The following is a 47,030-nucleotide window of genomic DNA, read 5'->3' as shown; positions in this document are numbered from 1 at the left end:
CGTCGAACCCGGCGCCGCCATCACCCAGGGCACCGTCCTCGCCGAACTGAAATAGCTTGTGAGTACTTGTCAACCGCCCGCGGTTGACAAGTACTCACGGGTGGCGGCCGTGCATGGCGGCCGTCACCCGCGCCGCGGCGTCGCGGACCAATTCACCGATCTCCGCCGTGCGCACACCCGACATCGGCCGTGACGCGTCGGCGACGCACAGCACGACCGCGGGTTCACCGTCACGGTCGAATGCCGCCGCATTGATCGACAGCGGCTGATAGCTGCCCTCCGGGTCGATGTCACCGACCACCGCATCCGCCGACAACAATTTGCGCGCCTCCCGCAGCGCGACGGTCGAGCGGTGCCCGCCCACACCGCGACCGCGGAGTTCCGACACGGCATCCGCGAGCGAATGCTGTTGCTGCTCCATGCATTCCATCGCGTATCCGCGCTCCCGGACGCGCGTGAGGGCCGGCTCGTACGTCGCCCGCAGCACGTCCACCTCGACTCCGAGATTCTGCCCGCCGAGGGCATACCATTCCTCGCGCTGCTCCGGCGGATACCAGGCCGCGATCCCCGAACCGATGGGCGGCGCGAGCAGCACCTTGTCACCGAGCCGCAGGCCCAGGGTTCCGCGGCGACCCCCCACCGGCTGGACCACCTCCGCGACCACCACGTCGCTGCCCGATTGCACGAACGCGATGGACGCCATGTCGGACGCGTCGGCCAGTTCGTGCATCACCGACCGCGCGAGGTCGACGACGTCCGTGGCCGTCTCGGCGGCGCGCCCGACCGGGATCAGCGCGGGCCCGAGACGGTAGGTCTTGCGGGTGGGGTGCCGGATGAGCCAGCCCGCCTCGGTCAGGGCCACGACCATCGGATAGCAGGTGGCCTTCGCGACGCCGAGGTGCCGGGCGATGTCGGCGAGGCTCCGGGGCGTCTCCGGCTCGTCTGCCAGGAGTTCCGTGAGCATCACGATGCGTTCGGTCTGCGGTGAATTTCGCGCCATGTGTTTGCATAATGCCACTCTGGCGTCGCACTGTGAACGGCGTTACAGTCGAGTCGTCTGAACGATCGCTAAATCACGTGGACCTCCGTCACAGCCGCTGCAGGAAGTGAAACCCATGAAACGCTTCGATCTACGTCGCCGGACCGACCGACTCGATCCCGAGACGCAGTACGAAGAGATCGCTCGCATTCTCGGCACGCAGGAATTTCCCTGGGACATCAACCAGGCCCTCAGCTTCGCGCTGTTCCGGACGTACGCCGTGCCGACCATCGGGCGGTTGCTGTTCGAGACGGGTGAATTCACCGAGCGCGTGCAGAAACGCTACGACGACACCGGCCTGATCCTCGACGCCGTCCTCGAACACGGCCTCACCAGCGATCCCGGTCGCGCCGGGATCCGCCGGATGAACCAGATGCACGGCTCCTACGACATCTCCAATGACGACATGCGGTACGTGCTGTCGACGTTCGTGGTGACCCCGGTGCGCTGGATCGACGACTTCGGCTGGCGGAAACTCACCCGCAACGAGATCGTCGGGTCCACCAACTACTACCGTGCGCTCGGCAAGTACATGGGCATCAAGCAGATTCCCGAGACGTTCGAGGCGTTCGAGAAATTCCTCGACGACTACGAGCGCGAACACTTCCTCTTCGACGAGGGAGGCCGCGCCGTCGCCGACTCGACGCTCGAACTCCTCTGCACGTTCCCGCCGAACAACCTCGCGCCCGCCGCCCTGATCAAGCGATTCTCCTGGGCGCTCATGGACGATCCGCTGCTCGACGCGTTCGCCTACCGCAGGCCGTCCCGCCTCGCGCGAACTCTGTCGCGGGGTGCGTTGAAGGCCCGCGCCCGCCTCGTCCGGTTCTATCCCGTGCGCACGGTGCCCAAGTTCGCGCGCGACCTGCCGAACATTCGCAGCTACCCGACCGGGTACGAAGTGGAGAAACTGGGCACCTTCCCCAAAACCTGCCCCGTACAGCACACCAACGGTACGGTCGCGCGGGAAAACACCGCATCCTGAACCGCTTTGGAGATGTGATCGACGGAAAGCCATGTGTTCGAACTATTCTCGGACACACGGTGAATGGGGGCGGGTATCACCTGGTTCTGCCGTAACGTGGCTGCGCGTAGAGACCGTCGACAGGAAGGGATTGTGTGAACTTCTCGCGAGGGACCTTGACCGTTGCCGCATTGGCAGGAGCAGCCGCACTTGCTCTGGCGCCCACGGCAACCGCCGCAACCACCTATCAGATCTCCGTCGTTCCGCCGCTCGGGACCGTCTACGCCAACAACCTGGTGACGCTCGGTGCGCTGGTCACCCCCACCCCGACCGGCACGGACGGATCCACTCCGGTCGAACTCGAAATCACCGAGCCCGACGGCGACGTGAACACGCGAACCATCCCACTCACCCTCGGTGCCGGGACGGCAGCGATCCGGACGCACGAGGCCGGCCGCTACACCGTCGTGTTCACCTTCGCCCCACCGAACGGCACACCCGCCGAGACGACGACGCAGTTCGACGCCGTCGCGTCACCGGGGCTGGGCCTGGGTAGCTGACAACCGAAACCATGCCGAGACGCATCGCCGGTCAGACGCCGGCGGTGCGCCTCTTCTTCGGCTTGACGGGAGCCTCGGTGGACCCCACGGTCTTCATCGCGATCTCGACATACTTGCGGGCCACCGCGTCCGGGGTCAGCTTGCCCTCGGCGTGATACCAGCGCGGAATCGACTGGCACATACCGAGAAGCGCCCGCGTCGTCTCCGCGGCATCCGACACGTCGAAGAGCTCCCGCTTCTTGCCTTCCTTGACGATCTCGAGGACCAGTTCCTCCACACCCTTGCGGACCGTGCGGTAACGCTGCCGGTTCTCCGGGCTCAGGTAGCGCACCTCGCTCTCGAGCGCCGCCAGACGGGATCGCATGGTCATCCGCAGCACGATCGCCTCGATGACGTTCGCGAGTCGCTGCACCGGATCGTCGCCGCCGTCGGCGCTCGCGGCGTGGGCGCGCTCGAGGACGTCGCTGGTGGAGAGCTCCAGGAGCGCCAGGAGAACGGCCTCCTTGTTCTCGTGGTGGTAATAGAGAGCGGGTACCGTGACACCGACTCGGCGGGCGATGTCGCGCACCGACGTGCCGTGGAAACCGTGTTCGTAGAACGCGTCGAGGGAGGCGCTGAGGATCGGCGTCAACTTCGTGGGTTCGAGGCGGCGCCAGTCCGCTGCGTTGCCGACCTCGGTGGGCGTCGAACCCTTGGATGAGCTGACCATCAAAGACCTATCTACCGCTCGCTATGCCAGGACGGGTCAAGTGTAGCTGTTCAGGTAGTCGGCGAAGGTCTGCGGCGGCCGCCCGGTGAGCGTCTCGACGTCCCCCGTCACCACCGCCAACTCGCCGGCCGCGATCGCTGCGTACGAGGTCACCCACCCTGCGACCTCGAAATCCGGCGCCCCGAAGTGGGCGCGGGACACGTACGCCTCGTCCAGCGTCTCGTTCTCGAACCGCACCGAACGTCCGGTCACCCTCGTGATCGTCTCGGCGGCCTCCGCGAGGGTGAACGCCTCCGGCCCGGTCAGCCGATAGGTGACGCCGTCGTGGTCGCCGTTGCCGGTGGTGAGGACCGCCGTCACCGCATCGGCGACGTCGTCGGGCGCGACCGCGCTCACCCGGCCGTCCCCGGCGGGACCCCGGATGACGCCCTGATCGTCGGCCATCAGCGGGATCATCGACTGGTACCAGCTGTCCTGCAGGAACGTGTACTTCAGCCCGGTCTCCCGGATGTGCTGCTCCGTGAAGTAGTGGTCGCGACCGAACGTGAACGTGCACTCGGGCGCCGCGCCGAGAAACGACAGGTAGACGATCCGCTCCACCCCGGCGGCACGGGCGGCGGCCACGGCGGTGCGGTGCTCCTCGCGGCGGGTGGCGCTCTCGTGTCCCGAGACCAGGAACAGCAACCGGACGCCGTCCAGCGCGGCGGTCATCGCCGGACCGTCGGCATACGTGGCCACCGCGAACGCGGAGTCGAAATGCTCGGCCAGTGGCTCGAGCCGCTGCGCGTTCCGCCCGATCAGCCGGACCCCGGCGCCGCCGCCGAGCCGCTCGAGCACCTTGCCGCCGATCGACCCCGTGGCTCCTGTCACTGCAATGGTCATGCCCCACATTCTCCCAGCGCCGGCCCTCTATCCTGACGCGTATGACTGAACCCGTGGCAACCGCTGACCTGGCAGACGAGATCGGACCCGACATCCGGAGCTGCGACACGCAGTTCATCCAGTTCGGCGGCCGTGAAGTGTTCTCCGGCCCCATCACCACCATCAAGTGCTTCCAGGACAACCTGCTGGTCAAGCAGACCCTCGGCGAGCCCGGCAACGGCGGCGTCCTGGTGGTCGACGGCGACGCCAGCATCCACACCGCCCTGGTCGGCGACATCATCGCCGGACGCGGCGTCGACAACGGCTGGGCCGGTGTGATCGTCAACGGCGCGGTCCGCGACTCGGCGATCCTGAAGACCCTCGACATCGGCGTCAAGGCACTGGGTACCAACCCCCGCAAGAGCACCCAGACCGGCTCCGGTGAGAAGAACGTCCCGATCGAGATCGGCGGCGTCACGTTCAATCCCGGCGAGACCGTCTACAGCGATCAGGACGGCGTCGTCGTCCGCTGATCCGGCGAGAACCGAGCGAACCCCGAGGAGGCGTCGATGTCCGACGAAATCCGTTCCAAGGTAGCCGGGCTGATGCCCGCGGCCCGTGACGAACTCGCCGAACTGGTGGCGATGCGGTCGGTGGCCGATCCGCGGCAGTTCCCACCGGAGGAATGCGTTCGCGCCGCCGAATGGGTCCGGGACGCCTTCATCGGGGCCGGAATCGCCCAGGTCGAACTGCTCGAGACGTCCGACGGTTCACACGCCGTCGTCGGACATCAGCCCGCGCCCGACGGGGCCCCGACGGTACTGCTGTACTGCCACTACGACGTTCAACCGCCCGGCGACGAGAAGCTATGGCACACCGACCCCTTCACCCTCACCGAGCGGGACGGCCGCTGGTACGGGCGCGGCGCTGCCGACTGCAAGGGCAATATCGTCATGCACCTGCTGGCGCTGCGCGCGCTCGGCACCCCGTTCCCCGTCGGCATCAGAATCGTCGCCGAGGGATCCGAGGAGATGGGCACCGGCGGGCTCGAGAACCTCGTCGAGGCCAGGCCCGAACTCTTCGACGCCGACATGATCCTCGTCGTCGACACCGGAAACGCCGCGGTCGGCCGCCCGACCGTCACCACAACGCTGCGCGGCATCGCGAACGTCGTGGTCCACGTCGAGACCCTGGCCGGGGAGGTGCATTCGGGCATGTTCGGCGGGCCCGCCCCCGACGCGCTGGCCGCCCTCGTCCAGATGCTCGCCACCCTGCGTGACGCGGACGGCAACACCGTCGTCGACGGGCTCGAGTCGGACCAGAAGTGGACGGGCGTCGACTACCCCGAGGCGCAGTTCCGCACCGACGCCGGCGTGCTCGACGGTGTGGGTCTCGCCGGTTCGAGTTCCGTCGCCGACGCCGTGTGGGCACGGCCGGCCCTGACGATCCTCGGCATCGACTGCCCGCCGGTGGTCGGCTCGGCCGCCGCCATCTCGCCGCGCGCATCGGCGCGCCTCAACCTGCGGGTACCACCCGGAATGGACCCGCAGAAGGCGCAGGACGCCCTCGCCGCGCACCTCGAGAACGCCGCCCCGTGGAATGCGCGGGTGACGGTGGAACGCGAAGCGGTGGGCTCCCCGTTCCGCGCCACCACCGACGGTCCCGGTTACGCGGCCCTCGGTGCGGCAATGGAGGAGGCGTTCGGGATGGAACTGGGAACCGTCGGGCAGGGCGGCTCCATCCCGCTGTGCAACGTCTTCTCCGCCGTCGTCCCCACAGCGGAGATCGCCCTGATCGGGGTGGAGGAACCGCGCTGCCTCATCCACGCCCCCAACGAAAGTGTGGATCCCAGCGAAATCGAGAACCTCGCCGTCGCCGAAGCGCTGTTCCTGCAGAGGTTCGCGACCGCCGACCGTCAGGACTGAGAACTCACCCGAGCCGTCATCCCACCGATCTCCACGACGTCCCCGTCCCGCAACTGCCGCCCCCGCCGCACCTCGACCTCACCGTTCACCGACACGAGTCCGTCGGCGATCACTTCCTTCGCCTCGGCACCCGACTCGATGAGGTTGGCGAGCTTGAGGAATTGGCCGAGACGGATGGATTCGTCGCGGATCGGGACGGCGTCGTGGATGTCGGACATGCCTCTATCTTCCCTCTTGACCCAAATCGCGGCCCGACGGCTCACACTGAACACTGGAACACCTGTCTCCCGTGATCGGTACGTATCTCTCGCCGGGAAGGAAACGCTCGATGTCAGCTAGCACCGAGACACACCACGCGTCCGAGGCGGCGGTCCCCACCGCACCACGGCCCCGCCCCGGCCTCGGCTCGAAGAACGGGCGCCTGCACCAGGTTCCCCACATCGCGGGACTGATCCTGGGCGTCTTCTCGGTGCTCGTGTTCCTGTGGAGCATCTCGCCGGTGCTGCGCTACTACGTGCACGTGCCACGGGAATACGTCGACACCTACTACTTCGACGCCCCCGACACCAGCCTGTCGTGGGCTCTGGTGGTCGCGCTGCTCGCGGCGGCGCTCGCGAGCCGCAAGCGGATCGCCTGGTGGCTGCTCACGATCTATCTCGTTCTGATCCTGATCACCAACGTGATCGTGAGCATCACGGACAAGAACGTGAATGCGATGGTCGCCGCCGTGGTCCAGGTGGTGCTGATCGGCATCCTCATCGCTGCCCGCCCGGAGTTCTACACCCGAGTCCGGCGCGGCGCCGGCTGGAAAGCCCTCGGCGTACTCATCGTCGGGCTCGCCATCGGCACCCTCCTCGGCTGGGGACTCGTCGAACTGTTCCCCGGCACCCTGCCGCCGAATGAACGCTTCCTGTGGGCGCTGAATCGCGTGACCGCGCTCGCCGCCGCCGACAACGAACAATTCACCGGGCGGCCACACGGATTCGTCAACACCCTCCTCGGCCTGTTCGGCGCGATCGCACTGCTCGCCGCCGTCATCACCCTGTTCCGTGCCCAGCGCTCCCACAACGCGCTCACCGGCAACGACGAATCGGCGTTGCGCGGGCTCCTGCTGCAGTACGGCGCGGACGACTCCCTCGGCTACTTCGCCACCCGCCGCGACAAGGCCGTCGTGTTCGCACCCAGCGGGAAGGCGGCCATCACCTACCGCGTCGAGCTAGGCGTGTGCCTGGCGAGCGGCGACCCGATCGGCGACCCGGAAGCGTGGCCCCACGCGATCGAGGCGTGGCAGGCGCTCGCGTCCCAATACGGCTGGGCCACCGCCGTGATGGGCGCCAGCGAAACCGGCGCCACCGCCTACAACAAGGCCGGTCTCACCGTGCTCCAGCTCGGCGACGAAGCCATCCTCCGCACCCGCGAATTCAACCTCAGCGGACGCGACATGCGGCAGGTCCGCCAAGCCGTCACCCGCGTCCGGCGTCAGGGCGTCACCGTCCGGATCCGCAGACACCGGGACGTCCCCGCGGAGGAGATGGCCGAGACCATCCGGCTCGCGGACGCGTGGCGCGACACCGAGACCGAGCGCGGATTCTCCATGGCCCTCGGCCGGCTCGGTGACCGCCTCGACGGCGACTGCCTGCTGGTGGAGGCAATCGCCGAGGACGGCGAGATCGACGGCATCCTGTCGCTGGTGCCGTGGGGGCCGACCGGTGTCTCCCTCGACCTGATGCGACGCAAGCCGACCTCCCCGAACGGGGTGGTGGAGCTGATGGTGTCCGAATTGGCCACCACCTCGGATCAATTCGGCATCACCAAGGTGTCGCTGAACTTCGCGGTGTTCCGCTCCGTCTTCGAGGAAGGCTCCCGCATCGGGGCCGGACCCATCCTGCGGATCTGGCGTTCGATCCTCGTCTTCTTCTCCCGTTGGTGGCAGCTCGAGGCGCTGTACCGGTCGAACGTGAAGTACCAGCCGGAATGGGTGCCGCGGTTCCTCTGCTTCGAGGACAACCGGGAACTGCTGCGCGTCGGATTCGCGTCGGCCGTCGCGGAAGGATTCGTGACTTTGCCCCGGTTCGGCCGCTCCGGAACCCGGGACGCCCTCGAGCACACCGGCACCCACGCCGCGGTCCCCGCCGCACTCGTCGCCGCCGAAGGACTGCACTCCGACGGCAGCGCACCGGGCGAAGGCCTCGCACCGACGGCGACCGGCCCGAAACGTCCCGAGCAGGTCCGCGTCCGGCTCGACAAACTGGCCGGCCTCGCCGAACAGGGCATCGACCCCTATCCCGTCGCGTATCCGCCCAGTCACACGGTGACCGAGGCCGTGGAGTCGCCGGAGGGAACGACGGTCCGCATCGCGGGCCGCCTGCTCCGGATCCGCGACTACGGCGGCGTCGTGTTCGCGGTGGTCCGGGACTGGTCCGGCGACATCCAGATCCTCGTCGACGAGGCCCGGGTGGGCACCGACCGCATCCGGGCGTTCGCCGCCGAGTTCGACCTCGGTGACCTCGTCGAGGTCGCCGGCGTCATCGGATACAGCCGCCGTGGCGCGCTGTCGCTGCTCGCGAACGAATGGCGCATGACCGGCAAGTGCCTGCACCCCCTGCCGGACAAGTGGAAGGGCCTGTCCGACCCGGAGACCCGCGTCCGGCAGCGGTACGTCGACCTGGCCATCAACTCCGATGCCCGCCGACTGCTCGAGGCCCGCAGCGCCGTCGTGAAGTCGCTGCGCGATTCGCTCGGCGGGCGCGGCTTCCTCGAGGTGGAGACCCCGATCCTGCAGCAGGTGCACGGCGGCGCCAACGCGGCCCCGTTCCTCACCCACATCAACGCCTACAACCTGGACCTGTACCTGCGGATCGCGCCGGAGCTGTACCTCAAGCGGCTGTGCGTAGCCGGCATGGAGAAGGTGTTCGAGATCGGCCGCGTCTTCCGAAACGAGGGCGTCGATTTCAAACACAATCCCGAGTTCACGATCCTCGAGGCGTACGAGGCGCACAGCGACTACGAGAAGATGATGGTGCTGTGCCGGGAGCTCATCCAGACCGCGGCGATCGCGGCGTACGGACGCGAGATCATCATGCGGCCAGGCCCCGACGGCGTGCTGGTGGAAGTCGACATCTCCGGCGAATGGCCCGTCAAGACGATGCACCAGGCGGTCGCCGAGAAGCTCGGCGTCGACGTTTCACCCGAGACGCCGCTCGCGGAACTGCAAGGGCTCTGCGACGAGCACGAGATCCCGTACCAGTCCACCTGGGACGCCGGCGCCGTCGCGCAGGAAATGTACGAGCACCTGGTGGAGGACTACACCGAATTCCCCACCTTCTACACCAACTTCCCGACGTCGATGTCACCGCTCACCCGGCCGCACCCCACGATTCCGGGGGTCGCCGCGAAGTGGGACCTCGTCGCGTGGGGCGTCGAACTCGGTACCGCGTACAGCGAACTCACCGACCCGGTGGATCAGCGGAACCGGCTCACCGAGCAGTCGATGCTCGCCGCCGGCGGGGACGAGGAGGCAATGGAACTCGACGAGGACTTCCTGCAGGCCCTCGAACACGCCATGCCCCCGACCGGTGGGCTCGGCATGGGCGTCGACCGGGTGGTCATGCTCATCACCGGCGGCAGCATCCGTGAAACCCTCGCATTCCCCCTGGCCAAGCCGAGGCAATGACCTCCCGTGGCCGGGTGGCCGTCGCGGCGCTGCTGATCCTCGGCGCCGTCGGCTACGCGTCGTGGCTGCTCGAATTCGTCCTCGACACCGGCATCGATCCACTGCGGGGGTACGCGAGCGAACTCGCCGCAGCGGACCAGCCGTACGGAATCTGGTTCCGGACCGGCGACCTGGTGACCGGATGCATCGTCGCCGTGGCCGGGGTGCTCGGACTGTCGCGGTACTCGCAGGGCTGGGCGACGGCGGTCGGGTGGATCGCGCTGATCGTGTTCGCACTCGCGACCATTGCGGATTCGCGCCTGCCACTGAGTTGCGCGGCCACCAACGACCCCGCCTGCGCCGCGCGTGAGGCCGCCGGACACCTGCCCGTCACCCATGATCTGCACGCCGTGACCAGCGCGTCCGCCTCGACGGGAGGCGTGGTGTCGTCCCTCGCGTTCCTGTTGGCCGCGTTCCGCTACGGCTGGCCGGCCTGGTTGAAAATTACCGGCGTGGCCGTGGCGACGGTGTTCGTCGGGGGCACGATATGGACGCTGACGGCCGCGGGACTCCGCGGCGACCAGGACGCCTGGCTCGGGCTCGGCCAGCGTGTCCAGCTACTCGCCTTCTGTGGATGGCTGATCTTCGTGGCACTCAGCGTGATTCACGTCACCCCCGAAAGGGATGGTTCCACGTGAAACGTCCTGGGGAAATGGTCGCGGGAGTGCACGTAGTGGTCGACGGTGAGGGTCCACCCGTCGTCCTCTACGGCGGCCTGGGCGGAAACTGGTTCGACTGGGACGAGGTGACCGAGCTGCTGTCCGGGAGCTGCCTCGTGGTGCGGATCGATCGCCCCGGGTACGGCTTCAGTCCCCCGTCCGCCGAGCGGCCGTCCGCCCGCGGCGAGGCCGGGAGAATCGCCGAGGTTCTCGACGCGCTGTCCGTGACCACCCCCGCGGTGCTCGCCGGCCACTCACTCGGCGGCATCTACGTCGAGGCCTTCGCCCGGCTGTACCCCGACCGAACCGGCGGCGTGATCCTGCTGGACGCCACCGTCACGGCCCATCCGCACCGTGTGATCCCGACCCGATGGCGCGTCACGATGGGCAGACGGGTGGCCCGAACGGCCAGCAGGGTGGGGCTGCAACGACTCCTCGGCCCCACGGTCCGCCGGATCCTGAACCACTCGACACCCCCCGACGGGATCGCACCGGGGACCCGTCGATGGGTCGAACGGATCTACCGTGAGCCGGCGTACCTCGAATCCTCGATCGTCGAGAACGCGTCGTACCCGGCGCTGGCGCAGGAGCTGGCCGCGCTGCGCGAGACCACGACGATGACGGCACCCGTCGTCGTGGCCGCCGCCCACACCGGACGTCCGACGCCCTGGGGGTCGGCGTGGATCCGCATGCAGCGACAATTCGCGGAGTTCCTCGGTGCCGCGTTCCGCGTCGTGCGTCCCGCGCACCACCACGCCATGATCGATCAGCCCGGCCAGATCGCGGCACTGGTACGGGAGCTGGCAAGCTGATCGACGTGCAACTGCTACTGATCCGCCACGCGCTGCCCGAGCTCGTCACCGCGTCCGACGGGCGCGCGGACCCCGCACTGACCGAGGAAGGTCACGCCCAGGCCAAGCGGCTGCCTGCCGCGCTGGCCCCGTACCGCATCGCCCGGATCGTGAGCAGCCCGCAGCGCCGCGCACTCGAGACGGCTGCACCGGTCGCCGAGGCCCTCAACCTGCCCGTCACCGAGTACGTCGGCCTCGCGGAGTACGACTACGACCTCGACCACTACATCCCGTTCCACGAGGCGGAGGCGCGGGCGCCCGAGGCCTTCGCCCGGATTCGGGCCGGCGAGTTCCCGAAGTCCGTCGACGCCGACGCATTCCGGACCCGGGTGTTCGAGTCCCTCGGCCGCATCGTCGACGAGTCCGGCCACGAGGACACCGTCGCCGTGTTCGCCCACGGCGGCGTCATCAACGTGTTCCTCCAGCAACTGCTCGGGCTCGACCGACCCCTCGTCTTCCCGATCGAGTACGTGTCCGTGACCCGGGTGCTCGTCTCCCGCAGCGGTGAGCGGCGAGTGGCGTCGGTCAACGAGACCGGTCACGTCAGGGACATGCTGCGTCGGTGAGCGGTCGCTAGAGGCCCGGAATCCGGGGGAGCGGAGGGAGCGGAGGCGGCGGCGGGAGGGTCGGCAGCTGAATCTGCGGCAGACCGGGAATGAGGGGACGCGGGGCGGGGGCAGGTGCGGGAGCAGGCTCCGGCACGCTCGCCTCCTCCTCGACCAGGCCCGGAACCGAGACCGCGGCCGACGGCGGTGGCGTCGACACCGGTGCCGGCGCGGGCGACGGAGAGACGTCCACGTCACTCGGCTGAGTTGCGACCGGACGTGCGTCACCGTCGGAGCTCTGCAGGTGGCTGCCACCGACGCCGAGGCCGAGACCGATCACGGCGACGACGGCCAGCGCACCGCCCACCAGCGCGCCACCGCGGATGACGGGAGTGGCGAACCTCCCGGTGCCTGCGCGGTCCGAAGTATCCGAGCGTTCCTGCGCCAACAGCGCAGCGCCCTCCGCGGCCACCAGCTCCGGCTGCGCCGGCACGATCACCGGGAGCGCGAGCCACGATTCCATCAGAGACGCGACCAGCGGAATATGCGCGCCGCCCCCGATCAGAACCACCGCGTCCGCAACACGCCCGGACGATTCGATCACCTCGCGGGCCAGACGCGCCGACGCCTCGACGTGGCGCACGATCAGCGAGTCGAGAATGTCCTGCGAGAGCAGGAGCAGACCGCCGTCGCCGGGCACACACACCGCGGTGTTGGTGGACAGCTCTTCCTTGGCGCGGCGGCACCGGGCGTCGAGCGCCGACTCCGCGGCCTCATCGGCCGGTGGCGCGATGCGCTTCTCGCCCAGCTGGTGGTCGCGGATCAACCGGTCGACGAGATCACCGCTGATCTCGTCGGTACGGGCCGTCGCGAGCACCACGCCGGTGAGTCGGTCGACGACGGTGACGGTGAGGCCGGAGCTGCCGAGGTCGTAGAACACGAGCGTCGAATGGTCGCCGAGCTGTCCCGACTGCTCGAGCATCCGGACCGCGGCCGTCACTTCCGGGACCAGCCGGCAGTCGATCGCGGCCCGCACGGCGGCGGCCTGCGCCTCGTCCCGGTACGCGACACCGAACACCTGCACGTCGTCGTCGGGACGCTCGGCCATCACCGTTCCGATGGCATCGGCAACCAGGTGTTCCGGGTGCTCGAGGGCGGCGTCCACCGGAAACGACCGGATGACGGCCCCCTCGTCGTCCGGATACGCCACGCGTACCGCGCTGGCACCCACCGATACACCGAGAACTGAAACCATGGGAACGACTATAACGGTTTGATCACGGAACGCGTGTCGGGGCCTCGCGGCCCCCGGCTTCGTTATATGGGCTCAGAGCCCGGGGATCCGGGGAAACTCCGGCATGGGGAGCGGTGCCGGCGGCGGAATGGTCGGCAGCTGAATCTGCGGCAGACCCGGAATGAGCGGAGCGGGTTCGGGTGTGGTCGGCGGCGCCGACGTGTCGGACGGCACGACACTCTGACCCTCGGGGGCGGCCGGTGCCTGAGTCGAACTCTGAGCCTGCGGCTGGTACGTGGTGCGCACCTCGGTCTGCGGCGGGATCACCGGCTGCTCGTCGACCACCGACGGGGCGGCCTCCGAGGGCGGGGCCACATCCGTGGTCGTCGTGGGTTGTGGCGGTATCGCCTGCCGCGCTGCCGGCGCCTGCGTGTTCGACTGCGTGGCGGCCGGCTGTGCGTCCTGCTCCGAACCCTGCAGGAGATCGGTGCCGACGCCGAGTCCGAGACCCACCGCGGCGACCACGGCGACCACGCTGCCGGCGAGGAGGAGGCCACGACGCTTCCGGACCGGCGCGTGCTCCTCGAGCAGCGCCTCGGGCTCGGGCTCCAGCTCGGACTCGAGTTCCAACTCCGGCTCGGGCTCCGGCTCCGGCTCGAACCGGTGCTCCGGCGCCGCCGCCCCGACGAACTCGTCGGACGTCGGGCGCGCCAGCAGGGCCGCACCCTCGGCCGCCACCAGTTCGGGCTGCGCGGGGACGATCACCGGAAGGTCGAGCCAGGACTCCATCACGGATGTGACCAACGGAATATGCGCGCCGCCGCCGATCAGCACCGCGGCGTCGGGAAGGCGTCCCGAGCGGCGAATAACCTCGCGGGTCAGGCGCGCCGACGTCTCGACCGGGCCCACGATGAGCGAATCGAAACCGTCCTGCGACAGGAGGAGAAGCCCGCCCTCGCCCGGCATGCACACGGCGCCGTTCGTGGACAGCTGCTCCTTCGCATCGCGGCACCGCGCGGCCAGCGCAAGGGCGGCTGCCGCGTCGGCAGGGTGCGCGAAGCGGTGCAGTTCGAGTTGGTTGTCACAGATCAACCGGTCGACGAGATCGCCGCTGATCTGGTCCGAGCGCGCACTGCTCAGCACCATGCCGGTGTCCCGGTCGACCACGGTGACGGTGAGACCCGAACTGCCGAGGTCATAGAACACGAGCGTCAAGTGGTCGCCGAGTTCTCCGGACATCTCCAGCATCTGGAGCGCGGCCGTCACTTCGGGGACCAACTGGAAGTTGGCGATCTGCAGCCGCGACATCGCGGCCTGCACGGCACCGGCCTGCGCCTCGTCCTGGTACGCGACACCGATGGCCTGCACCTCGTCGGCTTCGTCGCGCTCGGCGAGGACCGTCCCGATGGACTCGGCAGCCAGTTCCTCCGGCCGTTCGAGTGTTGCGGTCACCGAGCGCGATTGGAAGATCGGCGTTTCGAGAGTCACGGCGTCGTGGCACGCGAAGCGCACCGCGCTGGCGCCTACCGATACACCGAGAACTGAAGTCATGACGCCGACTATAACGGTTCGGTCACGGGTCTCGCGCATGAAGCAGACCGGACGGCACGTCAGGCGCTTTTTTGCCGTACCCCAGTGACGCACATCGGGTTCCCGTTCGTGACATCCACGTCGAAACCTGCGGAAATCAGAGCCCGCGCGGCGGTATCCGCAACACGCCGCGACTTGTCACGGTCGTGTACGGACACCGCTCCGCCGTACACGAGGCGCAGGACTCCCCCCGGTCGGAGCGCCTCCCACAGGACGCGTATCTCAGCGGTCGCGTCACGCACCCAGAACACGTTGACGTTGACCGCGAACGCCTTGTCGAAGGAGGCCTGATCGCAACGAAATTTGGCGAGGTCGGTGTTCCGGAGCACCACCGTCCCCGTCGAGACGTGGGCGTCGTTGCGCCGCGCCGCCCGTTCGATCGCCGTCGTCGATCGGTCGATCGCGGTGATCCGTCCGCCGTCGAGTTTCTCGGCGACGAGAGAAATCGCTACACCCGGCCCGCAGCCCACCTCCAGGATCCGATCGCGAGGATTCACGTCGAGACGATCGACCGCCCACATGCGGGACCTCACCTACTTCGTCGGCATCACCATCGACGGCTTCATCGCCGACCCGCTCGCGAAGGTCCGGAAGCTCGAGGCCGAGGACAGCGCGCTGGGCGTCTGGGTGGCGGGCGGCGGCGAGCTCGCGGGCACCCTCCTGCCCGAGATCGACGAACTGGTCGTCAAGCACTATCCGGTGGTGGCCGGCCGTGGAACTCCGATGTTCGGCGGCACCTTTCAGCCCACCCACTTCGATGTCGTCCACCGGGAGGTCTACCCGAGCGGGGCCGCCGTCAGTCGGTTCCGGCGGCAACGTCGACGTGGGTGCCGAACCACTGCAGCGTTCGAGCCCAACCGTCCCGGGCGGCCGCCTCGTTGAACACGGCAGGACGGTCGTCGCAATGGAAGCCGTGTTCGGCTTCGGCGTAGCGGACGACCTCGGTGTCCACCGGGGCGTGCGCGACCGCGACACGCAGCTCCTCGACGTCGTCGGTCGGAATCCCCTTGTCGCGGTCGCCGAACAGGCCGAGCCACGGCGTTCCGAGCTGCCCGGCGACGTCGAGTTGCGACGGATATCCGAAGCGTCCCTTCGCGACGCCACCGCCGTAGAAACTCACCGCCGCCCCGAGGTCGAGGCGCGCCGCCGTGTGGAACGCGACCGTTCCGCCCATGCAGAATCCGACGATCGCGGTGTTCCGCGGGTCGATCGAGGCCGCCGACAGGGCCGCGACGGCCCCGTCGACGTCCTCGTCGATGTGCGCAGCGGTGAGCTCACCGATCAACGACATCGCCGACTTCATGTCGTCGTACTCCAGCACCGGATCGCCGCTCCGGTGGAACAGATGCGGCGCGACCGCGTGGTATCCGGCGGCGGCGAAACGACGGCAGACGTCGACGATGTGCCCGGTGACGCCGAACGCCTCCTGGATCACGACGACACCGCCGCGGACAGGACCTTCCGGGGTGATGCTGGTGAGTGGTGTGGTCACGAACTACGACTCTAGGAAACCGGCTTCAACGGGTGGATCGCCGGTGCCCCGGCGAGGTGCTCACCGAACGTCCCGAGCGCGGCCTGGAAGTGCGGCGACTTCATGTGCGCGTCGACCGCCTCCTGACCGGTCCACACCTCGACGGTGACGAAGGTTCCCGCGACCGCGGCTGATTCGAACACCTCGTACGAGATGCAGCCCTCTTCCTTGCGGCTCTCCGCCGCCAGCGCGGACAGTCCGTCGCGGACGGTGTCCTCGGAACCGGGCTTGGCAGGAATGGTCGCTACGACATGCAGATCGGACATCGACTCCCTTTCGTGAACGCCACCTCGTGTGGCCCGTCTCACGTAAGCACAGTTGGGTCGGCTAGGAAACCCGAAGTCGCGTCAAATAATCGGCGACCTTCGGTTCGTCCCAGCCGTGCGCTTCACGGAGACCGTCCGCGATGGTCGCGAGATAGGCGGGCGCCGGTGCGTTCCGGGCGACGACGTCACCGCGGGCCCGGGTGGTGAACGTGCACATGGGAACACCGTTGCGGGAGCCGAGAGTGACGAGGCGGTCGTAGCAGGCGGGTTCCTGCGCGTGGATGTCCTCGAACTGTTCCTGTGTCACCAGGAATGCACGGGCCGCGACGGTGCCGGGCGCGTCGGGGTCGTAGAACGCGCGGCCGCCACCCCAGATCCGCGACTCTCCCGCGAAGAACACCGTGCCGGGTATCACCACCGGTATCGACTCGCGCGGCGCGCTCCCGTCGCGGGCGCCCGCGTGCACGAGGTTGCCCCCGGCCGGGCAACCACCACGCAGGTAGCAGGTCAGACGCGTCGTCGCCATGTTCGATCCATAGCTGACGTACCAGATCAGCACACAAACGACCGTACTCGGACAAGATGGTCACATGAATCTTCTCGGCGAAGTCAGGGGCTGGCGCAGCGGTTCGCGGAAGCATCACCGCCTGCGGGACCTCGACGGCACCCTCGTCGTGATCACCGGCGGCGGCAGCGGGATCGGCCGCGAGACGGCGCTGGCGTTCGCGTCCGAGGGTGCCGTCGTGGTGGTCGCCGACCGCGATCTCGAATCCGCGCAGCAGACCTCCGATCTCATCAACTCCGCCCAGATGAAGGGCGGTGGTGCGGTGGCCATCTTCGGGGGCGGCTCCCACGCGTATCAGGTGGACGTCGCGGTGGAGGACGAGGTGCAACTCTTCGCGGAGAAGGTGCAGGCCGAGCACGGCACCCCCGACATCGTGGTCAACAACGCCGGGATCGGATACTCGGGCACGTTCACGAAGACCCCGCAGAAGGATTTCGAGCGGGTGATGGACGTGAATTTCTGGGGTGTCGTCTACGGCTCTCGCGTGTTCTCCCAGCAGATGATCGACCGCGGCACCGGTGGGCACATCGTCAACCTGTCGTCCGCCGCGGCTTTCACGCCGCAGAAGCGGCTCACCGCGTACGCGACGAGCAAGGCCGCGGTGTTCATGCTGTCGGACTGTCTCCGAGCGGAATTGGTGAACCACGGCATCGGCGTCAGCGCCATCTGTCCCGGACTGGTCCACACCAACATCGTCAAGGCCACCGATTTCGCCGGCGCCACACCGGAGGAGCAGGCGAAGATGCGGGACCGGGCCGACAAGCTCTACCGCAGACGCGGTTTCACCCCGGACCGGGTGGCGACGCAGATCGTGAGGGCCGTCAAGCACAACAAGGCCGTCGTCCCCGTCACGCCCGAGGCCAAGTTCGGGCGGGCGCTGAGCCGCCTGGCCCCGGGCAGCATGCGGCTCGGCGCCCGCTTCGACCTCGGCTGATCCGAACCGTCAGGGGGTGGGGGCCTGCACCCGGCCGGTGTAGGCGTCCATGCTGTGGTACACACCGAGCCGGTCGGCCAGACGGTCCCAGGCACGTACGGGCAGGACGGCTTTCGCCACTCGCGACAGATACAGCGACCGCGGCAGCATCAGCAGCGGTTTCCCCTGTTTCATCGCCCTCCACGACCGGGCCGTGACGTCCTCCGGGCTGAGGATCGGAGCGAACAGGGGATTCTTCACACCGTCGAACATGCCGGTGGAGATGTAGCTCGGGCACACGGTGGTGACCTTGACGTGCCCGTGACCCGCCTGGACCAGTTCGAGTCGCAGCGAATCGCTCCAGCCCAGCACAGCCCACTTCGACGCCGCATAGACTGCCATCCTCGGTGTCGCCACGGTCCCGGCGGCCGAGGCGATGTTCACGATGCGGCAGTCCCGGCCGAGATCCTCGATCATGGCGGGCAGGAACTCGTTGGTGACGTACATCGGTGCAAGCGTGTTGACGTCCATCACGAATTTCGTGTCCGACTCGTGGTCGTGATCCCAGAAGTACTTGCCGCGCACCACACCGGCGTTGTTGACGAGCACGTCGGGACGACCGAACGCACCCCGCACCTCGGCGGCCGCCGTGCGGACGGAGTCGAGGTCGGCGACATCGACGACGTGTGCGCTGACGGTGCACCCCGATTCGCGCAGTTCCTGCGCCGTGCGTTCGAGCGCGTCGGCGTCGATGTCCCACAACACCACCGTGCCCGCGTGGTCGGCGGCGGCGAGGCGGGCGAACAGACGTCCCATCCCCATTGCCGCCCCGGTGATCAGGACCGTCTTGCCCGCTGCCGAGAATTCCACGTCATGCTCTCCTTCGGTCGACACCGGCCGGGTCGGCGGGCTCGTGGTAGAGGGTTTCGATCCGGTCCTTCAACGTCACCTGTGCGCGCCGCAGTGCCTGCCACACCACCGGTGCGGCCACACCGCCGAGCAGTTGTCCGGCCGGTCTGCCGGGTCGGTGGTAGCGGAAGTCGACGGTGAGCCCCGTTTCGTCCGGGCTGAGCGCGTGGAACGTCCAGACCGATCCGTGCACGCCGTGATCGGCCTCGACGACGAGCCGGCGACCCGGATCCGACGCGACGACCCGGGTGCGGGACGGCAGCGTGATCGCAGCGACCACGGTCTCCGGATCACCGAGGTACTCGAAAGCCATCGCGGGCGGAACGACGATCACCGTGGTGCTGCGTAAGCCGATCGGCGAACACCCGGGGCTGCGGGGGCCGGACAGGCAGAGCTGTATGGACAAGACGGGTATCCCAACGTGTCGACGTCCGAGGCGGAGAGTGTGTGGTACATCGATGTACCGCATAATGCCGACGGTATACGGAAACGCAGCAACAGGGAAGACTACGATTCGATTCGATGACGAAACCCCAGCAAGACGCCGGTGACGGGCGCGCTGCCCGGTGGCGCGGCCAACGCGAGAAGCGGCGCTCGGAGTTCGTCGAACGGGCACTCGTCGCCATCGACGAAGAAGGCCCCGACGTGTCGGTCGCGACGATGGCCGTCTACGCCGAGGTCGCGCGAACCCGCATCTACCGGCACTTCGACGACAGCACCGACCTCAAGAACGCCGTCGCCCGGCGGGTCGCGGCGATGATGCTCCTCGAATACGCGCCCGTGATCACCGTCGACGGCGCACCGCACGCCATCCTCACCCGCGCGGCCCGCACCCACCTCGACTGGGTGACCGAACACGCCAACCTGTACCGCTACCTGATGTCGTTCTCCCCCGCCGCCGGAGAGGTGCGGCGGGCCATCAGCACCGCTGTCTCCGACATGCTCCACCCCTACCTGGACGCCCTCGGTGCCCCCACCACCGCGGCACCACTGGCCAACGCGCTGATCGGGATGGTCGAGTCGGTGTCCGCCGAGTGGATCGACCGCCCGGGCGGCACCGACGTCGGCGCGTTGACCGAACAGCTGGCCGCGTGGGCGTGGGCGCTGGTCGACACCACGATGCGCAGCCGCGGCGCGGTCCTCGACCCGGACAGTCCCCTACCGGCGCCCGACGGCCTCCGCACGTGAGTGGGAAAGCATGCCGGAACACACTTTCCCACTCACGTGCGGGACCAGCGGGTCAGGTACTCCCGCTCGGTGGCGGTGATGCGGCGTAGCCGCTGGGCATCGACATCCGCCACGGCCATCTGAGTGGTGGCGGTGACGGCGGGCGGATCGGTGATCGGGGTACGCGCACCCCGCACCTCGTAACCGATCGTGAAGTCGACCGCCCGGTGTTTCGCGATCCACATCGTGATTCGCAGGGGACTGTCGGAGTGCCGCAACTGTCCCCGGTACTTCACGTGGATGTCGGCGATGAATGCGCTCGTGATGAGCGACGAGTTCTCACTGCCCTCGCTGAGCAGCCAATCGATCCGGGCCTCCTCGAGCAACGTCACCATCCGCGCATGGTTGATGTGCTGGAAGGCGTCCATGTCGGACCACCGGACGGTCACGAAGGCGTCGTAGCCGACGACGGCGGCAGGGGTGTCAGTCACGTCGGACATCATCCCCTGCCGCCGTCGGCCGAACTCACGCGATGTCGCGCAACCAGTTCCTCAGCCACGCCGTGGCGGGCGTGCCCGACCCGTCGACGGCGTAGCGGGTGTAGTCCTGGTGAGCCTGCGACTTGTAGAACTGCTCCAGCTCGTCGATGCGCTTCTCGTTGGACTGCTCGTCCAGCTGAGCCATCAGGGCCGGCACACCGCCGACGGCGAGGATGTCGTTCCAGATCGCGAGCGCTTCCTGCTGGTAGCGGCCGAACAGCGTCGGCGTCGGGTCCGACGTCTGCGCGAGGAATCCGGCGAGCCTGGTCACGAAGTCTTCCTTCGGCGTGGAGCAGTACAGGTCGCCGTATGCGCAGAAGGTCCGCGTGTTCTGGCTGACCCAGCCGAACCCGCCGATGCGGGGACCACCGGCGCCGCTGCCGGCGACGGGAGGTCCGACGAGGGCGTCGGTCGGCGACCGCCGCGGATCGGAGACGAGTCCGACGGCCGCGATCTTGTCGGCGGGGACGACACCGAGTCCGGTGCCGATCTCCGCAGCGAGATCACCTGCGGCGTCGGCGCCCTGGCTGTAACCGATGATCGACAGCTTGGTGTCGGGGCACTGCTGCGACATCGACGACAGCATGCCCTTGGCATTGCTGACCGCCTGCGCCTTCGAGCGCCCGTACACCTCGGACTCCCACGGGAAGGCCGTGGCGGCGTACGTGACGTAGTCGGTGCGGATCGACGACGGCAGACCGTTCGTCACCGCGGACAGCAGACCCGGCGTCGGCCTGACATTGTCCTTGGTGGACGTTTCCCAGGTCCCCGGAATCGCGACCACGTACAGACTCGGGCAGGGGTCCGCGTTCGCTACTGCGCTCGTGCCCACCACACCCGATACCACCGGGATGGCTGCCGCAGCAGCCACTGCGGTCAGAAGTGCAATAACCCGTTTCATTGCCATGGCCTCAACCTGTTCTCCCCTTCGCCGTCCTGCAGACGGGATGCTGCCAGGGCGACGTGACCTAAAGATGCACGATCGGTAAATGAACGTTACCGACCGAACGTGACCCCCGCACGATAAACCGACACCCCGGTAGGAAAACCTACCGGGGTGCGGTTGTACGAGCAGTTACAGCTACCGCTGCGGGGCGGTGGTGGTCTCGATCGGAGACGGCAGCGCCGACTCGCCCTCGAGGTACGCATCGACCGCGGCGGCCGCGGAGCGACCCTCGGCGATGGCCCACACGATCAGCGACTGACCCCGTCCCATGTCGCCGGCCACGAAGACGCCGTCGACGTTGGTGGCCCACTTCGCGGAGCGGGCGACGTTGCCGCGCTCGTTGAGGTCGACGCCGAGATCGGTGAGCAGGCCCGGCTTCTCGGGTCCGACGAAGCCCATCGCCAGCAGCACGAGGTCGGCCTCGAGCTCGAAGTCCGAGCCCTCCACCTTCTCGAAGCGGCCCGACTTCATCTCGACCTCGTGGGCCTTCAGTGCGGTCACCTTGCCGTCGGCACCGACGAACCGTTCCGTGTTCACGGAGAAGAGGCGTTCGCCGCCCTCCTCGTGCGCGGACGCGACCCGGTACATCAGCGGGTACGTCGGCCACGGGGTGTGCTCGGCGCGGGTCTCGGGCGGTCTCGGCATGATCTCGAACTGGTGAACGCTCTCGGCACCCTGACGGTGCGAGGTGCCCAGGCAGTCCGCGCCGGTGTCGCCGCCGCCGATGATGACGACCTTCTTGCCCTCCGCGGTGATGGTCGGCTTCTCCAGGTCGCCGAGCTGCACGCGGTTGGCGATCGGCAGGAACTCCATCGCCTGATGGATGCCGTCCAGCTCGCGGCCGGGGATCGGCAGGTCGCGGGCCTCGGTGGCACCGCCGGCCAGCACCACGGCGTCGAACTGCTCGCGCAGTGCGTCCGCGGTGATGTCGACGCCCACGTTGACACCCGTCTTGAAGACTGTGCCCTCGGAATTCATCTGGTCGAGACGGCGGTCGATGTGCCGCTTCTCCATCTTGAACTCGGGGATGCCGTACCGCAGGAGCCCACCGATGCGGTCGGCCCGCTCGAACACGGTGACCATGTGCCCGGCGCGCGTCAGCTGCTGCGCTGCAGCGAGACCCGCGGGACCGGAACCGACGACGGCGACCTTCTTGCCCGTCGAACGCGTCGGGTGCACCGGCTTGACCCAGCCTTCGTCGAAGGCGCGGTCGATGAGCTCGACCTCGACCTGCTTGATGGTGACGGGGTCCTGGTTGATGCCCAGGACGCACGACGCCTCACAGGGTGCGGGGCACAGCCGCCCGGTGAACTCCGGGAAGTTGTTGGTCGCGTGCAGACGCTCGATGCCGTCGTGCCACCGGTCTTTGTACACCAGGTCGTTCCACTCGGGAATCAGGTTCCCCAGCGGACAGCCGTTGTGGCAGAACGGGATACCGCAGTCCATGCACCGGCTGGCCTGAGTCTTCAGGGTGTCCGGCGAGAACTCCTCGTAGACCTCGTTCCAGTCGAGCAGGCGCAACGGCACCGGCCGGCGAACCGGAAGTTCGCGTGACGTGTGCTTCAGGAAGCCGCTTGGATCACCCACGAGCTGCCTCCATCACTGCCTCGTCCACGTTCTTTCCATCCTTCTTCGCGGCCTCGATGGCCAAGAGCACCTTCTTGTAATCGCGGGGCATCACCTTCGCGAAATGGTTGACCTGCTGCGACCAGTCGGACAGGATGCGCGCGGCAACCTCCGAGCCCGTCTCGTCGCGGTGACGCTCGATGGCGGACTTCAGCCAGGTGAAGTCGTCACCCGTCAGGTCCTCGAGATCCACCAGTTCCGTGTTGAGGTTGTCCTCGAACACCTTGTCCGGGTTGTAGACGTACGCGACGCCACCGGACATGCCGGCACCGAAGTTACGTCCCGTCGCACCGAGGATGACGACCTTTCCGCCGGTCATGTACTCGCAACCGTGGTCGCCGACTCCCTCGACCACCGCGGTGGCGCCGGAGTTACGGACCGCGAATCGCTCGCCCACGACACCGCGGAGCAGAGCCTCACCGCTCGTGGCACCGAACAGGATCACGTTGCCGCCGATGATGTTGTCCTCGGCGACGAAGCCGGGCGCGGTCTCCAGCGGCGGACGCACCACGAGGCGTCCACCGGACAGGCCCTTGCCGACGAAGTCGTTGGCATCGCCGTGCAGGCGCAGGGTCATGCCCTTGGGGACGAACGCACCGAAGCTGTTACCGGCCGAACCGGTGAACGTGATGTCGATCGTGTTGTCCGGCAGGCCCTCGCCGCCGTACGCCTTCGTCACCTCGTGGCCGAGCATGGTGCCGACCGTGCGGTTGACGTTGGTGATCGGCGACTCGAACGTGACCTTCTGGCCCTTGTCGAGAGCGTTGCGGCTCTGGACGATCAGCTGCTGGTCCAGTGCCTTGTCGAGGCCGTGGTCCTGGGTGCCCGTGCAGTACAGGTCTTGGTCCATGAACGCCGACTCGGTCTCGTGCAGGATCGGCGACAGGTCGAGGTTGCCGGCCTTGCTGCCCTTCCAGTGCTCGAGCGCCTTCGTGGTGTCGAGGACGTCGACCTGTCCGACGGCCTCGTCGAGGGTGCGGAAGCCGAGCTCGGCGAGGAGTTCGCGCACCTCTTCGGCGATGAAGAGGAAGAAGTTCTCCACGAACTCCGGCTTGCCGTTGAACCGCTTGCGCAGAACGGGGTTCTGCGTGGCGACACCGACGGGGCAGGTGTCGAGGTGGCAGACCCGCATCATGATGCAGCCCGACACCACCAGCGGGGCGGTCGCGAAACCGAACTCCTCGCCACCGAGCAGCGCGGCGACCATCACGTCGCGGCCGGTCTTGAGCTGGCCGTCGACCTGCACGACGATGCGGTCGCGCAGACCGTTGAGCAGCAGCGTCTGCTGGGTTTCGGCGAGGCCGAGCTCCCACGGGGCGCCCGCGTGCTTCATCGACGTCAGCGGGGTGGCGCCGGTGCCACCGTCGTGACCGGAGATCAGCACGACGTCCGCGTGTGCCTTGGACACACCCGCGGCGACGGTGCCGACACCGACCTCGGACACCAGCTTCACGTGGATCCGGGCCTGCGGGTTGGCGTTCTTCAGGTCGTGGATCAGCTGCGCGAGATCCTCGATCGAGTAGATGTCGTGGTGCGGCGGCGGCGAGATCAGCCCGACGCCGGGCGTGGAGTGCCGGACCTCGGCCACCCACGGGTACACCTTGTGCGCCGGCAGCTGGCCGCCCTCACCGGGCTTCGCTCCCTGCGCCATCTTGATCTGGATGTCGGTGCAGTTGGTCAGGTAGTGCGACGTGACACCGAAGCGTCCCGACGCGACCTGCTTGATCGCGGACCGCCGCCAGTCGCCGTTCTCGTCCGGGGTGAAGCGGGCCGGGCTCTCGCCGCCCTCACCGGAGTTGGACCGGCCGCCGAGGCGGTTCATGGCGATGGCGAGGGTCTCGTGCGCCTCGGCGGAGATGGAGCCGTAGCTCATCGCACCCGTCGAGAAGCGCTTGACGATCTCGGTGGCGGGCTCGACCTCGTCCAGCGGGACGGGCTCGCGCACGCCCTTCTTGAACTCGAAGAGGCCGCGCAACGCTGCGAGGCGCTCGGACTGGTCGTCGACCAGCTTCGTGTACTCCTTGAACACCTCGTACTGCCCGGTGCGCGTGGAGTGCTGCAGCTTGAACACCGTGTCCGGGTTGAACAGGTGGTACTCGCCCTCACGACGCCACTGGTACTCGCCGCCCACCTCGAGCTCGCGGTGCGCGCGCTCCTCGGGACGGTCCAGGTACGCGTTGGAGTGGCGGACCGCGACGTCGGCGGCGATCTGGTCGAGACCGATGCCGCCGAGGCTGGACTGCAAACCGGTGAAGTACTCGTCGACCAGTTCCTGCGACAGGCCGATGACCTGGAACAGCTGGGCGCCGGTGTAGGACGCGAGGGTGGAGATGCCCATCTTGGACATCACCTTGAGCACACCCTTGCCTGCGGCCTTGATGTAGTTCTGGATGGCCTTGTCGAGGCTGATGCCCTGCAGTTCGTTGTTCTGTACCGCCTCGTCGACGGTCTCGAACGCCATGTACGGGTTGACCGCTGCCGCACCGAAGCCGATGAGGAGCGCCATGTGGTGCACCTCGCGGGCGTCGCCGGCCTCGACGATGAGGCCGACCTTGGTGCGGGTCTTCTCACGCACCAGGTGGTGGTGCACGGCCGACGTCAGCAGCAGCGACGGGATGGGCGCGTACGTCTCGTTCGACTCACGGTCGGACAGGACGACGAGGCGCGCACCGCCGGCGATGGCCTCCGACACCTGGTAGCGGACGTCGTCGAGGGCCTTGCGCAGACCCGCGCCGCCCTCGGCAACGGGGTACAGACCGCGGACGATGACGCTGCGGAAGTTCGGGAATTCGCCGTCGTCGTTGACGTGAATGAGCTTCGACAGGTCGTCGTTGTGCAGGATCGGCTGCGGCAGGAAGATCTGCCGGCAGGACTCCGCGGTGGGGTGCAGCAGGTCGTGCTCGGGGCCGATGGTGCCGCCGAGGCTGGTGACGACCTCCTCGCGGATGGCGTCGAGCGGCGGGTTCGTGACCTGCGCGAACAGCTGCGAGAAGTAGTCGAACAGCATCCGCGACCGCGAGGACAGCACGGCGATCGGGGTGTCGGTACCCATGGAGCCGAGCGCCTCGGCACCGGACAGCGCCATCGGCTTGACGAGGAGGTTGACCTCTTCGTTGGTGTACCCGAACATCAGCTGACGCAGCACGACGCGTTCGTGCGACATGTACGTGTACGGGCGGTCCGGCAGGTCGTCCATGTGGGTCAGACCCTGGTCGAGCCACTCCTGGTAGGGGTGCTCGGCGGCCAGTTCCGACTTGATCTCGTCGTCGCTGATGATGCGACCCTCGGCGGTGTCGACGAGGAACATGCGGCCGGGCTGCAGCCGGATCTTCTTCACGACGGTGGCGGGGTCGATCGGCAGGACGCCGACCTCGGAGGCCATGACGACGAGGTCGTCGTCGGTCACCCAGAGGCGCGAGGGGCGCAGGCCGTTGCGGTCCAGGACGGCGCCGATGACGGTGCCGTCGGTGAAGCACACCGACGCCGGTCCGTCCCACGGCTCCATGAGCGACGAGTGGTACTGGTAGAACGCCCGGCGTGCGGGGTCCATGCTCTCGTGCCGTTCCCAGGCTTCCGGGATCATCATCAGCACGGCGTGCGGCAGGCTGCGGCCACCGAGGTGCAGCATCTCGAGCACCTCGTCGAACCGCGCGGTGTCGCTGGCGCCGTTCGTGCAGACCGGGAAGATCTTCTCCAGCTGCTCCCGGCCACCGAAGATGTCGCTGTCGATGAGCGCCTCACGGGCACGCATCCAGTTCTCGTTGCCGGTGACGGTGTTGATCTCACCGTTGTGGGCCACGCGCCGGAACGGGTGGGCCAGCGGCCACGACGGGAACGTGTTGGTGGAGAAGCGCGAGTGCACGAGGCCGAGGGCCGACTCGAGTCGCTCGTCCTGCAGGTCCAGGTAGAAACCCTTGAGCTGCGGGGTGGTCAGCATGCCCTTGTAGACGAACGTCTGGCTCGACAGGCTGGGGAAGTACACGGTCTCGCGACCGGGGCCGTCCTTGCCTGCGCCTTCGCTGCCCAGCTCGTGCTCGGTGCGCTTACGGACCACGTAGGCGCGACGCTCGAGGTCGAGTCCGGTGAGGGCGTCGTTCTCGCTGCCGATGAAGATCTGCCGGAACGTCGGCATGGCGTCGCGGGCCAGTGCGCCGAGCGACGAGTCGTCGGTCGCGACCTCACGCCAGCCGAGGACCTTCAGGCCCTCGCTCTCGACGATCTTCTCGACGGCGTCGGCTGCGCGCTGCGCGTCGGCCTTGCTCTGCGGCAGGAACGCGATGCCGGTGGCGTACGTGCCTTCCGCGGGCAGCGGGAAGTCGACCACGGCGCGGAAGAACTTGTCCGGGACCTGGAGGAGGATGCCGGCGCCGTCACCCGTGTTGGGTTCGGAGCCCGCGGCACCACGGTGCTCGAGGTTCACCAGCGCGGTGATCGCCTTCTCGACGATGTCCCTGCTGCGGCGGCCCTTCATGTCCACGACGAACGCGACACCACAGGAATCGTGCTCGTTCGACGGGTGATACAGCCCCTGGGGGCCTGGAAGTTGCTTCATACCTAGCCTTCGTATGCCAAAAGATGCACCGACGACCAGCAGCGCTGATGGCCATCAACTTGCAAAGCAGGTGCCGTCACGACGTGATCGGCACCACCGATCGGCTATCGCCCTTTTGCAGCACGCTGGGTGTGGTCCTCGCACCGGGCGACGTGGCTTTTCGGTCGGGTCGGACTTTCGTGGGTCCAACGTGTAACGAAAACGATAATTCAGAACCCCCGACGAAACACAACTTAGGTTGGCCTATTTACCCTCTGAACTGGGCATTGTCGAGGGCGGACCTCGTCCGACTGCACTGAGTACATGTTAAGTGAGCGCGCTGAGCACCGCTGTAATTCCCGCAGTCGGATCGAAATCGGGATCCGGGACGGTGAGTTGATGAAGGATTACACCGTCCAGGTAGTCGGTGATCACCACTGCGTCGGAAGCCGGGTTCCGCGATCCCACGAGTTCCAGCATGTCCGCGCCCCATTCTACGAGCGCTCGGCGCGCCGACCCGATCTTCGCGTCCAAGCCCGGTGTCACGGACGCCTCGACGAAGAGTGCGTAGCGGGCACTCGTGCGCACGCGGTCCGGACCAGTGGAGAAACTCACAAAGGCGACCAGCGCCGCGACCAGTGCGTCTCTGCTATCGGGCCGGAGGTGCGCGAACTTCTGCCAGTCCTCCCGGTCACGTTCGACGAGCCGTGTGACGATCCCCTCGAGCAGCGCGCCCCGGCTACGGAAGTAGTTGGACGTGGACCCCTGCGGCATTCCGACCAGCTCGTCGACGCCCCGGTGCGTGAGAGCCCGGACGCCTTTCGTGCCGAGTAGCGCGATGGCGGCGTCGAGCACCTGCTCCCGTTTGTCTGCCATACCCCGACACTACAACGGTAGTAAATTCACTACACCCGTAGTAGCTTGGTGGTTATGACGCACTCCGCAGCAGTCCTCGGCGGCGGCATCGGCGGACTCGCCGTCGCCCGCTACCTGTCCCGCGCCGGCTGGCACGTCGAGGTCTTCGAGCGTGCCGACACCCTGCCCACGTCGGGCACCGCACTCGGCATGTGGCCGCAGGCCCTCGACGCGCTGGACGCGATCGGCGCAGGTGATCGGGTACGCACACTGGGATCACCCCAGCACCGCGGTTCGCTCCTGCGCCCCGACGGATCCGTGATCGGCACCATCGACAACCGCAACCGCACCGCCTACCTGCTGTCGCGGCCCGCCCTGCTGGCCACACTGGCCGAGGCCCTGCCCGACGACATGATCTCGTTCGGCACACCGGCACCCGCCCTCGACGCGCTGACGGACCACGACGTCGTGATCGGTGCGGACGGTCTGCGCAGCCTGACCCGCCGACAACTGTTCGGCGAGAAGTTCGAGCCACGGTACGTAGGCGCGACCGCCTGGCGCGGGTGGGTGCCCGGACATCGCGACACCGTCAGCGAAACCTGGGACACGGACGCACTTTTCGGCATCACCCCGCGCGACGGCGATCTCGTCAACTGGTTCGCGTGCGTCCGCACCGACGCCGGCCACCCCGGCGGCCTCGACTACCTCCGGTCACGGTTCGGGAACTGGCACGCCGATGTCCGGGCAGTACTGGATGCCGCCACCCCCGACGCGATGCTCCACCACGACCTGTACGAGTCGCCCGCGCTGCCGTCGTACGTGTCGGGCAACGCGGTCCTGCTCGGCGACGCGGCCCACGCGATGGCGCCGAACCTCGGCCGGGGCGCCTGCGAGGCCCTCGTCGACGCCGTCGCGCTCGGCCGATTCCTCACCGCCGACACCGACATTCACACCGCACTGCGCCGGTACGACCGCGCACGGCGCCCGGCGACGCGGCGGCTGGTGCGTGGATCGCGCGCCATGTCCTCCGTCGCGATGACCGGCCGTCTTCGTCCGCTGCGCGATCTGTCGGTGAAACTGGCCGCGGGCCTGGCCTGACCGGAATGTGGGGGCGCGGGAACGGTTGCCCGTCTGGTACTTTGCCGCGGTAGGGGGACGAGAAAGAACCGGGGGCGGTCATGGGGGCGGTGGACGACGGCTGCGGCAGTGTGCCGGCAGCACGGACGTATCTCATCGGGGAAACAACACATCCACCTGGTCGGTGGACGCATTCTGCTGTGCTCGCTTCCCTCTTTCGGTGCCTCTGAACTGCACCACTCTTGCGTTTGCTTCGTCAGCACCAGTCCGTTCGATCACCATGTCCGTTCGACTTCAGGAGTCAAAGACTTGAGAATCCGCATGCACGCTCTGGCAGCCGCTGTTTCGGTGTCCGCCGCAGCACTGCTCGGCGCCGCGACGGCGCACGCCGCTCCGACCACCCCGCCGTCCACGTCGCAGCCGGGCGTCACCGACCCCTCGGCCGCGCCCACCACGTCGCAGCCCGGCGTGACGGTCCCGACGACGCCGCCCACCACGTCCCAGCCGGGCGTCACCGACCCGGCGGCTCCGGCCGCGACGACGCCCGCTCCCCCGCAGGCTCCGCTGGCGGTGCCGGGTGCCGAGACGGTCGTGCCTACTGCTCCCGACCTGCCAGCGCCCGCCGCCGAGGGTGTCGTGGACGAGGCACCGGCCGCCCAGCCGGCGACCGTGTGGATCGACCCCGACGACATGCCGAAGGCACATCAGGCACCGGTCGCCCCCGTAGTTCCGGTGCCGAAGCCGGTCGTCGAGGTGAACGCGGCCGTCGACACACTGGTCGGCGCGGTGCCCGTGGCCGTCAACGGACGCCAGTACGGCAACCCCGAGGGATACGTCGGCACCGTCGGCTGGCGCGTCGGCGACGCCACCGGCACCGCGGGCATCGCCGTCGACCCGTCCTCGCCGACGGCAGCCACCGTCTCCGCGTTCTCGGCCGATTCCCACGCGGAGCACCCCACCAATTGGTCTGCGCCCGTCGACGTCACCCCCGTCGCCGCCGCGATCACGGATGCGGCCCACCGGTACCCGGCATTCGGGGAGCTGGTTCGGACGATCGCGTCCCTCCCCGCACCGCAACTGCCGCAGCTGCAGTCGACCGACAGCGGTCCGGCCACCACCACGATCGGCGGCGTGAACGTGCGCAGCCAGGCGACGCTGCACGTGTGATCCGATTCCCTCGCGCGAAGCCCGCCCGGGGTCGGCTCCGCGCGAGGGAATGAGGTGTGGAGGATTCAACTGTGACCGAACCGCCGAACAGGGCACCCCTCGACCGCTTCTCGCACTGGTTCCCGCCGTTCGCGTCGGCCCCGGCACCGGGGTCGACGGCTCCCGCCGCGGAACCCGAGCAGCAACCCCCGGCTCCGACGTGGCTGACCGCGGGCGACGAGCCCGATCCCGCACCACCTGTTCGCGGTAATCAGAGGCTCGTGGTCGCCGGCGTCGCCGCCGCGGTGATCGCCGTCGTCGCCGGTGTGGTCGCCGTGTTCGCCTCGACGTCCGGTGATGCGAGCGGAACTCCCGTCGCCGCTACCGATTCCGGCTGGTGCGTCGAATCCCGCGACGGCGCGACGGTTGTCGGCAACGGTCCCGGCGGGACGTCCGACGGCGTCGCCGCGATCCTGGCCTTCGACCATGCGTACTACGTCGCACGCAGTGGCACGAAGGCCCGCGAGGTGGTCGCCCCCGACGCGCCGCTGGGGTCCGCCGAGTCCATCCAGGGCGGCATCGACTCGGTTGCCGAGGGCACCGAGCACTGCCTCGCCATCACCGAAACCGAACCCGGCCGCTACGCGGTGACGCTGTCGGAACTACGTCCGGACGGGTCGACGAAGAAGTACGAGCAGGTCGTGACCACCGCCGGCCGCGACGGTCGCACGTACATCACATCCATTGGAGACGCGAAGTGACCGACCAACTGCTGCACCCACTTCCGGTGTCGACCCTCGTCCTCGGGGCCTGCGGAGGAGCCGGCGCAACCACGACGACGCTGGGGCTCGCCAACACCGCGGCAGCTCGCGGCGGCGCGGTCGTGGCCGTCGACGCGACACCCGCGGGCGGCGACGTCGCCGAACGTGGCGCCGACGCTGCGCTCTCCGTGAGCGGCCTCGAGCAACTGGTGGCCGCCGGCCCCGTCGCGGACGACGTGTTCGACGGGTACTGCTCCCGCACGAGTGCCGGGACCCGCATCCTGAACCGCCTGGGGGACCAGACCGCGTCGGACGGCGAATTCCACACTCTCACAGGGTTACTGCGGGCTCGCGGAGTGAGTGCCGTCCACGACCTGGGTCACCGGTTGCGCGCCGCATACCTCGCGCCGCTGCTGGCCACCCCGTCACCGATCGTTCTCGTCGTGCCGTGCCGGGCGGACGCGTTCAACCGCCTGCGCTCCGCGTTGCAGTCGATCGGTGACACGCTCGGCGAACCCGGGCTCGCCCGCACCGTCGTCACCGTGTCGAATCAGGACGCCACCGGCTGGCAGGTGGACGTCGACCTTCTCCGCGAGTACTTGGGCGGACAGGTGTGGGGCGTCGAGACCATCCCCTACGACGAACATCTGGGCATGGGAATCGTCATCGATCACAGCCGGCTGGCATCGGACACCCGGGCCGCGTACGAGCGGGTGTCCGCGGCGGCGTCGGCCGTGGCCGAAGGTCGTCCGGAACGGGTCTGAGCGAGGCACTTACCCACATCCGCCCACGGTTTAGTCAGCTGCACCCGCAATTGCAGCGCGTTTGACCAATCGGTGTGCAAACGCGAAGGCTCGCGCCCCCTCACGCCTCCAGCAACCCCTTCAACCTCTGCAGGTCGGCGGTGACGGCTGCTGCGTCCTGCGCGAATTCTTCGGCGGTGACGCCGTCGCGTCGCCGGATGGTGAAGACGACTTCGCTGTGGTACCCGTCGGGGATGACGCGCACGGGGTTGTAGACGGTGTCGCCGCTGGGGAGGGTGACGTCGTGGTCGAGGATGCCGTAGTCGTTGGCGGGTGCGAAGGTCACGGCGACCTGTCCCATCGGGGAGTCCGCGAGCCAGCGGTCGCCGTCCCGGGTGATGTCGGTGCTCAGGCCGGCCGCCCAGGCGGGGAGGTTGGCGGGGTCGCTCGCGTAGGCGTACACGTCGGCGGCGGTCCGAGCGATGAACACACTCACATGAGTTGATTCGGTGGTCATGACTCCCAGCATCCCCGCTCCACGGCACAGGTGATTGAAGAAATCGGACTCCGGTGCTCGATGTCCGAAACCTTCAATGCGGGTCAGTCTGAGGTCGTTAGCGTTCTCGGTATGACCGCAACATTCAGTGCCATCGAACTGGTCGTCCACGACCTGCCCACGTCGCTCGCGTTCTACCGGCGGCTCGGACTCGACATTCCCGCCGACGCCGATCAGGCACCGCACGTCGAATTCGAGTTTCCCGGTGGGATCCGCGTGCTGTGGGACACGGTCGAGACCATCCGCTCGTTCACACCCGACTGGACCGAACCCGCCGGCGGGCATCGCCTCGCCCTCGCTTTCGACTGCGGCACCGCCGCCGACGTCGACACGCTGTTCGACGAGTTCACGGGCGGCGGCTACAACGGTCGGAAGAAGCCGTGGGACGCACCGTGGGGGCAGCGTTACGCCACCGTCGACGATCCCGACGGCAACCCCGTCGACCTCTTTGCCGCGCTCACACCGTGACCAGCTGACCGAACGTGCGGCCGGTCAACTCGTGTGCCTCACGGATCAGGTGGGCCTGATCGGCGAAACCCGCCATGCCGGCCGCCTGAGCTGCGGGGATGGACGAACCCGCCAACCCCAGCGCCGACTGCAATCGAAGGATCCGGGCCAGCATCTTCGGCCCGTAACCGAACTGCCGTCGGCACAGGCGGTGCAGTTGGCGCTCGCCGACACCGATCCGGTCCGCCACCTCGCTAACGGATGTCTGCTGCTCCAGAAGCCGCACGATCGCGGGGATCCTGCCATCCGGCGGCGGCCCGAGGAGCCGGCGAGACCTCGCGAACTCCTCGAGCGCCCGGCCGGGGTCGGCGGCGTCGGCGATCCTGCCGAGGAATTCCGTGGTGGCGCGGTCCGTCAGCACCTCGGCGAGCGGCACCCGAAGGTTGGCCAGCTCCTCCGCCGGCGTCGCCAGAAGATCCGGGAGAGTGCCTGGGGAACAACGTAATCCGACGTAGCGGTCGCCCTCGCGGCTGCGGTTCAGATACGGCCGGGAGTCGGGGCCGGCCACGACGACGTCACCGTTCATCCAGATGAGGTCCATGCAGCCGTCGGGCAGGATGGCCGCCTCACCGCCGGCTGCGGTCTTCTGCCACACCACAGCGCCGGGGAACACCGACCGCCGCTCCGCGTACATGACCCTATGCTAGGCAGACGTCAGGTGCCCGGCTCGACGGCGTGCAGATCCGGATCCCAGTCGTAGACGACTGCGGTCCGCAGCAGGATGTCCTGCAGGGACCGGCGCCGGCCGTCGACTGCCGCCCAGAACAATCCGAACCCGAACATCACGCACAGCACCGCCCGGAGAAGGGCCCGCAGCCAGCCGATCAGTTCACCGTTGCGGCTGACCACCCGCAGCCCCATCGTCACGGCACCGACGGTGCGGCCGCTCACGGCCCAGCACGCCGTCAGGTACAGCACCGACACGCCGATGAACAAGGTCACGGAGAGCACGGCATTGGCATCGGGGAACGAGAATTCCTGCGGCGAGAACAGCAACCGGAGGAACAACACTCCGACATAGATGCCGCCCATCACGGCCAGCACGACTGTCAGGTCGATGCCGGCTGCCAGACCGCGGGTGACGATCCCGGCCGCGCGATGCGCCGGGGTGCTCATGCATCGTCCGGTTCGTGCCCGCGCCCGAACAGCTTGCCCACGAACCCGGCGACGGCGTCGTCGGCCTGCATGCCCTGGGTCCGCACCCCGCGGACCGCCTCGTTGGACATCGAGTCCGTCGACTCGCGGATGATGCGCGGCAGGTCCACGCCCTCGATCACGGTATCGGCGAGCACCACCAGATCGACCCGCCCGATGACGGAGTCCACGTCTACGCGGTCGACGATCGCATCCACGTTTATCCGCGCGGCGACGGCGTCGATGTCGACGCGATCGAGAATCTGCGGGATGTCCACCCGGGCGGCGATGGCATCCACGTCGACGCGGTCGATGATGCGCTGGATGTCGATGCCTTCGGCGACCACGTCCAGGTCGACGTGATCACGCACGATCGTGGTGAGGTCCACCTCCTGAAGAGCGACTTGCACGACTCTTCGCAGCACTGCGTGCAGCACCCGATCCGCGAGTTCGTCGGCACTGCGGAGCGTCTGGGTGCCGCGTTCCTCGAGGGTGACCAGCAGCGGGTCGACTCCCGGCAGGAGTCGCGCCGTGCCGACGCCGAGTCCGATCACACGCTGCAACGCACCGCCGGCGGTCGCGGCGACGCCGGCCGCGAGGCGCAGCGGATCAGGGGCTCTCCTGCCGTCCATACTCGATATCCAAGCCGGTCGGCGCCCGCGACGCACGGGTTCCAGATTTATAGCTCAGGCGTGGGGAGCGCCAGGGCCGTGCACGATTCGCGGGGCGGGCTGTCCGGACGCCGGACGGGGCGCCCAGTCGGCGAGTTCGGTGAGCAACTCGGCGACCCGATCCGAGCAGTGCGCGGGATCCGGTGCCGGTCCCAACCCGAGTCCCTCGACGACCAGCACGTTCCCCTGGGAGAGTCCGTGTACCCCGAGCGACCACCCGAAGTGGCGGTTCCAGGCCAGTACGGCCTTCCGGCCACGGTAGTAGGGGATCTCGCAGGAAAGGGTCACGACCGCGTCGAAAGCGGGGGTGCACCACCAGTCGACCGACTGGGCGCCCACCGTTGTCGCGACGGAACCGACGTACTCACCGACATTCGCCGAGCTGGTGGCCCGGACCTGGCTGATGCTCATACACAACCCACTCTCGACGTTCGCAGAAACCCAGCGGAAGAAGCCGGACGGCAGGTTCACACTCGAGTCATTCGTCACGGACCGCCGGGAGGACGGGTTCGGGTCCGAAGGGCCGGTGGTTCGCGACGAGGCTTCTACTCCATCGTCGGGCTGCGACGGGGCGCCCGGTAGCCACCCTGGGGTGGGGATACACCACCCCGCGCACCTTTGGGGGGAAAACACGAAGGCCACGAACTCGTGGAGTTCGTGGCCTCGATGTCGCGATTCCGAAGAACCGCTTGGGGTGGGCGAAGGGGGACTTGAACCCCCACGTCCCGAAGGACACTGGCACCTGAAGCCAGCGCGTCTGCCATTCCGCCACTCGCCCGAGCGACCCGGAAACATTAACACGAGGTCGCCAGAAATCACGATTCGTACAGGTCAGGACCCGAAAAGGCCACAAAAACACCCGTCCAGGCAAAGACCGATATCATGCAATGGCGTAGACCCGTGTCGTGGCCCGAGGCAATGACAGTACCGTGGGATACGCGCACGGCAGTGCCGCGACACGGACATGTCTCGTCACAGCCACCGCGCACCGAGGACAGTAGGCCCGACAGCCAGGCACCGTGAGGAGGTTCCGATGGGGATAGTTCAACGTTTCGAGCGGAAGCTCCAGGGAGCCGTTGGTGACGCGTTCGCCCGGGTCTTCGGCGGCGGCGTGGTGCCACAGGAGGTGGAGGCCGCTCTTCAGCAGGAAGCCTCCGACCGAATCCAGCAGTTGGACGGTGGGCACCTGCTCGCGCCGAACAGCTATGTCATCGCCATCAACAACTCGGACCACGAAGAACTTGCCGCCGACAGAGACTTGACGGTCAAGGCCTTCGCCCGACACCTCGAAGACTTCATTCGCGACCAGGGCTGGCAGACGTATGGTCCCATTCATGTCGCGTTCGAACCGTCGCCTTCACTGCACACCGGGCAGTTCCGCACCCGGGGTTCGGTGGATCCGGATGCCGGCCGCCCAGGGGCGGCCACGCCGGGGCGACCCGAACCGCCAGGCGGTCCCGCACCGCGACCACAGGCACCGTTTGTACCCGTCACGTCGAATCCAGGAGCTGGCCCCATGACGCAGAACTCAGGCTACGACCCCAGCCGCGAACCAGCGGGCAACCGCAATCCCGACCCGCAGTACGCGCGCAACGGTCATGCCCATGCGGGTCAGGACCAGCGGTACCCGCAGGGCTACCAGAACGGTTACGACCGCGGCGGCTACCAGCAGGGCGGCTACGACCAGCAGCAGTACCCCGACGACCAGCGCGGCGGGTACCCCCAGGATGCCGCGTACGGCCAGGCATACGACCAGGGTGCGCAGGCTCCCGGCTACGAGCAGCCCGCGGACGCCGGCTACGACTACCAGCAGGGCGGCTACCAGCAGGGTTACGACCCGCAGGCGTACGACCAGCAGGCGGCTCCCGCCCGCTACCCGGACGGTTCCTACGCGGAGGCCGGGTACCAGCAGCCGCAGGGCTACGACCAGGGTTACGACCGCGGCGGCTACCAGCAGGGCGGTTACGACCAGCAGGCGTACGACCAGCAGGGCTACGCCGACTACGACCAGGGCGGCTACGGGCAGCAGGCCTACGCGCCCGACGGCCACACGTTCACGGCGACGCTGCAGCTCGAGGACGGCAGTGGACGCCACTTCCAGCTCCGTGAGGGCAACAACATCATCGGCCGCGGCCAGGAGGCACAGTTCCGCCTGCCCGACACCGGTGTGTCGCGCCGCCACATCGACATTCGCTGGGACGGCCAGGTCGCGATGCTGTCCGACCTCGGCTCCACCAACGGCACCACCGTCAACGGTGCCCCCGTGCAGGATTGGCAGCTGGCCGACGGAGACATCATCCGGGCGGGTCATTCGGAGATTCTGGTCCGAATCCTCTGAGGCACCACCGAGTTGGGACTCCGAGTAGGTTCTGCCGATACCCGACCCCGAACTGCCTCACCGAGACCCAACCGAGACGGCTTCGATACTCGACCGACATCGCGTCGGAGCCCGTGTCGGACGTAACACGGTGGGGACTCCGTATCGTTGTGGGCTGTCCGTATCCTGATCCCAGGGTGCGGGTTGCCCATATGATGCTGCGAGAAAAAGACGCTGGAACCTCGAACGTTCCCGCCACAGAAGGAGGTGGACTGCCGTGCAAGGTTTGATTCTGCAACTCACACGAGCAGGTTTCCTGCTTCTGCTGTGGCTTTTCGTGTGGACCGTTCTGCGGGCGTTGCGCGGCGACATCTACGCGGGATCCGGCGTCCGTGTGCCGCCCCGATATTCGCGCAGCGGCAACGTGCTGCCGTCGCTGGGTAAGACCAAGACGGCCAAGTATCTGGTGGTGACGCAGGGCGGCCTCGCCGGCACGCGCATCACTCTCGGCACCCAGCCCGTCCTCATCGGCCGGGCCGACGACTCCACCCTCGTCCTCACCGACGACTACGCCTCCACCCGCCACGCTCGGCTCTCCCCGCGAGGCGCCGACTGGTACGTCGAAGACCTCGGCTCGACCAACGGCACGTACCTGGATCGCGCCAAGGTCACCACATCTGTCCGCGTGCCGCTCGGTACCCCCGTACGGGTCGGCAAAACGGTAATCGAGTTGCGCCCGTGACCCTCGTACTCCGCTATGCCGCCCGCAGTGACCGTGGCCTCGTCCGTTCCAACAACGAAGATTCCGTCTACGCCGGTGCCCGCCTGCTGGCGCTCGCGGACGGCATGGGCGGTCACGCGGCCGGTGAGGTCGCGTCGCAGTTGATGATCGCGGCCCTCGCACATCTCGACGACGACGAGCCCGGCGAAGACCTTCTCGGCAAGCTCGAGGCCGCCACCCGGGAGGGCAACGACTCCATCGCCGACCACGTCGAGGAGGATCCCGAACTCGACGGCATGGGCACCACGCTCACCGCAATCCTGTTCTCCGGCAACAAGCTCGGGCTGGTCCACATCGGCGACTCCCGCGCCTACCTGCTCCGCGACGACTCCCTCGCGCAGATCACCCGGGACGACACGTTCGTGCAGTCCCTCGTCGACGAGGGACGGATCACCGCCGAGCAGGCGCATACCCACCCGCAGCGGTCGCTCATCATGCGCGCCCTCACCGGCAACGAGATCGAGCCGACGCTGACGGTCCGCGAGGCGCGCGCAGGCGACCGTTACCTGCTGTGCTCCGACGGACTGTCGGACGTGGTCAGCGACGAGACCATCGAGAACACGATGCGTGAGGGCTCGCAGGACGAGTGCGCCGACCGGCTCATTGAACTCGCCCTGCGCAGCGGCGGCCCGGACAACGTGACGGTCGTCGTCGCCGACGTCATCGACCTCGATTACGGGCAGAGCCACCCCATCGTCGCCGGTGCCGCCTCCGCCGACGACGAAGAGGACACACCGCCGCCCAACACGGCCGCGGGCCGCGCCGCCGCGATGCGGCCGCCGCGGGCCACCCCGAAGCGGGTGGTCCCGCAGGTCGAGGAACCGCCGACGAAGAAGAAGCGTCACCGCATGTGGTGGGCTGCGCTCGCGCTCGGTCTGATCGTCGTGGTCGCCGTCGCTGCCTTCGTGGGGCGGGCTCTGGTCCGCAACAACTACTACGTCGGCGCCGACGGCGAACGCGTCACCGTGCTGCGCGGAGTTCCCGGCTCGGTGCTGGGTTACTCGCTGCAGGAAGCGAATCTCGTCGGCTGTGTCAGCGATGCCGGCGACCTGACATTGATGTCGCCGACCGAATCACCGAACGGGTGCACCATCCTCGAGGTCGACGACCTCCAGCCGTCCGCCCGCGAGCAGGTGCGTGCCGGGCTGCCCTCGGGCAAGCTCGACGACGTCCGCAACCAGATGACGCGGCTCGCTCAGAACGATCTGCTTCCGGTCTGCGAGTCGGCGTCGTCCACCACCACCACGACGACCACTCCGGCACCGACTCCGGCTCCCGTCCCGGAGACCACGCCGCCGCCCGCGCCTGTCCCCCCGGCCGAGGTGCCGCCCGCACCGGCGCCGAGCACACCCCCGACTCCGACCGCCACCCCGGCGCCGACCGTGACCCAGGTTCCCGGTCAGAACTGCAGGACGGCTAGCTGATGTCGGTCGCAAGTGCATCACCGGGGGCGCAGTTTCCCAGTCCCCCCGGCGGGTTCGCGCCAGCCCCCGTCCAGTCGACGCGCCGGGGCACCGAGCTGATCCTGATCGGTTTCGCGATCCTGATCACGACGATCTCGCTGGTGCTGGTCGAGGCCAGCCAGGAACAGAGCATCACCTGGGACCTCGCCAAGTACGCCGCCGCCTACTCGGCGCTGTTCCTGATCGCGCACCTCGCGGTGCGCCGGTTCGCGCCGTACGCCGACCCGCTGATCCTGCCGATCGTCGCGCTGCTCAACGGCCTCGGGCTGGTGCTGATCCACCGACTCGACCTCGCCGACGCACAGTCCGCCGCCTACTTCGGGCTGCCCGTCCCCTCGCCGGACGCCAACCAGCAGGTGCTGTGGACGACGCTGGCCATCGCCGGTTTCGTGGCCGTGCTGGTGCTGCTCAAGGACTACCGCCTCCTGGCCCGCTACAGCTACACGCTGGGCCTGGCCGGACTGGTGTTCCTCGCCATCCCGGCGATCCTGCCGTCCAGCTTCTCCGAGGTGAACGGCGCGAAGATCTGGATCCGCCTCCCCGGCTTCAGCATTCAGCCCGGCGAGTTCGCGAAGATCCTCCTGATCATCTTCTTCGCGTCGGTGCTGGTCGCGAAGCGCGACCTGTTCACCACCGCAGGCAAGCACGTGTTCGGCATCGACCTCCCCCGCGCCCGCGACCTCGGCCCCATCCTCGTCGCGTGGATGGTGTCGGTGGGTGTGCTCGTGCTGGAGAAGGACCTCGGCACGTCGCTGCTGCTGTTCAGCACCGTGCTGGTGATGCTCTACATCGCCACCGAGCGCGTCGGCTGGCTGCTGATCGGCGTCGGACTGCTCGGAATCGGCTTCTTCTTCGCCTACCAGCTGTTCGGCCACGTCCGGGTCCGGGTCAGCACCTGGCTCGACCCGCTGGCCGACTACAACAACACCGGCTACCAGATCTCGCAGTCGCTGTTCGGACTCGCGACCGGCGGTGTGGCCGGAACGGGACTCGGCAGCGGACGACCCGCCCAGGTGCCGTTCGCGAAGACCGACTTCATCGTCGCCACGATCGGTGAGGAGCTCGGTCTGATCGGGCTCGCCGCCGTCCTGATGCTGTTCCTGATCCTCGTCATCCGCGGTCTGCGCACCGCGCTGGCCGTCCGCGACAGCTTCGGCAAGCTCCTCGCGGCCGGGCTGTCTTTCACGATCGCGGTGCAGGTGTTCGTGGTGGTCGGCGGCGTCACCAAGCTGATCCCGCTCACCGGTCTGACCACGCCATTCATGTCCTACGGTGGGTCGTCGCTGCTCGCCAACTATCTCCTTCTCGCGATCCTGATCAAGATCTCCGACGCCGCCCGTGAGCCGGCCGTCCCGAAGAAAAAGGGCCCCGCACCCATCGCCGACGCCCCGACCGAGATGGTGCCGCGCTCATGAACACACCTCTGCGTCGCGTCGCGATCGCCGTCATGGTGATGGTGGTCGCCCTCCTCGCCAACGCCACCTACGTTCAGGTCATCAAGGCGGACAACCTGCGGGCCGATCCGCGGAACTCGCGCGTGCTGCTCGACGAGTACTCGCGTCAGCGCGGCCAGATCTCGGCGGCCGGCCAGGTGCTCGCGGCGTCCGTCCCGACCGACGACCGCTACAAGTACCTGCGCACCTACCCGCCGAACCCGGCGGCACCGTCCAGCCCGCTGGCCAACGCACCGGTCACCGGTTTCTACTCGATGCAGTACGGCAGCACCGGTCTCGAGCGGGCCGAGGACCCGGTCCTCAACGGCTCCGACAACCGGCTGTTCGGGCGTCGCTTCTTCGACCTCGTGTCCGGGCGCGACCCGCGCGGCGGCAACGTGGTGACCACGATCAACCCGGTCATGCAGCAGGTGGCGTACGACGAGCTGACGGCGAAGGGCTACACCGGTTCGGTCGTCGCGATCGAACCGAGCACCGGACGCATCCTCACGATGGTCAGCACCCCGAGCTACGACCCCAACTCGCTCGCCAGCCACGACGGCACCGAGACCACCCAGGCGTGGGAGGCCCTCAACGCCGACCCGGAGAAGCCGCTGATCAACCGTGCGGTGTCGCAGACGTACCCGCCGGGCTCCACGTTCAAGGTGGTGGTGACCGCGGCGGCGCTCGCCGCCGGAACCACCCCTGACACCCAGCTGACCGCCGCCCCGCAGATCACCCTTCCCGGCACGTCGACGACGCTCGAGAACTACAACGGCTCCACGTGTGGCGGCGCCCCCACCGCGTCGCTGCGTGAGGCGTTCGCGCGGTCCTGCAACACGGCGTTCGTCGAACTCGGTGTGAAGACCGGCGCCGACGCCGTCAGCGACCAGTCCAGCGCGCTCGGCATCGGTGGGCAGATGCCCGGCGTCCCGTTCCCCGTCGCGGACAGCACGATCGGGTCGATCCCCGACGACGCCGCACTCGGTCAGAGCAGCATCGGCCAGCGTGACGTCGCGCTCACTCCCCTGCAGAACGCGATGATCGCGGCTACCGTCGCCAACGGTGGGGTGCGGATGCAACCGCAACTGGTGTCCGAACTGCAGGGGCCGGACCTGTCCAACCTCGCGACCACCAACCCGGTGTCCGAAGGCCAGGCGATGTCGTCCCAGGTGGCGGCCACCCTGACCGACCTGATGATCGGTTCCGAGAACAACACCAGCGGCGAAGGCAAGATCCCGGGCGTCCAGATCGCGTCCAAGACGGGCACCGCCGAGCACGGGACCGACCCTCGGAACACCCCGCCCCACGCCTGGTACATCGGATTCGCACCCGCCCAGAACCCGACCGTGGCCATTGCGGTCATCGTCGAGGACGGCGGAGATCGTGCACTGGCCGCAACCGGCGGCTCGGTGGCTGCACCTATCGGCCGTGCCGTCATCGCAGCCGGACTACAAGGGGGCTGATTGTGGCACTGAACAACGGCGCGTTGATCGCCAATCGATACCGCCTGATCCGGCTCATCGCCACGGGCGGAATGGGACAGGTCTGGGAAGCGACGGACAACAGGCTCAACCGTCGTGTCGCGGTGAAGGTGCTGAAGTCCGAGTTCTCGTCCGACCCGGAGTTCGTCGAACGGTTCCGTTTCGAGGCGCGTACCACCGCGCAGCTGAACCATTCCGGCATCGCCGGAATCTACGACTACGGCGAGGTCCGCGACGCCACCGGCGATTCCACCGCCTACCTGGTGATGGAACTCGTCAACGGTGAGCCGCTCAACGCCGTCCTCTCGCGGGTGGGCCGCCTCGCGGTGCCGCACGCCCTGGACATGCTCGAGCAGACCGGACGGGCGCTGCAGGTGGCGCACGACGCCGGAGTCGTGCACCGCGACGTGAAGCCCGGCAATATCCTGATCACCCCCACCGGCCAGGTGAAGATCACCGACTTCGGCATCGCGAAGGCCGTGGAGAACTCGCCGATCACGCGGACCGGCATGGTGATGGGCACCGCGCAGTACATCGCCCCCGAGCAGGCGCTCGGCCAGGACGCGACCGCGGCGAGCGACGTGTACTCCCTCGGCATCGTCGGCTACGAGGCGCTGTCCGGACGTCGCCCGTTCGTCGGCGACGGCGCGATCACCGTCGCGATGAAGCACGTCCAAGAGGCGCCGGCACCGTTGCCGAGCGACCTGCCGCCGAACATCCGCGAACTCATCGACATCACGATCGCGAAGGATCCGAGCACCCGCTACGCCAGTGGCGGAGAGTTCGCCGACGCGGTCGCGGCGGTCCGGGCGGGCAGGCGTCCCCCGCCGCCCGGCGTGTCGGGTACCGGGGCGGCGCGGGTTCTGCCGCCGCCGATGACCGGTGCAACCCAGATGATGCCGCCCTCGCAGACCGCGTACGCGGGACCGGTCACCGGGCAGGTGCCGCCGGACGACTCGAACGGTGACGGCAAGAAGGGCGGGCTGACCAGCGGCCAGAAGGCCGTGGCCTGGGGTGCGGGTGGTCTGCTCCTGCTGGCGGCGATCATCGGGCTCGCGCTCGTCCTGTTCGACGGTGGTGACACGAAGGAACCGACGTCGCCGGCGATTACGTCGTCGCTGCGGACGATCACGACGACACCGCGGCCGACGACCACCACCACGACCGAGGAACAGACGACCACCACCGAGCCGCCGTACACGACGACCACCACCCAGCCGTACACGACCACCACCACCCCGCCGCCGACCACGACGACGACAGAGCCGACGACGACTACCACCACCACCACCACGACCACCACCGCCCCCACGACGACGACCACGACGACCACGTCGGAGGAGTCAACTACTCCGACCCCACAAGGACTGCCATGACGACACCGCGCAACCTCTCCTCACGCTACGAGCTGGGTGAGATTCTCGGCTTCGGTGGCATGTCCGAGGTCCACCTCGCCCGCGACGTCCGACTCAGCCGTGACGTCGCGATCAAGGTCCTGCGCGCCGACCTGGCCCGCGACCCCACGTTCTACCTGCGATTCCGTCGCGAGGCGCAGAACGCGGCGGCGCTGAACCATCCGGCGATCGTGGCCGTCTACGACACCGGCGAGGCGGAAACCGAAGCGGGACCGCTGCCGTACATCGTGATGGAGTACGTCGACGGCGACACGTTGCGGGACATCGTGCGCAGCGAGGGCCCGATGGCACCGCGCCGCGCGATGGAAGTCATCTCGGACGTGTGCGCGGCGCTCGACTTCAGCCACCGCAACGGCATCGTGCACCGCGACGTGAAGCCCGCCAACGTGATGATCAACCGTGCGGGTGCGGTGAAGGTGATGGACTTCGGCATCGCGCGAGCGATCTCCGACGCGTCCAGCCCCATGACGCAGACGGCCGCCGTCATCGGCACCGCCCAGTACCTGTCGCCCGAGCAGGCCCGCGGCGAGCAGGTCGACGCCCGCTCCGACGTGTACTCCCTCGGCTGCGTGCTGTTCGAGATCCTCACCGGCGAACCCCCGTTCAAGGGTGACTCCCCGGTCGCGGTCGCGTACCAGCACGTGCGGGAGGACCCGCAGACACCGTCCGCGGTCAACCCGGACATTCCGCGTGAGCTCGACTCGGTGATCCTCAAGGCGATGAGCAAGAACCCCGCCAACCGCTACCAGACCGCCGCGGACATGCGCAGCGACCTGGTCCGGGTGCTCGGCGGGCAGCGCCCCAGCGCGCCGATGGTCATGAGCGACGAGGACCGCACCACGATCCTCGGGGCCGTCGACACCGGCGCGGGAAACTACCGGCGCCAGCAGTCACCGGCCCCGGCCACCGCGTCGAAGACGGACGGCGGCGAGCCCGACAACAAGAAGAAGAACCCGATGCGGGTGGCGCTGATGGCGCTGGGCGCCCTCATCGTCGTCGGCATCGTCGGCGCGTTCCTGTGGTCCGTCGGCCCGGGTTCGAAGGCCGATCAGGTGACCATGCCGGACGTCACGAACCAGGCCGCGGACGACGCCGAGACGACACTGCAGAACCTCGGTTTCCGCGTCGCCAGGCAACAGAAACCGGACGCCGTCGTGGCGACCGGCAACGTCATCACCACCCGCCCCGTCGGCGGCGTGCAGGTGGACGAGGGCAGCACGATCACCCTCGAGGTGTCGTCGGGCCCCGAACAGGTGAAGGTCCCGCGGCTCGCCGGTCTCACCCAGCAGGAAGCGCAGCAGGAGCTGAACGCGGTGGGACTGCGGCTCGACACCGCTGTCGCCCGTGCACCGTCCGACGTGTCCGACGTCGACAAGGTGATCGAACAGAACCCGTCCTCCGGCGCGAGCATCTCCCTCGACTCCGAGGTCGCCGTCACGCTGGGCACCGGGCCGGAGCAGATCCGCATCCCCGACGTGACCGGCCAGAAGGTGGAGGTCGCGCAGGCGAACATCGAGGGCGCCGGTTTCAAGGTGCAGATCCAGAACATCGATTCCGGTGTGCCGAAGGGCCAGGTCGTCTCCACCGACCCCGTCGGCGGCTCCACCGCCGCCAAGGGTGACACCATCCAGATCCGGGTGTCGAACGGCAACAACATCGAGATGCCGGACCTGACGGGCAAGACGGTGTCGCAGGCACTCGCCGAGCTGCGCAGCGCCGGCTGGAGCGGGTCGTCGAGCTCGCTGAATCAGACGCAGACGTCCACCCTGGACCCGGAGATGGTCGGCAAGATCATCAGCCAGGAACAGCCGCCGGGATCGGAGATCACCAAGAACGGGGTCGTCTCCGTCGGTGTCGGCGCGCTGGGCATCCCGCGGTAGGCGGCTCCGCCACCCGTGCGCCTTTCTGGTTGCTGTAGCTACCAAAAAGGCGCACGGGCGCTACGCGCCCAACGCTTGCGCGACCTCGGTCTCGAGGGTGGCGACGAGGGATTCCTTCGGGGCTTCGCCGCAGACGGCGAGCCAGTTGGCGAGCATGCGGTGCCCGCCCTCGGTGAGCACGGACTCCGGGTGGAACTGGACGCCGTGGATCGGCAGTTCCCGGTGCCGCATCGCCATGACGATGCCGCTGTCGGTGTGGGCGGTGACCTCGAGTTCGTCCGGGATGGTGTCTTCCAGGACGGTCAGCGAGTGGTAGCGCGTGGCGGTGAACGGGTCGGGAAGACCCGCGAGAACGCCCTCGCCGGTGTGGTGGACGATGCTGGTCTTGCCGTGCAGGAGTTCGGGTGCCCGGTCGACGGTGGCGCCGAATGCGGCCCCGATCGCCTGGTGTCCGAGGCACACCCCGAGAAGCGGCGTCTTGGCCGCGGCACACGCCGTGACCAGGTCCATCGTCGCGCCTGCCCGCTGCGGTGTGCCGGGGCCGGGGCTCAGCAGAATGCCGTCGAACTCGGCCGCTGCCGCCGCGACGGCGTCGGGCCCGGTGAGGTTCGGATCGTCGTTGCGCCAGACCACGGCCCGTGTTCCCAGCTGTCCGAGGTACTGGACCAGGTTGAACACGAAGCTGTCGTAGTTGTCGACGACGAGAATCCTCATGGAAGCAGGGTATTCTGCCCGCTTCCCGCTCTGCACGGCCGGGGACCGTTCGGGCTCAGTGCCCCGCGTATCCGGGCACGGACAGTTGACCGGACGCCGCCTCCGAGTAGCCGAGACCGAACCGTGAGGCGTACTGCTTGAATACCCGGATTCCGGGTTCGTTGGCGAGCGCCGCCTCCAGTCGCGCGGGATCCCCGATCGCCGACATGACGTAGGGCGGGCTGTAGGTGCGACCGTGCAGCAGCAGGGTGTTGCCGATGCAGCGCGGTGCCGACGTGTTCACGATCCGCTGGTCCTGCATGCTGATCGCCTCGGCACCGCCCACCCACAGTGCGTTCAGCACACTCTGGACGTCCTGCTGGTGGACGACGAGATCGTCCGGCGACGCGTCGACGGGATATTTGCCGTCCGCGTCGCGGGGGGCGTCGGTGAGTGTGACGGTGACGCCGGGACC

Annotated in this window: 47 protein-coding genes and 1 tRNA gene (1 of these 48 cut by a window edge); 23 read left to right on the top strand and 25 right to left on the bottom strand. The window is 68.2% G+C overall.

The genetic code is table 11. The features are described 5' to 3' along the window. Positions 1–94 precede the first annotated feature (94 nt). The gene (locus QM841_RS29410) at positions 95–1,000 is read right to left on the bottom strand and encodes an IclR family transcriptional regulator (protein WP_280783131.1); all 906 of its coding nucleotides are present in this window, start codon (positions 998–1,000) and stop codon (positions 95–97) included. Positions 1,001–1,115: 115 nt separating this feature from the next. Between QM841_RS29410 and QM841_RS29405 the strand changes: the two genes are divergently transcribed. Continuing rightward, positions 1,116–2,021, top strand: a complete 906-nt coding sequence (locus QM841_RS29405) for an oxygenase MpaB family protein (RefSeq protein ID WP_283334732.1) — start codon at positions 1,116–1,118, stop codon at positions 2,019–2,021. A gap of 134 nt (positions 2,022–2,155) precedes the next feature. Continuing rightward, a complete protein-coding gene (locus QM841_RS29400; RefSeq protein WP_105417032.1) occupies positions 2,156–2,560 on the top strand; it encodes a hypothetical protein in 405 nt (134 codons plus the stop codon). A gap of 31 nt (positions 2,561–2,591) precedes the next feature. On the opposite strand, the gene QM841_RS29395 is transcribed toward QM841_RS29400, so the two are convergent. Then, entirely contained in the window at positions 2,592–3,269 is a 678-nt protein-coding gene (locus QM841_RS29395; protein WP_283334731.1) for a TetR/AcrR family transcriptional regulator, read from the bottom strand. Between the two features lie 36 nt (positions 3,270–3,305). Continuing rightward, the gene (locus tag QM841_RS29390) at positions 3,306–4,151 is read right to left on the bottom strand and encodes an SDR family oxidoreductase (RefSeq protein ID WP_283334730.1); all 846 of its coding nucleotides are present in this window, start codon (positions 4,149–4,151) and stop codon (positions 3,306–3,308) included. A 41-nt stretch (positions 4,152–4,192) separates the two neighbouring features. Between QM841_RS29390 and rraA the strand changes: the two genes are divergently transcribed. Further along, on the top strand, positions 4,193–4,663 hold the full coding sequence (gene rraA, locus QM841_RS29385; RefSeq protein ID WP_005563989.1) for a ribonuclease E activity regulator RraA: 471 nt from the start codon (positions 4,193–4,195) through the stop codon (positions 4,661–4,663). 36 nt (positions 4,664–4,699) lie between these two features. Then, positions 4,700–6,055 (top strand): dipeptidase, encoded by a 1,356-nt coding sequence (locus tag QM841_RS29380; protein WP_283334729.1) that lies wholly within the window; start codon positions 4,700–4,702, stop codon positions 6,053–6,055. On the opposite strand, the gene QM841_RS29375 is transcribed toward QM841_RS29380, so the two are convergent. Continuing rightward, positions 6,046–6,273: an RNA-binding S4 domain-containing protein gene (locus QM841_RS29375; protein ID WP_005263380.1), complete on the bottom strand. Its 228-nt coding sequence runs from the start codon at positions 6,271–6,273 to the stop codon at positions 6,046–6,048. The two genes, QM841_RS29380 and QM841_RS29375, sit on opposite strands and share 10 nt — an antisense overlap. Before the next feature lie 110 nt (positions 6,274–6,383). Here QM841_RS29375 and lysX point away from each other — a divergent pair, with 110 nt between their 5' ends. Genes lysX through QM841_RS29355 form a run of 4 tightly spaced genes read left to right on the top strand, consistent with a single transcriptional unit; the run spans position 6,384 to position 11,843 of the window. Beyond that, positions 6,384–9,728 (top strand): bifunctional lysylphosphatidylglycerol synthetase/lysine--tRNA ligase LysX, encoded by a 3,345-nt coding sequence (lysX, locus tag QM841_RS29370; RefSeq protein ID WP_283334728.1) that lies wholly within the window; start codon positions 6,384–6,386, stop codon positions 9,726–9,728. Further along, complete coding sequence (locus QM841_RS29365) at positions 9,725–10,405, top strand: DUF998 domain-containing protein (protein ID WP_280783126.1); 681 nt, start codon at positions 9,725–9,727, stop codon at positions 10,403–10,405. The genes lysX and QM841_RS29365 overlap by 4 nt, the downstream gene beginning before the upstream one ends. A 14-nt stretch (positions 10,406–10,419) precedes the next feature. After that, entirely contained in the window at positions 10,420–11,238 is an 819-nt protein-coding gene (locus tag QM841_RS29360) for an alpha/beta fold hydrolase (protein WP_349307428.1), read from the top strand. 5 nt (positions 11,239–11,243) lie between these two features. Continuing rightward, the gene (locus QM841_RS29355; RefSeq protein ID WP_005563981.1) at positions 11,244–11,843 is read left to right on the top strand and encodes a histidine phosphatase family protein; all 600 of its coding nucleotides are present in this window, start codon (positions 11,244–11,246) and stop codon (positions 11,841–11,843) included. A gap of 7 nt (positions 11,844–11,850) precedes the next feature. Here QM841_RS29355 and QM841_RS29350 read toward each other — a convergent pair whose 3' ends face one another. The 3 genes from QM841_RS29350 to QM841_RS29340 all read right to left on the bottom strand — a co-directional run bounded on the left by QM841_RS29350 (position 11,851) and on the right by QM841_RS29340 (position 15,143). After that, positions 11,851–13,077, bottom strand: a complete 1,227-nt coding sequence (locus QM841_RS29350; RefSeq protein ID WP_283334726.1) for a DUF7159 family protein — start codon at positions 13,075–13,077, stop codon at positions 11,851–11,853. 72 nt (positions 13,078–13,149) lie between these two features. After that, positions 13,150–14,607, bottom strand: coding sequence for a DUF7159 family protein (locus tag QM841_RS29345; protein ID WP_283334725.1), 1,458 nt, complete (start codon positions 14,605–14,607; stop codon positions 13,150–13,152). Between the two features lie 59 nt (positions 14,608–14,666). Further along, positions 14,667–15,143, bottom strand: coding sequence for a class I SAM-dependent methyltransferase (locus QM841_RS29340; protein WP_283334724.1), 477 nt, complete (start codon positions 15,141–15,143; stop codon positions 14,667–14,669). 22 nt (positions 15,144–15,165) lie between these two features. Here QM841_RS29340 and QM841_RS29335 point away from each other — a divergent pair, with 22 nt between their 5' ends. Beyond that, positions 15,166–15,528 carry a dihydrofolate reductase family protein gene (locus tag QM841_RS29335; protein WP_283334723.1) on the top strand — a complete coding sequence of 121 codons (363 nt, stop codon included), beginning with the start codon at positions 15,166–15,168 and terminating at the stop codon, positions 15,526–15,528. On the opposite strand, the gene QM841_RS29330 is transcribed toward QM841_RS29335, so the two are convergent. The 3 genes from QM841_RS29330 to QM841_RS29320 form a co-directional block, all read right to left on the bottom strand. Then, positions 15,443–16,138 carry a dienelactone hydrolase family protein gene (locus QM841_RS29330; protein ID WP_283334722.1) on the bottom strand — a complete coding sequence of 232 codons (696 nt, stop codon included), beginning with the start codon at positions 16,136–16,138 and terminating at the stop codon, positions 15,443–15,445. The two genes, QM841_RS29335 and QM841_RS29330, sit on opposite strands and share 86 nt — an antisense overlap. 11 nt (positions 16,139–16,149) lie before the next feature. Beyond that, positions 16,150–16,443 (bottom strand): putative quinol monooxygenase, encoded by a 294-nt coding sequence (locus QM841_RS29325; RefSeq protein ID WP_005249047.1) that lies wholly within the window; start codon positions 16,441–16,443, stop codon positions 16,150–16,152. Positions 16,444–16,504: 61 nt separating this feature from the next. Beyond that, entirely contained in the window at positions 16,505–17,002 is a 498-nt protein-coding gene (locus QM841_RS29320) for a hypothetical protein (RefSeq protein ID WP_349307427.1), read from the bottom strand. 31 nt (positions 17,003–17,033) lie between these two features. Between QM841_RS29320 and QM841_RS29315 the strand changes: the two genes are divergently transcribed. Then, a complete protein-coding gene (locus QM841_RS29315; protein ID WP_283334720.1) occupies positions 17,034–17,942 on the top strand; it encodes an SDR family NAD(P)-dependent oxidoreductase in 909 nt (302 codons plus the stop codon). Between the two features lie 9 nt (positions 17,943–17,951). Here QM841_RS29315 and QM841_RS29310 read toward each other — a convergent pair whose 3' ends face one another. Next, complete coding sequence (locus tag QM841_RS29310) at positions 17,952–18,791, bottom strand: SDR family oxidoreductase (protein ID WP_283334719.1); 840 nt, start codon at positions 18,789–18,791, stop codon at positions 17,952–17,954. Position 18,792: 1 nt separating this feature from the next. Then, positions 18,793–19,236 carry an SRPBCC family protein gene (locus tag QM841_RS29305; RefSeq protein ID WP_283334718.1) on the bottom strand — a complete coding sequence of 148 codons (444 nt, stop codon included), beginning with the start codon at positions 19,234–19,236 and terminating at the stop codon, positions 18,793–18,795. Between the two features lie 116 nt (positions 19,237–19,352). Here QM841_RS29305 and QM841_RS29300 point away from each other — a divergent pair, with 116 nt between their 5' ends. Then, positions 19,353–20,018: a TetR/AcrR family transcriptional regulator gene (locus QM841_RS29300; RefSeq protein WP_283334717.1), complete on the top strand. Its 666-nt coding sequence runs from the start codon at positions 19,353–19,355 to the stop codon at positions 20,016–20,018. A gap of 32 nt (positions 20,019–20,050) precedes the next feature. Here QM841_RS29300 and QM841_RS29295 read toward each other — a convergent pair whose 3' ends face one another. The 5 genes from QM841_RS29295 to QM841_RS29275 form a co-directional block, all read right to left on the bottom strand. Continuing rightward, positions 20,051–20,500 (bottom strand): acyl-CoA thioesterase, encoded by a 450-nt coding sequence (locus QM841_RS29295; RefSeq protein WP_083849797.1) that lies wholly within the window; start codon positions 20,498–20,500, stop codon positions 20,051–20,053. 22 nt (positions 20,501–20,522) lie between these two features. Beyond that, the gene (locus QM841_RS29290; RefSeq protein WP_283334739.1) at positions 20,523–21,437 is read right to left on the bottom strand and encodes a cutinase family protein; all 915 of its coding nucleotides are present in this window, start codon (positions 21,435–21,437) and stop codon (positions 20,523–20,525) included. 180 nt (positions 21,438–21,617) lie between these two features. Next, complete coding sequence (locus tag QM841_RS29285; protein ID WP_061040728.1) at positions 21,618–23,069, bottom strand: glutamate synthase subunit beta; 1,452 nt, start codon at positions 23,067–23,069, stop codon at positions 21,618–21,620. Then, entirely contained in the window at positions 23,062–27,660 is a 4,599-nt protein-coding gene (gene gltB / locus QM841_RS29280) for a glutamate synthase large subunit (protein ID WP_280783112.1), read from the bottom strand. Before gltB ends, QM841_RS29285 begins: the two co-directional genes overlap by 8 nt. Before the next feature lie 306 nt (positions 27,661–27,966). After that, positions 27,967–28,515, bottom strand: coding sequence for a TetR/AcrR family transcriptional regulator (locus QM841_RS29275; RefSeq protein ID WP_283334716.1), 549 nt, complete (start codon positions 28,513–28,515; stop codon positions 27,967–27,969). Between the two features lie 54 nt (positions 28,516–28,569). Here QM841_RS29275 and QM841_RS29270 point away from each other — a divergent pair, with 54 nt between their 5' ends. The 4 genes from QM841_RS29270 (at position 28,570) to QM841_RS29255 (ending at position 32,242) form a co-directional block, all read left to right on the top strand. After that, positions 28,570–29,592 carry an FAD-dependent oxidoreductase gene (locus QM841_RS29270; protein ID WP_283334715.1) on the top strand — a complete coding sequence of 341 codons (1,023 nt, stop codon included), beginning with the start codon at positions 28,570–28,572 and terminating at the stop codon, positions 29,590–29,592. Positions 29,593–29,892: 300 nt separating this feature from the next. Beyond that, positions 29,893–30,738: a glycoprotein gene (locus tag QM841_RS29265; protein WP_283334714.1), complete on the top strand. Its 846-nt coding sequence runs from the start codon at positions 29,893–29,895 to the stop codon at positions 30,736–30,738. Between the two features lie 71 nt (positions 30,739–30,809). Then, the gene (locus QM841_RS29260) at positions 30,810–31,478 is read left to right on the top strand and encodes a DUF8176 domain-containing protein (RefSeq protein WP_283334713.1); all 669 of its coding nucleotides are present in this window, start codon (positions 30,810–30,812) and stop codon (positions 31,476–31,478) included. Beyond that, entirely contained in the window at positions 31,475–32,242 is a 768-nt protein-coding gene (locus tag QM841_RS29255) for a hypothetical protein (protein ID WP_283334712.1), read from the top strand. The genes QM841_RS29260 and QM841_RS29255 overlap by 4 nt, the downstream gene beginning before the upstream one ends. 100 nt (positions 32,243–32,342) lie before the next feature. Here QM841_RS29255 and QM841_RS29250 read toward each other — a convergent pair whose 3' ends face one another. Then, on the bottom strand, positions 32,343–32,738 hold the full coding sequence (locus QM841_RS29250; RefSeq protein WP_283334711.1) for an SRPBCC family protein: 396 nt from the start codon (positions 32,736–32,738) through the stop codon (positions 32,343–32,345). A gap of 111 nt (positions 32,739–32,849) precedes the next feature. On the opposite strand from QM841_RS29250, the gene QM841_RS29245 reads away from it, so the two are divergent. Next, complete coding sequence (locus QM841_RS29245; protein WP_283334710.1) at positions 32,850–33,245, top strand: VOC family protein; 396 nt, start codon at positions 32,850–32,852, stop codon at positions 33,243–33,245. Here the strand turns inward: QM841_RS29245 and QM841_RS29240 are convergent. The 5 genes from QM841_RS29240 to QM841_RS29220 form a co-directional block, all read right to left on the bottom strand. Continuing rightward, positions 33,235–33,918 carry an AraC family transcriptional regulator gene (locus QM841_RS29240; protein WP_283334709.1) on the bottom strand — a complete coding sequence of 228 codons (684 nt, stop codon included), beginning with the start codon at positions 33,916–33,918 and terminating at the stop codon, positions 33,235–33,237. The two genes, QM841_RS29245 and QM841_RS29240, sit on opposite strands and share 11 nt — an antisense overlap. Before the next feature lie 20 nt (positions 33,919–33,938). Continuing rightward, positions 33,939–34,400, bottom strand: a complete 462-nt coding sequence (locus tag QM841_RS29235) for an RDD family protein (RefSeq protein ID WP_283334708.1) — start codon at positions 34,398–34,400, stop codon at positions 33,939–33,941. After that, complete coding sequence (locus QM841_RS29230; protein ID WP_283334707.1) at positions 34,397–35,050, bottom strand: hypothetical protein; 654 nt, start codon at positions 35,048–35,050, stop codon at positions 34,397–34,399. Before QM841_RS29230 ends, QM841_RS29235 begins: the two co-directional genes overlap by 4 nt. 54 nt (positions 35,051–35,104) lie before the next feature. After that, positions 35,105–35,500 carry a DUF6292 family protein gene (locus QM841_RS29225; protein WP_280783102.1) on the bottom strand — a complete coding sequence of 132 codons (396 nt, stop codon included), beginning with the start codon at positions 35,498–35,500 and terminating at the stop codon, positions 35,105–35,107. A gap of 284 nt (positions 35,501–35,784) precedes the next feature. Further along, positions 35,785–35,867 (bottom strand) — tRNA-Leu (locus QM841_RS29220). A 255-nt stretch (positions 35,868–36,122) separates the two neighbouring features. On the opposite strand from QM841_RS29220, the gene QM841_RS29215 reads away from it, so the two are divergent. The 7 genes from QM841_RS29215 to pknB all read left to right on the top strand — a co-directional run bounded on the left by QM841_RS29215 (position 36,123) and on the right by pknB (position 45,862). Further along, the gene (locus tag QM841_RS29215) at positions 36,123–37,427 is read left to right on the top strand and encodes an FHA domain-containing protein (protein ID WP_283334706.1); all 1,305 of its coding nucleotides are present in this window, start codon (positions 36,123–36,125) and stop codon (positions 37,425–37,427) included. Positions 37,428–37,683: 256 nt separating this feature from the next. Continuing rightward, complete coding sequence (locus QM841_RS29210) at positions 37,684–38,148, top strand: FHA domain-containing protein FhaB/FipA (protein WP_005249074.1); 465 nt, start codon at positions 37,684–37,686, stop codon at positions 38,146–38,148. Further along, the gene (locus QM841_RS29205) at positions 38,145–39,611 is read left to right on the top strand and encodes a PP2C family protein-serine/threonine phosphatase (RefSeq protein WP_280783100.1); all 1,467 of its coding nucleotides are present in this window, start codon (positions 38,145–38,147) and stop codon (positions 39,609–39,611) included. Before QM841_RS29210 ends, QM841_RS29205 begins: the two co-directional genes overlap by 4 nt. Then, the gene (locus QM841_RS29200) at positions 39,611–41,065 is read left to right on the top strand and encodes an FtsW/RodA/SpoVE family cell cycle protein (RefSeq protein ID WP_009476773.1); all 1,455 of its coding nucleotides are present in this window, start codon (positions 39,611–39,613) and stop codon (positions 41,063–41,065) included. The genes QM841_RS29205 and QM841_RS29200 overlap by 1 nt, the downstream gene beginning before the upstream one ends. Next, positions 41,062–42,549, top strand: coding sequence for a penicillin-binding transpeptidase domain-containing protein (locus QM841_RS29195; RefSeq protein ID WP_283334705.1), 1,488 nt, complete (start codon positions 41,062–41,064; stop codon positions 42,547–42,549). Before QM841_RS29200 ends, QM841_RS29195 begins: the two co-directional genes overlap by 4 nt. Before the next feature lie 2 nt (positions 42,550–42,551). Further along, positions 42,552–43,943 (top strand): protein kinase domain-containing protein, encoded by a 1,392-nt coding sequence (locus QM841_RS29190; protein WP_283334704.1) that lies wholly within the window; start codon positions 42,552–42,554, stop codon positions 43,941–43,943. Next, the gene (pknB, locus tag QM841_RS29185; RefSeq protein WP_283334703.1) at positions 43,940–45,862 is read left to right on the top strand and encodes a Stk1 family PASTA domain-containing Ser/Thr kinase; all 1,923 of its coding nucleotides are present in this window, start codon (positions 43,940–43,942) and stop codon (positions 45,860–45,862) included. Before QM841_RS29190 ends, pknB begins: the two co-directional genes overlap by 4 nt. Before the next feature lie 60 nt (positions 45,863–45,922). Here the strand turns inward: pknB and QM841_RS29180 are convergent, their stop codons facing one another. Beyond that, on the bottom strand, positions 45,923–46,576 hold the full coding sequence (locus tag QM841_RS29180) for an aminodeoxychorismate/anthranilate synthase component II (RefSeq protein ID WP_280783096.1): 654 nt from the start codon (positions 46,574–46,576) through the stop codon (positions 45,923–45,925). A gap of 55 nt (positions 46,577–46,631) precedes the next feature. Next, positions 46,632–47,030, bottom strand: the 3' portion of a protein-coding gene (locus tag QM841_RS29175; protein ID WP_283334702.1) for a DUF881 domain-containing protein. 303 nt of this gene lie beyond the right edge of the window; 399 of the gene's 702 nt are visible here — the last part of the coding sequence; its start codon lies beyond the right edge, outside the window; the stop codon is at positions 46,632–46,634.

It is taken from the genome of Rhodococcus sp. IEGM 1307, assembly GCF_030056915.1.
Taxonomy (GTDB): Bacteria; Actinomycetota; Actinomycetes; order Mycobacteriales; family Mycobacteriaceae; genus Rhodococcus_F; species Rhodococcus_F opacus_D.
This window is presented reverse-complemented; position numbering and strand designations above follow the sequence as displayed.

What these genes read in the sequence shown, in the direction of transcription:
- pknB (WP_283334703.1), top strand. Translation starts at nt 43,940, where the DNA reads ATGACGACACCGCGCAACCTCTCCTCACGCTACGAGCTGGGTGAGATT.
- QM841_RS29230 (WP_283334707.1), bottom strand. Translation starts at nt 35,050, where the DNA reads ATGGACGGCAGGAGAGCCCCTGATCCGCTGCGCCTCGCGGCCGGCGTC.
- QM841_RS29245 (WP_283334710.1), top strand. Translation starts at nt 32,850, where the DNA reads ATGACCGCAACATTCAGTGCCATCGAACTGGTCGTCCACGACCTGCCC.
- QM841_RS29315 (WP_283334720.1), top strand. Translation starts at nt 17,034, where the DNA reads ATGAATCTTCTCGGCGAAGTCAGGGGCTGGCGCAGCGGTTCGCGGAAG.
- QM841_RS29215 (WP_283334706.1), top strand. Translation starts at nt 36,123, where the DNA reads ATGGGGATAGTTCAACGTTTCGAGCGGAAGCTCCAGGGAGCCGTTGGT.
- QM841_RS29275 (WP_283334716.1), bottom strand. Translation starts at nt 28,515, where the DNA reads ATGGCAGACAAACGGGAGCAGGTGCTCGACGCCGCCATCGCGCTACTC.
- QM841_RS29270 (WP_283334715.1), top strand. Translation starts at nt 28,570, where the DNA reads ATGACGCACTCCGCAGCAGTCCTCGGCGGCGGCATCGGCGGACTCGCC.
- QM841_RS29360 (WP_349307428.1), top strand. Translation starts at nt 10,420, where the DNA reads ATGGTCGCGGGAGTGCACGTAGTGGTCGACGGTGAGGGTCCACCCGTC.
- QM841_RS29180 (WP_280783096.1), bottom strand. Translation starts at nt 46,576, where the DNA reads ATGAGGATTCTCGTCGTCGACAACTACGACAGCTTCGTGTTCAACCTG.
- lysX (WP_283334728.1), top strand. Translation starts at nt 6,384, where the DNA reads ATGTCAGCTAGCACCGAGACACACCACGCGTCCGAGGCGGCGGTCCCC.
- QM841_RS29335 (WP_283334723.1), top strand. Translation starts at nt 15,166, where the DNA reads ATGCGGGACCTCACCTACTTCGTCGGCATCACCATCGACGGCTTCATC.
- QM841_RS29405 (WP_283334732.1), top strand. Translation starts at nt 1,116, where the DNA reads ATGAAACGCTTCGATCTACGTCGCCGGACCGACCGACTCGATCCCGAG.
- QM841_RS29295 (WP_083849797.1), bottom strand. Translation starts at nt 20,500, where the DNA reads ATGATGTCCGACGTGACTGACACCCCTGCCGCCGTCGTCGGCTACGAC.
- QM841_RS29235 (WP_283334708.1), bottom strand. Translation starts at nt 34,400, where the DNA reads ATGAGCACCCCGGCGCATCGCGCGGCCGGGATCGTCACCCGCGGTCTG.
- QM841_RS29350 (WP_283334726.1), bottom strand. Translation starts at nt 13,077, where the DNA reads ATGGTTTCAGTTCTCGGTGTATCGGTGGGTGCCAGCGCGGTACGCGTG.
- QM841_RS29345 (WP_283334725.1), bottom strand. Translation starts at nt 14,607, where the DNA reads ATGACTTCAGTTCTCGGTGTATCGGTAGGCGCCAGCGCGGTGCGCTTC.
- QM841_RS29250 (WP_283334711.1), bottom strand. Translation starts at nt 32,738, where the DNA reads ATGACCACCGAATCAACTCATGTGAGTGTGTTCATCGCTCGGACCGCC.
- gltB (WP_280783112.1), bottom strand. Translation starts at nt 27,660, where the DNA reads ATGAAGCAACTTCCAGGCCCCCAGGGGCTGTATCACCCGTCGAACGAG.
- QM841_RS29225 (WP_280783102.1), bottom strand. Translation starts at nt 35,500, where the DNA reads ATGAGCATCAGCCAGGTCCGGGCCACCAGCTCGGCGAATGTCGGTGAG.
- QM841_RS29410 (WP_280783131.1), bottom strand. Translation starts at nt 1,000, where the DNA reads ATGGCGCGAAATTCACCGCAGACCGAACGCATCGTGATGCTCACGGAA.
- QM841_RS29395 (WP_283334731.1), bottom strand. Translation starts at nt 3,269, where the DNA reads ATGGTCAGCTCATCCAAGGGTTCGACGCCCACCGAGGTCGGCAACGCA.
- rraA (WP_005563989.1), top strand. Translation starts at nt 4,193, where the DNA reads ATGACTGAACCCGTGGCAACCGCTGACCTGGCAGACGAGATCGGACCC.
- QM841_RS29265 (WP_283334714.1), top strand. Translation starts at nt 29,893, where the DNA reads ATGCACGCTCTGGCAGCCGCTGTTTCGGTGTCCGCCGCAGCACTGCTC.
- QM841_RS29240 (WP_283334709.1), bottom strand. Translation starts at nt 33,918, where the DNA reads ATGTACGCGGAGCGGCGGTCGGTGTTCCCCGGCGCTGTGGTGTGGCAG.
- QM841_RS29325 (WP_005249047.1), bottom strand. Translation starts at nt 16,443, where the DNA reads ATGTCCGATCTGCATGTCGTAGCGACCATTCCTGCCAAGCCCGGTTCC.
- QM841_RS29375 (WP_005263380.1), bottom strand. Translation starts at nt 6,273, where the DNA reads ATGTCCGACATCCACGACGCCGTCCCGATCCGCGACGAATCCATCCGT.
- QM841_RS29390 (WP_283334730.1), bottom strand. Translation starts at nt 4,151, where the DNA reads ATGACCATTGCAGTGACAGGAGCCACGGGGTCGATCGGCGGCAAGGTG.
- QM841_RS29365 (WP_280783126.1), top strand. Translation starts at nt 9,725, where the DNA reads ATGACCTCCCGTGGCCGGGTGGCCGTCGCGGCGCTGCTGATCCTCGGC.
- QM841_RS29300 (WP_283334717.1), top strand. Translation starts at nt 19,353, where the DNA reads ATGACGAAACCCCAGCAAGACGCCGGTGACGGGCGCGCTGCCCGGTGG.
- QM841_RS29195 (WP_283334705.1), top strand. Translation starts at nt 41,062, where the DNA reads ATGAACACACCTCTGCGTCGCGTCGCGATCGCCGTCATGGTGATGGTG.
- QM841_RS29200 (WP_009476773.1), top strand. Translation starts at nt 39,611, where the DNA reads ATGTCGGTCGCAAGTGCATCACCGGGGGCGCAGTTTCCCAGTCCCCCC.
- QM841_RS29290 (WP_283334739.1), bottom strand. Translation starts at nt 21,437, where the DNA reads ATGAAACGGGTTATTGCACTTCTGACCGCAGTGGCTGCTGCGGCAGCC.
- QM841_RS29380 (WP_283334729.1), top strand. Translation starts at nt 4,700, where the DNA reads ATGTCCGACGAAATCCGTTCCAAGGTAGCCGGGCTGATGCCCGCGGCC.